General features: G+C 72.7%; 55 protein-coding genes and 2 pseudogenes (2 of these 57 cut by a window edge). 19 read left to right on the top strand and 38 right to left on the bottom strand.

The genetic code is table 11. The annotated features are described in order from the left end of the window. Both FHS39_RS13405 and FHS39_RS13410 read left to right on the top strand, forming a co-directional pair. A protein-coding gene (locus FHS39_RS13405; protein ID WP_184349543.1) for a DUF2156 domain-containing protein crosses the window boundary here: on the top strand, positions 1-763 show its 3' portion. 236 nt of this gene lie to the left of the window's left edge; 763 of the gene's 999 nt are visible here — the last part of the coding sequence; its start codon lies beyond the left edge, outside the window; its stop codon occupies positions 761-763. A gap of 77 nt (positions 764-840) precedes the next feature. Next, positions 841-999: a hypothetical protein gene (locus tag FHS39_RS13410; RefSeq protein WP_184349544.1), complete on the top strand. Its 159-nt coding sequence runs from the start codon at positions 841-843 to the stop codon at positions 997-999. A gap of 4 nt (positions 1,000-1,003) precedes the next feature. Here the strand turns inward: FHS39_RS13410 and FHS39_RS13415 are convergent, their stop codons facing one another. From FHS39_RS13415 to FHS39_RS13430, 4 genes are all read right to left on the bottom strand, one after another. Beyond that, a complete protein-coding gene (locus FHS39_RS13415) occupies positions 1,004-2,035 on the bottom strand; it encodes a ParB/RepB/Spo0J family partition protein (protein ID WP_184349545.1) in 1,032 nt (343 codons plus the stop codon). A 205-nt stretch (positions 2,036-2,240) separates the two neighbouring features. Then, positions 2,241-3,398: an MAB_1171c family putative transporter gene (locus FHS39_RS13420; RefSeq protein ID WP_184349546.1), complete on the bottom strand. Its 1,158-nt coding sequence runs from the start codon at positions 3,396-3,398 to the stop codon at positions 2,241-2,243. Next, positions 3,383-3,874, bottom strand: a complete 492-nt coding sequence (locus tag FHS39_RS13425) for a hypothetical protein (RefSeq protein WP_184349547.1) — start codon at positions 3,872-3,874, stop codon at positions 3,383-3,385. The genes FHS39_RS13420 and FHS39_RS13425 overlap by 16 nt, the downstream gene beginning before the upstream one ends. Before the next feature lie 128 nt (positions 3,875-4,002). After that, positions 4,003-4,470 carry an XRE family transcriptional regulator gene (locus FHS39_RS13430; RefSeq protein ID WP_184349548.1) on the bottom strand — a complete coding sequence of 156 codons (468 nt, stop codon included), beginning with the start codon at positions 4,468-4,470 and terminating at the stop codon, positions 4,003-4,005. A 186-nt stretch (positions 4,471-4,656) separates the two neighbouring features. Here FHS39_RS13430 and FHS39_RS13435 point away from each other — a divergent pair, with 186 nt between their 5' ends. The 3 genes from FHS39_RS13435 to FHS39_RS13445 all read left to right on the top strand — a co-directional run bounded on the left by FHS39_RS13435 (position 4,657) and on the right by FHS39_RS13445 (position 7,662). Continuing rightward, entirely contained in the window at positions 4,657-5,958 is a 1,302-nt protein-coding gene (locus FHS39_RS13435; RefSeq protein ID WP_184349549.1) for a CAP domain-containing protein, read from the top strand. Between the two features lie 65 nt (positions 5,959-6,023). Continuing rightward, complete coding sequence (locus FHS39_RS13440; RefSeq protein WP_184349550.1) at positions 6,024-6,800, top strand: hypothetical protein; 777 nt, start codon at positions 6,024-6,026, stop codon at positions 6,798-6,800. 94 nt (positions 6,801-6,894) lie between these two features. Beyond that, positions 6,895-7,662, top strand: coding sequence for a DUF6424 family protein (locus tag FHS39_RS13445; protein ID WP_184349551.1), 768 nt, complete (start codon positions 6,895-6,897; stop codon positions 7,660-7,662). Between the two features lie 69 nt (positions 7,663-7,731). On the opposite strand, the gene FHS39_RS13450 is transcribed toward FHS39_RS13445, so the two are convergent. The 4 genes from FHS39_RS13450 to FHS39_RS13465 form a co-directional block, all read right to left on the bottom strand. After that, the gene (locus tag FHS39_RS13450) at positions 7,732-8,127 is read right to left on the bottom strand and encodes a hypothetical protein (RefSeq protein WP_184349552.1); all 396 of its coding nucleotides are present in this window, start codon (positions 8,125-8,127) and stop codon (positions 7,732-7,734) included. 23 nt (positions 8,128-8,150) lie between these two features. Beyond that, the gene (locus FHS39_RS13455; protein WP_221462692.1) at positions 8,151-9,539 is read right to left on the bottom strand and encodes a zinc metalloprotease; all 1,389 of its coding nucleotides are present in this window, start codon (positions 9,537-9,539) and stop codon (positions 8,151-8,153) included. A gap of 103 nt (positions 9,540-9,642) precedes the next feature. After that, positions 9,643-9,978: a hypothetical protein gene (locus tag FHS39_RS13460; RefSeq protein ID WP_184349553.1), complete on the bottom strand. Its 336-nt coding sequence runs from the start codon at positions 9,976-9,978 to the stop codon at positions 9,643-9,645. Between the two features lie 172 nt (positions 9,979-10,150). Beyond that, positions 10,151-10,432, bottom strand: coding sequence for a hypothetical protein (locus FHS39_RS13465; RefSeq protein WP_184349554.1), 282 nt, complete (start codon positions 10,430-10,432; stop codon positions 10,151-10,153). Positions 10,433-10,769: 337 nt separating this feature from the next. Between FHS39_RS13465 and dhaK the strand changes: the two genes are divergently transcribed. After that, positions 10,770-11,762, top strand: coding sequence for a dihydroxyacetone kinase subunit DhaK (gene dhaK / locus FHS39_RS13470; RefSeq protein ID WP_184349555.1), 993 nt, complete (start codon positions 10,770-10,772; stop codon positions 11,760-11,762). A gap of 25 nt (positions 11,763-11,787) precedes the next feature. Here the strand turns inward: dhaK and FHS39_RS13475 are convergent, their stop codons facing one another. From FHS39_RS13475 to FHS39_RS13535, 13 genes are all read right to left on the bottom strand, one after another. Beyond that, entirely contained in the window at positions 11,788-13,023 is a 1,236-nt protein-coding gene (locus tag FHS39_RS13475) for a M20 metallopeptidase family protein (RefSeq protein WP_184349556.1), read from the bottom strand. Further along, positions 13,020-14,438 carry an NADP-dependent succinic semialdehyde dehydrogenase gene (locus FHS39_RS13480; protein WP_184349557.1) on the bottom strand — a complete coding sequence of 473 codons (1,419 nt, stop codon included), beginning with the start codon at positions 14,436-14,438 and terminating at the stop codon, positions 13,020-13,022. The genes FHS39_RS13475 and FHS39_RS13480 overlap by 4 nt, the downstream gene beginning before the upstream one ends. Before the next feature lie 140 nt (positions 14,439-14,578). Further along, complete coding sequence (locus tag FHS39_RS13485) at positions 14,579-15,505, bottom strand: methyltransferase domain-containing protein (RefSeq protein WP_221462694.1); 927 nt, start codon at positions 15,503-15,505, stop codon at positions 14,579-14,581. A gap of 82 nt (positions 15,506-15,587) precedes the next feature. Beyond that, positions 15,588-16,526: an ornithine carbamoyltransferase gene (locus FHS39_RS25730; RefSeq protein ID WP_184349558.1), complete on the bottom strand. Its 939-nt coding sequence runs from the start codon at positions 16,524-16,526 to the stop codon at positions 15,588-15,590. 75 nt (positions 16,527-16,601) lie between these two features. Then, positions 16,602-17,567, bottom strand: coding sequence for a diiron oxygenase (locus tag FHS39_RS13495; RefSeq protein WP_184349559.1), 966 nt, complete (start codon positions 17,565-17,567; stop codon positions 16,602-16,604). Further along, positions 17,564-18,514, bottom strand: coding sequence for a pyridoxal-phosphate dependent enzyme (locus tag FHS39_RS13500; RefSeq protein WP_184349560.1), 951 nt, complete (start codon positions 18,512-18,514; stop codon positions 17,564-17,566). The genes FHS39_RS13495 and FHS39_RS13500 overlap by 4 nt, the downstream gene beginning before the upstream one ends. Positions 18,515-18,747: 233 nt before the next feature. After that, positions 18,748-20,226 carry an MFS transporter gene (locus FHS39_RS25735; RefSeq protein ID WP_184349561.1) on the bottom strand — a complete coding sequence of 493 codons (1,479 nt, stop codon included), beginning with the start codon at positions 20,224-20,226 and terminating at the stop codon, positions 18,748-18,750. A 505-nt stretch (positions 20,227-20,731) separates the two neighbouring features. Further along, the gene (locus tag FHS39_RS13510; protein WP_343069560.1) at positions 20,732-21,943 is read right to left on the bottom strand and encodes a globin domain-containing protein; all 1,212 of its coding nucleotides are present in this window, start codon (positions 21,941-21,943) and stop codon (positions 20,732-20,734) included. Between the two features lie 125 nt (positions 21,944-22,068). Next, positions 22,069-23,883 carry an ATP-dependent zinc metalloprotease FtsH gene (gene ftsH, locus FHS39_RS13515; RefSeq protein WP_246470189.1) on the bottom strand — a complete coding sequence of 605 codons (1,815 nt, stop codon included), beginning with the start codon at positions 23,881-23,883 and terminating at the stop codon, positions 22,069-22,071. Between the two features lie 276 nt (positions 23,884-24,159). Then, complete coding sequence (locus FHS39_RS13520; RefSeq protein WP_184349563.1) at positions 24,160-25,029, bottom strand: universal stress protein; 870 nt, start codon at positions 25,027-25,029, stop codon at positions 24,160-24,162. Positions 25,030-25,134: 105 nt separating this feature from the next. Then, positions 25,135-25,614 (bottom strand): NUDIX hydrolase, encoded by a 480-nt coding sequence (locus tag FHS39_RS13525; RefSeq protein WP_184349564.1) that lies wholly within the window; start codon positions 25,612-25,614, stop codon positions 25,135-25,137. A gap of 31 nt (positions 25,615-25,645) precedes the next feature. Then, positions 25,646-26,227 (bottom strand): hypothetical protein, encoded by a 582-nt coding sequence (locus FHS39_RS13530; protein WP_184349565.1) that lies wholly within the window; start codon positions 26,225-26,227, stop codon positions 25,646-25,648. Positions 26,228-26,295: 68 nt separating this feature from the next. Then, complete coding sequence (locus FHS39_RS13535; RefSeq protein WP_184349566.1) at positions 26,296-27,084, bottom strand: aspartate/glutamate racemase family protein; 789 nt, start codon at positions 27,082-27,084, stop codon at positions 26,296-26,298. Positions 27,085-27,142: 58 nt separating this feature from the next. On the opposite strand from FHS39_RS13535, the gene FHS39_RS13540 reads away from it, so the two are divergent. Then, on the top strand, positions 27,143-28,312 hold the full coding sequence (locus FHS39_RS13540; RefSeq protein ID WP_184349567.1) for a glycosyltransferase: 1,170 nt from the start codon (positions 27,143-27,145) through the stop codon (positions 28,310-28,312). A 45-nt stretch (positions 28,313-28,357) separates the two neighbouring features. Here the strand turns inward: FHS39_RS13540 and FHS39_RS13545 are convergent, their stop codons facing one another. Then, positions 28,358-29,611 (bottom strand): TerD family protein, encoded by a 1,254-nt coding sequence (locus FHS39_RS13545; RefSeq protein WP_184349707.1) that lies wholly within the window; start codon positions 29,609-29,611, stop codon positions 28,358-28,360. Between the two features lie 183 nt (positions 29,612-29,794). On the opposite strand from FHS39_RS13545, the gene FHS39_RS13550 reads away from it, so the two are divergent. From FHS39_RS13550 to FHS39_RS13570, 5 genes are all read left to right on the top strand, one after another. Then, positions 29,795-30,277 (top strand): DUF6643 family protein, encoded by a 483-nt coding sequence (locus tag FHS39_RS13550; RefSeq protein ID WP_184349568.1) that lies wholly within the window; start codon positions 29,795-29,797, stop codon positions 30,275-30,277. Between the two features lie 79 nt (positions 30,278-30,356). After that, on the top strand, positions 30,357-31,190 hold the full coding sequence (locus FHS39_RS13555; RefSeq protein ID WP_184349569.1) for an MOSC domain-containing protein: 834 nt from the start codon (positions 30,357-30,359) through the stop codon (positions 31,188-31,190). Between the two features lie 178 nt (positions 31,191-31,368). Beyond that, positions 31,369-32,019 carry an Rv1733c family protein gene (locus FHS39_RS13560; protein ID WP_343069562.1) on the top strand — a complete coding sequence of 217 codons (651 nt, stop codon included), beginning with the start codon at positions 31,369-31,371 and terminating at the stop codon, positions 32,017-32,019. 105 nt (positions 32,020-32,124) lie between these two features. Then, complete coding sequence (locus tag FHS39_RS13565; RefSeq protein ID WP_184349570.1) at positions 32,125-34,521, top strand: right-handed parallel beta-helix repeat-containing protein; 2,397 nt, start codon at positions 32,125-32,127, stop codon at positions 34,519-34,521. 80 nt (positions 34,522-34,601) lie between these two features. Next, positions 34,602-35,456, top strand: coding sequence for a DeoR family transcriptional regulator (locus FHS39_RS13570; protein ID WP_184349571.1), 855 nt, complete (start codon positions 34,602-34,604; stop codon positions 35,454-35,456). 211 nt (positions 35,457-35,667) lie between these two features. Here FHS39_RS13570 and FHS39_RS26065 read toward each other — a convergent pair. The 7 genes and pseudogenes from FHS39_RS26065 to FHS39_RS13605 all read right to left on the bottom strand — a co-directional run. Then, positions 35,668-35,937, bottom strand: a pseudogene (locus FHS39_RS26065) (chromosome condensation regulator); the annotation flags it as partial. Between the two features lie 3 nt (positions 35,938-35,940). Continuing rightward, positions 35,941-36,087, bottom strand: a complete 147-nt coding sequence (locus FHS39_RS13580; RefSeq protein WP_184349572.1) for a hypothetical protein — start codon at positions 36,085-36,087, stop codon at positions 35,941-35,943. 38 nt (positions 36,088-36,125) lie between these two features. Next, on the bottom strand, positions 36,126-37,376 hold the full coding sequence (locus FHS39_RS13585) for an IPT/TIG domain-containing protein (RefSeq protein ID WP_184349573.1): 1,251 nt from the start codon (positions 37,374-37,376) through the stop codon (positions 36,126-36,128). 164 nt (positions 37,377-37,540) lie between these two features. Beyond that, complete coding sequence (locus tag FHS39_RS13590; RefSeq protein WP_184349574.1) at positions 37,541-38,353, bottom strand: IPT/TIG domain-containing protein; 813 nt, start codon at positions 38,351-38,353, stop codon at positions 37,541-37,543. Between the two features lie 140 nt (positions 38,354-38,493). Beyond that, positions 38,494-39,189 carry a hypothetical protein gene (locus tag FHS39_RS13595; RefSeq protein WP_246470191.1) on the bottom strand — a complete coding sequence of 232 codons (696 nt, stop codon included), beginning with the start codon at positions 39,187-39,189 and terminating at the stop codon, positions 38,494-38,496. Between the two features lie 337 nt (positions 39,190-39,526). Then, a complete protein-coding gene (locus tag FHS39_RS13600) occupies positions 39,527-39,712 on the bottom strand; it encodes a hypothetical protein (RefSeq protein ID WP_184349575.1) in 186 nt (61 codons plus the stop codon). A gap of 13 nt (positions 39,713-39,725) precedes the next feature. Then, positions 39,726-39,911: pseudogene (locus FHS39_RS13605) on the bottom strand (PLP-dependent cysteine synthase family protein); the annotation flags it as partial. 156 nt (positions 39,912-40,067) lie between these two features. Between FHS39_RS13605 and FHS39_RS13610 the strand changes: the two are divergent. Both FHS39_RS13610 and FHS39_RS13615 read left to right on the top strand, forming a co-directional pair. Next, positions 40,068-40,406: a hypothetical protein gene (locus FHS39_RS13610; RefSeq protein WP_184349576.1), complete on the top strand. Its 339-nt coding sequence runs from the start codon at positions 40,068-40,070 to the stop codon at positions 40,404-40,406. A gap of 164 nt (positions 40,407-40,570) precedes the next feature. Further along, the gene (locus FHS39_RS13615; protein ID WP_184349577.1) at positions 40,571-41,092 is read left to right on the top strand and encodes an ATP-binding protein; all 522 of its coding nucleotides are present in this window, start codon (positions 40,571-40,573) and stop codon (positions 41,090-41,092) included. 32 nt (positions 41,093-41,124) lie between these two features. Here FHS39_RS13615 and FHS39_RS13620 read toward each other — a convergent pair whose 3' ends face one another. Next, positions 41,125-42,348, bottom strand: coding sequence for an ROK family protein (locus FHS39_RS13620; protein ID WP_184349578.1), 1,224 nt, complete (start codon positions 42,346-42,348; stop codon positions 41,125-41,127). 17 nt (positions 42,349-42,365) lie between these two features. Between FHS39_RS13620 and FHS39_RS13625 the strand changes: the two genes are divergently transcribed. Then, entirely contained in the window at positions 42,366-43,592 is a 1,227-nt protein-coding gene (locus FHS39_RS13625) for an MFS transporter (RefSeq protein WP_184349579.1), read from the top strand. A gap of 78 nt (positions 43,593-43,670) precedes the next feature. Beyond that, complete coding sequence (locus FHS39_RS13630) at positions 43,671-44,564, top strand: DUF2797 domain-containing protein (protein ID WP_184349580.1); 894 nt, start codon at positions 43,671-43,673, stop codon at positions 44,562-44,564. 33 nt (positions 44,565-44,597) lie between these two features. Here FHS39_RS13630 and FHS39_RS13635 read toward each other — a convergent pair whose 3' ends face one another. Beyond that, positions 44,598-45,827, bottom strand: coding sequence for a geranylgeranyl reductase family protein (locus FHS39_RS13635; protein WP_343069563.1), 1,230 nt, complete (start codon positions 45,825-45,827; stop codon positions 44,598-44,600). Between the two features lie 205 nt (positions 45,828-46,032). Between FHS39_RS13635 and FHS39_RS13640 the strand changes: the two genes are divergently transcribed. Continuing rightward, on the top strand, positions 46,033-47,424 hold the full coding sequence (locus tag FHS39_RS13640; protein ID WP_184349582.1) for a dipeptidase: 1,392 nt from the start codon (positions 46,033-46,035) through the stop codon (positions 47,422-47,424). Positions 47,425-47,457: 33 nt separating this feature from the next. On the opposite strand, the gene FHS39_RS13645 is transcribed toward FHS39_RS13640, so the two are convergent. Both FHS39_RS13645 and FHS39_RS13650 read right to left on the bottom strand, forming a co-directional pair. Further along, positions 47,458-48,495, bottom strand: a complete 1,038-nt coding sequence (locus FHS39_RS13645; RefSeq protein ID WP_184349583.1) for an NUDIX domain-containing protein — start codon at positions 48,493-48,495, stop codon at positions 47,458-47,460. A gap of 125 nt (positions 48,496-48,620) precedes the next feature. After that, positions 48,621-49,598, bottom strand: a complete 978-nt coding sequence (locus tag FHS39_RS13650; protein ID WP_184349584.1) for an ROK family protein — start codon at positions 49,596-49,598, stop codon at positions 48,621-48,623. A 195-nt stretch (positions 49,599-49,793) separates the two neighbouring features. Between FHS39_RS13650 and FHS39_RS13655 the strand changes: the two genes are divergently transcribed. Then, positions 49,794-50,783, top strand: coding sequence for a LacI family DNA-binding transcriptional regulator (locus FHS39_RS13655; RefSeq protein WP_184349710.1), 990 nt, complete (start codon positions 49,794-49,796; stop codon positions 50,781-50,783). On the opposite strand, the gene FHS39_RS13660 is transcribed toward FHS39_RS13655, so the two are convergent. From FHS39_RS13660 to FHS39_RS13680, 5 genes are all read right to left on the bottom strand, one after another. Beyond that, positions 50,780-52,063, bottom strand: a complete 1,284-nt coding sequence (locus FHS39_RS13660) for a DUF6986 family protein (protein ID WP_184349585.1) — start codon at positions 52,061-52,063, stop codon at positions 50,780-50,782. The genes FHS39_RS13655 and FHS39_RS13660 overlap by 4 nt on opposite strands. A gap of 142 nt (positions 52,064-52,205) precedes the next feature. Beyond that, positions 52,206-53,168 carry an electron transfer flavoprotein subunit alpha/FixB family protein gene (locus FHS39_RS13665; protein ID WP_184349586.1) on the bottom strand — a complete coding sequence of 321 codons (963 nt, stop codon included), beginning with the start codon at positions 53,166-53,168 and terminating at the stop codon, positions 52,206-52,208. A gap of 96 nt (positions 53,169-53,264) precedes the next feature. After that, positions 53,265-54,050, bottom strand: a complete 786-nt coding sequence (locus FHS39_RS13670; protein WP_184349587.1) for an electron transfer flavoprotein subunit beta/FixA family protein — start codon at positions 54,048-54,050, stop codon at positions 53,265-53,267. A 187-nt stretch (positions 54,051-54,237) separates the two neighbouring features. After that, complete coding sequence (locus tag FHS39_RS13675; protein ID WP_184349588.1) at positions 54,238-54,753, bottom strand: flavin reductase family protein; 516 nt, start codon at positions 54,751-54,753, stop codon at positions 54,238-54,240. Positions 54,754-54,982: 229 nt separating this feature from the next. Next, entirely contained in the window at positions 54,983-55,336 is a 354-nt protein-coding gene (locus FHS39_RS13680; RefSeq protein ID WP_184349711.1) for a TlpA family protein disulfide reductase, read from the bottom strand. 250 nt (positions 55,337-55,586) lie between these two features. Between FHS39_RS13680 and FHS39_RS13685 the strand changes: the two genes are divergently transcribed. Beyond that, positions 55,587-56,184: the 5' portion of a lysophospholipid acyltransferase family protein gene (locus FHS39_RS13685; protein WP_184349589.1), read on the top strand. It continues 128 nt past the right edge of the window; the window shows 598 of its 726 coding nt (coding positions 1-598); the start codon lies at positions 55,587-55,589; its stop codon lies off the right edge, out of view.

A 56,184-nucleotide genomic window follows, 5' to 3' on the forward strand; every position in this document is an offset into this window, starting at 1 on the left:
CGACGGCTGCGGGCAGCCCATCGTCGCGGTGCAGCTCCAGGATCACGACGCCCGGCTGTACGCACGCCACGGCTTCACCGTGAACCAGATCGGCGCGTCCTACGCCGTCGACCTGGACGCCTTCACCCTGGCCGGCAGCAAGTTCATGCAATTGCGGAACAAGATATCCCGGGCGTTCCGGAACGGGCTCACGGTGACCGAAGCCCCCCTCGACACCTGGCAGCAGGCCATGCGCGCAATCGACGGCCAGTGGCTGAGCGGCAAAGGGGAACAGGCCCGGCCGCTGGAGTTCCTCGTCGGCCAGTACGGCGGCGCCATGCAGAGCCATCGCCGCCTGTTCGTCGGCACCGTGGACGGCGAACTCGTCGGCTACATCTCCTACTCCCCCGTCCACGGCGAGCGCGCGGGATGGATGCACGACCTCAGCCGCCGCCGGCCGGACGGCTCTCCCGGCATCATGGAGGCCATCAACAAGACGGCCATGGACGTCTTCCACTCCGAAGGCACCCGGTGGCTGCACTTCGGCTTCACCCCCTTCACCGGGCTGCGGGCGGAGTGCGAGCCCGAAGGCGCCAGCCCCGCCTTCGGCTGGCTCATGCAGTTCCTCAGGGAGCACGGCGAGGCGGTCTACCCCGCGGCCACACAGCTGGCCTACAAGCTGAAGTGGGCTCCCCAGCTGGTGCTTCCCGAGTACGTGGCCTTCCAGGGCCGGGCCGGCATCGGCGCCTTCGTCCACATTTTCCGCGCTGCCAATGCTTTGTAGACATAGCGGCCTTGTGAGGTACACCGCGCTCGATCGTCCCGCCCTCACCTCATCCGACCGGACACAGGAGTGAACTCATGGCCGACAACGCGCGTACGGAACTCACGCCGGAGCAGGCGAGGGACCGCGTCATCTCACTGTTCATGGGGGTCTGCGCGGCACCCGACGACGCATCGGTCGCGGCGGAGGCCGACCAGGCCCTGCACGACCTCGATGCGCTACTGGGAAGCGGCTGACCGGTCACGGTCCTTTCTCCTCCAGCACGTTGGCGAGCAGCGTCCATCGCTCGGCGCAGGCGCGGGCGGCCCGGGCGATCACGGCCCGGCGGTGCCGGGGCACGCACTGCGCCAGCCGGTGCCACGCGGCACGGTCGCCGATCGCATGGGAGGCGCTCAGCAGGTGGATCAGGGTCCGTCCCGCGTCCGTCCGCATGGACGGGTCGCGGCGTAACAGCCCTGGCAAACCGGTTGCGGTGTCGCAGACGGGCTGCAGCCCCTTCTCCGCCTCTGCCGCGGCGGCCGGTTCGGACCCGTCCAGGGCACCTCGCAGCCTCGGGGGCAGCGGATCCCTGCCCTGCTGCACCCGGTCCCGTACGTCCTTGGCCGTGGACAGGCTGATCCCGGCGAGTTCCGCGAGCTCGCGCAGCGGCCGTCCGGGGCAGGCGGCCAGCAGACGGCCGGCCCGCATCCGGCCCTCGGCCGGGTCGACGGGCCTGGCACGGCCGTCCCGGCCCACCCGCGTTTTCGACTGTTCTCCCTGCACAGTCGAACGCTTGCGGACGGCCGCGACGGTTCCCGCGACGAGACCGCAGGCCTTGCCGATCCTGCGGTCGGACCAGTCGGGGTGGGCGGCGATGATCCTGGCCGCCGCGGCCAGGCGGTCGGCCTGGTCGAGGGGAAGGCCGTTGGCCGAGTTCAGCATCACCGCCAGGAGGAAGGCCTCTTCCTCGTCGCCGTCGAAGAGCCGGACTTCGATGTGGTCGTCGCCCCTGAGCTCGGCGGCGCGCAGGCGGTGCATGCCGTCGATCACCCGCATCGTCGGTGCGTGCACGACGATGGGCGGCAGCACCGCCTCCAGCCCGGCCAACAGCCGTACGTGACGGGCGTTCTGGCCGCGCAGGCGCGGTGAATCGGCGGGGAGGAGGGATGCCACGGGCAGCGTGGCCGTGCGCTGCCGGGGCGGATGCCCGGCACGCACCACCGGCGGCACGCCCACGGCCGGCAGCGTGGCGGGAACGGCGGGCGGACCTGAAACGACCGGAAAGCGATCCATGACGTGCCGGCTCCTCTGCGGTGCTGCGCAACGAGATGACGTGATGCGGCGCCCTGCCATCGTCAGCCGACACGAGCCGCGCCCCGGAGCGCTGTTCACACCAGCTGATGCCGAACTTGTCCAGACCGTATCCAGGTCGCCGCCACCAGACAACCGATTCACCGCACAATGCCATTAATGTGTCATGAATAGGGGGGCGTTGACGTCAGCGCCTCTGTGCCTGCGGCGCCAGGTCACCAAGCCCGTCCCGGTACGCCTGCACGGCCGGCGACCGATAGGCCGACGCGATCAGGAGCAACTGCTCGACTTCCTGAGCGAGACCTCTCGCTTCGGGGCCGGTGAAGCCGGCTTCCCGGGGCTCCGGAAGCCGGCCGTCACGCTTGGCCTGCAGGGCGGCAGCGATGCAGCAGGCGGCGACAGTGGCCTCGGCGGAGGCGCCGCGTACGCCGCGGTCGGCGACGAGCCGTTCGGCCAGGTCGCGGGCGGCCGGGGTGACGTAGCCCCGCAGGACGATCAGCGCGTCCCTGATCTCGATCACCCGTCGGTACATCCGCAGGTGGACCGGCAGCGCGACGGCACGGCGCAGGCTGCCCGGCCCCAGCACCACATCCGGTGCCGCGGCCGTGACGTCCCGCCACAGCGGCTCCAGTTGGCGGTGGGTCCGCAGGTGGCACAGGCACTCCCGCACCCGTGTCACCTCCGGCAGCACCGCACCGGCCGCCATGCACAGCGCCTCGCACCCCGTGATCAGTGGGAAGAGCGGGGCGAGGGCGTCCGAGCGGGTCGCCAGATAGACGAGCTTGCAGACCCACAGCAGTGACGCCAGCAGAATGCCCGTGCCGAACAGGCGCAGGCCGTACCGCAGCGGCCGGGGCGTCCCCGGCCGCCCGTAGGCCCAGCACACGAAGCCGCAGGTGGTGTCCGCGAGCAGGTGGAAGGCGAAGAACAGCCACCAGTAGGCGTCGGGCACGCCCGCCGCGGCGGGCGAGGGGTCGATCCGGTTCCGCGCGTGCACGGGTGCAGCGGCGTCCAGCGCCACCAGGACGGCCATGACGGCGAGCGCGGAGCCGAACACCAGGCGGGTGTGCCGGTGCCGTCCGGCGGCCCCGCACACGAACCACAGCACCGCCGCCGCGTCGACGATGCTCAATAGATGGGTGGCGAGGTCGACCCGGTGCTCGCCCCCGGGCACCCTGCCCAGGGCCTCGGTGACCGGTTCCAGGTGCAGCGACATCGCGAGCGCGATCATGACGAGGGCGAGCCACAGCGGTCGTTGCTCCCGGCGGGGGATGCCTTGCGGTGCGCGGACGAGCACCACGGCCCACAGGACGGCGATGCCGACGGGCTCTAACCACGCGAGCACGGCATATCCGTTCCCCGTCGTCCGGCACCCCGCAGCCCCATGGCGGACTCGAGCCCGCCCAGCGTTCCCGACAGCCGGGCCGGGGCCGGGATCCGGCCCGCGGCCTCCAGGATGAGGCTGGCGATCATCTCGGCTTCCTGCTCCTGGACGTCGGAGTAGCGGATGCGGGGCAGCACCGTACGGACGGACCGGGGATCGGTGATGTCCAGATGCCGGTAGAGCCGCTGTCCGTCGCCCGCGGACCGGTGGTCGCACATCATGTGCCCGATCTCGTGCACGATGATGTGTTCCTGGTGCAACGCACTGGTCTGGGCGTCGTAGAAGATGTAATCACCCGCTTCGGTGGCCAGCCACATTCCCGACGGGGTGCCGGGGACGGTCGGCTTCGGCAGCGGGAGCAGCTCCAAGGGGCGGTTGCGCTCCTCGGCCAAGCGGGCGCACAACTCCCGCGCGGAGAACGGCTCGGGCAGCGCCACTTGCGCTATCGCCTTCTGACAGCGGCGGCGAAGCCTTCTCCAGCGCATCTGACTCGACTTCCCAGGCATGGTCGGAACAGGAGGGCACATGACCCGGTAACGATTCTGCGCCCTGCCGGGAGCCCGGCTCACCGGTGCGGCGGCTTACGTGTCCCTTGTTCCAGCTCCCGGAGCCGGCGGATCATCTCGGCGGCCATCCGTTTCCCCTCCGGCGACAGGGCCGCGAGGTCGCCCCGCAGGTACACCGCGCTCACCCCCGCCTCGGTCATGGACTTGTCCAGCTCACGGCGGGCCAGGTCCTCCTCCTCGATCATTTCCCGGGCCAGGTCGTCGTCGGTGAAGTACGAGACCGGCACCCGGAAGTACGCGGCGAGCGCGGTGAGATGGCGGAGCGTCGGGTTGGTGCGCTCTCCGCGGTGCAGCTGCCACAGATACGCGCCGGAGAACGTCTCGCCCGACTGCGCCGCTATCTCAGCCGCCAGCTTCTTGTAGGACGGCTTGCCGTCGTCCCCCAACTCGGCGCGCAGCGTGAGCAGATGGCCGAGCTTCTCCGCCATCGTCAAGCGGCGCTCCGGCGGGCCTTCCTCGTCCTTCAATGCCACTCCCCCCAACGACGGCACACGCCGGGTCTCCCCTCCCGGCCGGGCCGACACGGATGTTAACAGTCGGGCAGCGGCCCGTGGCGGCGCGCCACGAGCCCGCAGAAAGCCGTCCGGAACCGCGACGGGACCACGGGACGTTGTCCCGGCGGATCGTGTGGGCGTACGGAAAGGGCGGTGTCCATGAGCGACCTGGTGCCGGGGGGCAATCTGGCCCTTCCCGAGGGCGCGCTCGCCATCGAGGTGGCGGGCCCGTTCGACCTGTCGGCGCTGGTGACGGGCGAGGACGGAAAGGTCGGCGGCGACGGCGACTTCGTCTTCTACAACCAGCCGACGGCTCCCGGTGTCCGCCTGCGCACCGGCGCCCTGGCCGTGGACCGGCAGCGCCTGCGCCCGGGGGCGAGCCGCATCACGGTCGTCCTCAGCCCGGCCGATCCGCACACGCCCCTGGGCCGGCTTCCCGCCCCCGCGATGACCGTCACGGGGCCGGGCGGGCGGCTGCTGGCCCGTTTCTCGCCGCCGCCGTCCTCGCGCGAGACCGTGCTGCTGCTCGCGGAGGTCTACCGCCGCGGCACGGGATGGAAGCTGCGGGCCCTGGGGCAGGGGTATGCGGACGGGCTGGCGGGAGTGGCCCGCGACTTCGGCGTGGACGTGGCGGAGGACCGGGCGGATGAGCCTCGGGAAGACACCTCCGTGCCCGGCGCCGCACGGGATTTCACGGTGCTGGTCAACGCCCTGCGCGCGAAGGAGGGCGTGGCCCCGGTAGCTGCGGAGCCGCGGCTGGTGACGGCGGCAGGCCTCCATGCGGCGGGCATGGCCCGGCAGGGCCGGCTCGACGCCGAGGGCCCGGAGGGGCTCTCCGTCTTCCAGCGGGTGACCGCCTGCGGCTACTCCTACCTCTCCATAGCCGAGCACCTGGTGTCCGGCCCCCGCGCCCCCGCGGAGTTCGCGGACTACTGCACGAGCGACGCCCGCGCGCGGGGCCCCTTGGTCAGCGCGGCATACTCCGACGTCGGCGTCGCCCATGCGACGGACCCCCGTACGGGCACCACCTTCTGGACGGCCGTGTGGGCCCGGCCCCTCACCGCCGACGGTCTGGCCTCGACCACGGCCGAGGTCCTCGCCCTCACCAACGCCGAACGGGCATCCGCCGGACTGCCCCCGCTCTCCCCCGACACCCGCCTGTCCGCCGCGGCCCAGGCCCACAGCACCGACATGGCCGTCCGCGATTTTTACTCCCACACCTCTCCCGAAGGCCGCGAGCCCTGGGACCGGGCGGCGGCCGCGGGATGCCCCCACCGCGCCATCGGCGAAAACATCGCCTGCGGCCAGCGCTCCCCGTCGGAAGTCGTCGAGGGCTGGATGAACAGCCCCGGCCACCGCGCCAACATCCTGAAACCGGACTTCACCCACCTGGGCATCGGCTTCGCAGGCGGCGGCCGAGCGGGCACGTACTGGACGCAGCTGTTCGGAGGGGCAGGGTAGGCGGCGAAGGACCGCATACACTCCCCGGGATCTCGACAAAAGATCTTCACAGGGGAGGACGTCTCGTGGGGCTGAGACACCAGATGACGGCGGCCGGCGGTACCGGCTGTCTGGGGTCCGTAGTCAGTGCCCGTGGCCGGGCCAACGGCATCTTCGCCGCTCCCGGCACCCACCGGGTGCACGACCCGGCCATCGACCGCGTCCAGAAGGCACGTGCCATCGCCGGTGCGGTGACGACGTTCCTGCTGATATCCGTCTACGGCGTGGACGGCGGCTGGAGCGGGGTGTTCGAGGACGGGTTCACCAAGGTATTCGTGGCACCCCTGGTGCTGCTGCTCGTCGGCCCCCTCGTCGTCGCCGCCTTCATCTGGTACGCCCCGCCGCAGCACCGGGCGCTGTTGCGCTCGCGCCTGCGCCATCCGCTCAAGGCCATCGGCTGGTACCTGGGGGTCCCTGCCGGAGCCCTCGCCGCATTCTTCGGACTGTCCGTGCTGGCGAAGGCCTTGCAACAGCACGCTGTTCTGCAGCTCCTCGTCTACTTGGTCGTTCTGGTCGTGGGCATCCCGCTCCTCGTCTGGGCGGCGTGCTTCCTCTTCTTCGCCTCGGGTGCCGCCGCCCGCTATGCCTTCAACACCGCTGATGTGCATGCCTCGCTGCCGGCCATCCTCACCGCCGTCCTCGTGTGGGTGCTCAGCTTCGTCCAGCTCGGCGACGGCCTGCCGAACGGGCCGCTGGCCGTGAAGATCGCAGCTTTCCTCGGCGGACCGCTGTCCGTCACCGCCGTCTCCTGCTGGGAACTCCACATCCTGCGCACCCGCCACGGGGTGCGCATCCGCGGCTGAGGCGGCCCACCGGCCCCCGCCTTGACTCGTTCCTGGGTGAGGCGCAGGCTTGAAATAGCCGTATATGCGCCTAAAGCGGAGGGAAGGGATTTTCATGGCTGCGGATGCCACGAACGCCAAAGCAGACCCCAGCCAGCCGCACACGGAGGCCGAGAAGCTGGGTTGGGAGATCAACATCCCCGGGCACGCGCCCCGGCAGGACTCTCCCGCATACATCGCGTCGCGCAAGCGCATGCACGAGCTGCTGGCCACGCTCGACCATCCGTTCTACGGGCCGGAGCCGGTCGAGGACCATCACGGTGGCGGTCTGTGGCTCAAGGACGACGACGGGTGGTTCATGGTCCGCAATCTCGTCGGCATCGAATGGTCCGCGCAGTTCTGTGCCGACCCTGCGAAGGTCGATCTGCTGCGGCAGAACGCGCGTCGCATCTATACGGCGTTCCCGCAGGCGGTCGAGGAACTCGGGATCCGGGAACTGCTGGACACCCCCATCACCGATGCCGCGGGGGTGGCCAACTGGACGGACTCGATCTGCAACGCCAGCGTTCCGCTGGAGCACAAGGACCACAGCGCCGAATTGCCCAGTGGCGGTGGAGTCCATCACTACCCGAGTCCGATCACGGAGATCGGCTTCTTCAAGATGGACGACTTCGAGCTGTGGGTCAACGACGAGCAGGGCCAGACGGTGGCCGTCGCGCCGGTGGACAAGCGCGGCAAGGGTGACGCCCGTGTCCACGTGCTCTACGCCGCCCAGGACTCCGAGCTCTACCCGAAGCTCCAACAGGCACAGGCCCAGGGCGATGTGCTGCTGCTCGACCCGAAGAGCCAGGTGGCCCAGGCAGCCTTCGCCAAGCAGACTTGACGGTCGGCCGTCAGCGGGAAGCGCCCCGGCGCGGGGCGCTTCCCGTCGTGGGTGCCTGCCTCTGTGCGTCTACGCGTGAATGTCCACGCAGGTCCGCCCGACCTGCCGCTTCTGGTCGTTGATGTGTTCCCACGCCTCCACGCAGAACTTGGTGTGGTCGGGCACTCCGTGCCCCAGCGCCAGGGTGTACCGCGAGCCCTTGTGCCACACCTGTACCGCGCTGTCGCCGTTCACTCCCCCGCCGTACATCCGGAAGTGGCCGTAGAACTGGGCGTCTTGCGCGGGCGTCGCCGTCACCCGGGAGACGTAGAGGCCGGAGCCCTCGACCAGGATGCAGGCCTGGCCCGAGCAGGTGCTTCCTCCCGCGGATGCCGGGGGCACGGCAGCGGCGAGGAGGGCCAGGGCGCCCGCCACGCTCGCGCCCACGCGCAGGAACCAGGATGTTCTGGCAGCGAAATGTGTCATACGTACCACTCTGCCGTAAACATCTACCGGGAACCGTGGTCGCACCGCCGCGTCGGCGGATTCTTCGCCCCGCGGCGGAAGGCAAGGCGGACGAGGGCGCGTACGGGCCGCGCCGACGCCAGCGTCAGCCCCGCGATGGGCAGCGTGAGCAGCAGGATCTGCAGGCATGCCGCGACCGTGCCGAGGAGGTGGCTGCCGGATGCGCCGGCGCTATCGATCAGCAGGCCGATCCTCTGCCAGTCGGCCACGAGCAGCTGGGGCATGTTGATCAGCACCATGCCCAGCTGGAGGACGAGCACCGGCACCAAAAAGAGGACCCAGACCGCGACGACGATCTGCGGCCACCGCTTCAGGGCACGGAGCCGGTCGTCGAGCGGGCGCCGGAGGAAGACCCGCTTGAGGATGGGGCCGATGTACTTGAAGAGGTCGGGGATTCCGACCAGATCCGCCACGATGTAATAGCCGTCGAACCGGAGCGTGGGCAGGAGCTGTTGAATGATTTCGAGGTGAACGGAGAGGACCGCCACGAGGAGGGGCTGGAATCCCGTCGCCGCATAGAGGGCGAGCAGTCCGAGGACGAACAGCGCATTGAAGTAGACGCCGCCCAGATCGGCCCGGATGCGCCCCGCGCGGCCCAGCCGGTAGGAGTTGGTGATGTCCGTGTAGAAAGCGGGCCACACCAGATAGATGCCGCACCCCATGGCGCCCGGCCGTACGCCTCCGTACCGGCATGCCGCACCGTGGCCCAATTCGTGGAAGGCACACGAGGCGACGGCCAGGAAGACGACCAAGAGGACACTGGCCGGAGAGAAGAACACCGCCTGCAGTGCGGCTGCGGTGTTCTGCGTCGTCCACAGCCAGACCTCGCCCGCCAGGAATGCGCAAGCGGCGAGGAATACCAACGGCGGACGGAAAAGCCACGCGAAGAGGCCGGAGAGGAACCAGGTCGCGCGCTCCGGCAGCACTGCCAATCGGAACCGGAAGGCGAGGAACGGGGCGCTTTTGGGGGTGGGCGGAGGGGGCGAGCCGTCGCTGTGGGTGGTGACGCCGAGAGGTGCGAGCTTCTCGTCGATGAGGAAGGCGACGTGCTCGGTGGTGAACTTCCGGCCCGTCTCACGGCTGAGTTCATCGGCGACGTGCGCCATGACCGACTCGGGGCCGGGCCGGTTGCGAGCAGGCCGGGCGCCGTCCAGAGCCTTGACGACCTGGTAGAGCAGGGCGGGCAGCCGGACCAGCTGCCCGTCGGGGCGGCAGACCAGTTGGGGCGGCTCGCGGTAGCCGGAGTCCTCGAACTCGCCGACCAGCTCGGTGCCGGCCACAAGCGCGGGCTCCCCGCCCCGGTCTGCCGGGACCACGCGCTGCACCGGCGACGGACCGGCCTTTCCGGCGCGCGAGGTGGATGGCACGGACATGGGAGCTCTCCGGGGGGCGGCGGGCGGACGGCTTTGCGAAAGGGCGGGGATGGGCCGGAGCCTTCGGCCCATCCCCGGGCATGTGCGACGAGCGGCTAGCCGGTCAGTGGCTCGAGATGGCCGCGGGGGTGCAGGTCACACCGGCGGCCGGGTTCTCGGAGCCCAGGCCGAGGGAGCCGAACAGGCCTGGGGTCCCCTGGCGGTCGATGGACTGGCAGGACGACAGGATCGTGGTGCCGTGGTCGCTGGGTGCGGGGGCGAACACGCCTCCGCCCGAGTTCGCCGCGGCGCCGCTGCTGGCACCGGCACTGCCGGAGCCGCCGTCGGGACCGCCACCGAGGTCGTTGAACGGAGTGGCCACCACGCCCATGACCGTCCGCTCGGGCAGCACCTCACCCGCGATGTTGTCGAGCTCCTCGAAGCTGATCGCGTTTCCCATCCCATTCCCCTTTCGTCGTTCTTCCGCGACCGGACGGCCAAGCCGGCCGTCCGGCCAGTCGCCCCTGAATTCCCCGTCAGGAACGAGTCCTTGTTTGACCGCTGGTTAACTCCCGTGGAATTCGGGGCAGTCCGCAGCGGTCCGGCATCACATACGCGATAGGGTGCGACGGTCAATGACTGGAGATTGCCGCGGGAACACAGGTCACGGTGTAGGCGGGGGAACTGGGGGCCAGCCCCAGAGCGGCCATCAGGCCCGGGCTGCCCGCCTCTTGGTGGTACTGACAGGCATAGGCGACGGTGGCTCCGTGCTCGGTCCGCACCAGCATCGGATACATCGGATTGTCGGTCCCCACCGGTGACACGCTCGACAGCACGGTCCGTGCGGGAAGCACCTCGCCGGAAATCCGGCCGAGCTCCTCGAAGGTGACGGCGAAGGTAACGGCAGATCCCATCTGCTTCCCTCCCTCTGGGATGACACCGTTGCGACCGGCCCTCCACGAACCGCTCCTGGCGCGCACGACGGCCGCCATCGCGGACCGCCCCAGCCCCATCATCCCCTCATGCGGCTAACACCCACATATGAATACAAGACTCGCCACCAATCCGGCGATCACTCAATCGGGTTGGTTTAGTAAGCGTAAATAGGGGCTGTGTTGTGGCGTCGCTGATGACGGCCGTTTGCCGGCCCGGGAACCGGCCGCCCGAGCCGGCGCGGCCGCGCGGCGGCAGGCACGGATACTGGTGCGCAAGAGCACACCGGCCTTGCGTCCACCGTCTCAGGAGACCCTCGTGAAGATGTTGATCAACGTAGCCGAAACCGTCGTCGCCGATGCGCTGCGCGGTATGGCTGCCGTTCACCCCGAGTTGACCGTGGACGTGGAGCGGCGCGTCGTCGTGCGGCGGGATGCGCCCGTGCCCGGGAAGGTGGGCCTGGTGTCCGGGGGCGGGTCGGGGCACGAGCCGTTGCACGGCGGGTTCGTGGGGGTGGGGATGCTGGATGCGGCCTGCCTCGGGGAGGTGTTCACCTCGCCCGTACCCGATCAGATGGTGCGGGCCGCGGCCGCCGTGGACAGCGGGGCGGGGGTGCTGTTCATCGTCAAGAACTACACGGGGGACGTCCTCAACTTCAACATGGCCGCGGAGCTCGCCGAGGACGAGGGCATCCAGGTCGCCAGCGTGCTCGTCAACGACGACGTGGCCGTCACCGACAGCCTGTACACCGCCGGGCGGCGCGGCACCGGGGCCACGCTCTTCGTCGAGAAGATCGCGGGCGCGGCCGCCGAGCAGGGGGCGCCGCTGGAGCGGGTGGAGGCGATCGCACGGCGCGTGAACGAGGCCTCGCGCAGCTTCGGGGTGGCCCTCGGTTCCTGTACGACCCCGGCGAAGGGCAGCCCCACCTTCGATCTGCCGTCCGGCGAGCTGGAGTTGGGCGTCGGCATCCACGGCGAGCCCGGCCGGGAGCGGCGCGCGATGATGACCTCGGGCGAGATCGCGGACTTCGCGGTGGACGCCGTGCTGGAGGACCGCCGCCCCACCGGCCCCGTGCTCGTCCTGGTCAACGGGGCCGGCGGCACGCCGCTGCTGGAGCTCTACGGTTTCGCCGCCGAGGCACATCGCGTGCTGCGCGAGCGCGGGGTGCCGGTGGCCCGGACGCTGGTCGGCAATTACGTCACCTCGCTCGACATGGCCGGCGTATCGGTGACGCTGTGCCAGGTGGACGACGAGCTGCTGCGCCTGTGGGATGCGCCGGTGCAGACGCCCGGGCTGCGCTGGGGGCGCTGACGTCCGGGCGCCGGCGCCCCACGCCCTATCCGGCCGGCCCGGCGCCGTCCGCCAGGAAGGCCTGCGCCACCGTGCAGTGCACCGCCGTCCCCGTGGCCAGCGCCCGTTCGTCGTACACGACCCGGTCGGAGTGGTTGTCCGGGGCCGTGCCCGGTGACCGGTCCGGCGGGCAGGCGCCCAGGAAGGCCATGGCGCCGGGGACGCGCCGCAGGACGTACGAGCCGTCCTCGCCGCCCATCGTGGGCCAGGACGGCTCGTGGACCCGCCCGGGGCCGAGCAGGGCCGTCGCCGCGCGGTGCACGGCGGCGGCGAAGGCGGGGTCGTTGCGGACGGCCGGGTAGCCCTCGGGGAGATGGACGTCCGCGGTCATGCCGTGGGCGGCGGCCACCCCGTGGGCGACCCGGGCGATGCCCTCGCGCACGGTCCGGCGGCCGTCCTCGGAGAGCGTGCGGTAGGTGCCGGTCAGCTCGGCCGTCTCGGGGATGATGTTGTAGGCGCGTCCGGCCGAGATCCGGCCGATGGTGACGATCGCGGGGTCGAAGACGCCGATCGTTCTGGCGACCATCGTCTGCAGCGCCTGCACGATCTCGCAGGCGACCGGGATGGGGTCCAGCGCCTTGTGCGGCGCCGCGGCGTGCCCGCCCCGCCCCCGTACGGTGATGTGCAGCGTGTCGGCGGCGGCGTACTGCGTGCCGGGGCGCAGGTGGAGCGTGCCCGACTCGTGGCGGGAGTTGATGTGCAGCGCGAACGCCCCGTCCACGGGTGCGGTACCGGGGCCGTCGCCGCCGAGCACCCCCTCTTCGATCATCTGCAGGGCGCCGCCGCCGAGCTCCTCGGCGGGCTGGAACATCAGCACCACCCGCCCGGCGAGCCGGTCCCTGCGGGCGGCCAGCAGCCGGGCCGCCCCGATCAGCATGGCCACGTGCGCGTCGTGACCGCACGCGTGCATCACGCCGGGCACTTCGGAGGCGAAGTCCAGGCCGGTGGCCTCCTGTTGCGGCAGCGCGTCCATGTCGGCGCGCAGCAGGATCGTCCGGCCCGGGCGGGCGCCTTCCAGTACGGCCGTCACCGAGCTGAGCCGCTCGCCGAGGCGCACCGTGAGCCCGAGGCCGTCGAGAGCCCGCAGGATCGTGCGCTGCGTCTGCGGCAGGTGGGTGCCCACTTCGGGCCTGCGGTGTATCTCCCGTCGTATCGCCACGATGCCGGGCAGCAGCGCCTGGGCCTCGGCGAGCAGCGCGGCGGGCCCGGCCGCGGTGCTCATCGCCCGGTCCCGGGCTCCGCGCCGTGCCAGACGGTGGTGACGTTGCAGAATTCGCGGATGCCGTGCCCGGACAGCTCGCGCCCGTAGCCGGATCGCTTCACGCCGCCGAAGGGCAGGGCCGGGTGGGAGGCGGTCATGCCGTTGAAGAAGACGCCGCCCGCCTCCATGTCCCGTTCGAAGCGCTGTTGTTCCGCCTCGTCGCGCGTCCATACGTTGGAACTCAGCCCGAACGGCGTGTCGTTGGCCACCTCCAGCGCTTCGTCGACGCCGTTCACCCGGTAGAGCGTGGCCACCGGGCCGAAGGCCTCCTCGCGGTGGATGCGCATGGCCGGGGTGACTCCGGCGAGGACGGTGGGCTCGTAGAACCAGCCGTGGGCCAGCTCCCCCGGCGCCGCGGGCCGCCGGCCGCCGCACAGGGCCGTGGCGCCCTGGCGTACGGCATCGTCGACGAGCTCTTCCAGGTCGGCGCGCCCCATTTCGGTGGCGAGGGGGCCGACGTCGGTGGCGTCCTCCATCGGGTCGCCGACGGTCAGGGCGGCCATCAGGGCGGTGAAGCGCTCGGCGAAGGCGTCGTAGACGTCGGTGTGGACGATGAAGCGCTTGGCGGCGATGCAGGACTGCCCGTTGTTCTGCACCCGGGCGGTCACGGCGGTCTTGACGGCGCGCTCCAGGTCGGCCGACGGCATCACCACGTACGGGTCGCTGCCGCCCAGTTCCAGGACCGTCTTCTTGACCTCGTCGCCGGCGACGGCCGCGACCGAGCGGCCCGCGGGTTCGCTGCCGGTGAGGGTGGCGGCGGCGACCCTGGGGTCGCGCAGGATCGCCTCCACCGCGCCCGAACCGACCAGGAGGGTCTGGAAGCAGCCGTCGGGGTAACCGGCCCGGCGGAAGAGGTCTTCCAGGTAGAGCGCGGTCTGCGGCACGTTCGAGGCGTGCTTGAGCAGGCCCACGTTGCCGGCCATGAGGGCGGGGGCGGCGAAGCGGACGACCTGCCAGAGCGGGAAGTTCCACGGCATGACGGCGAGGACGACGCCGAGCGGCCGGTAGTGCACGCGGGCGTGGGAGGCGCCGGAGTCGCGCACCTCCGCCTCGGACGGGCTCTCGTCGGCCAGCAGGCCCTCGGCGTGCGCGGCGTACCAGCGCATCGCCTTCGCGCACTTCGCGGCCTCCGCGCGGGCCGCCGCCAGCGGCTTGCCCATTTCGGTGGTCATGGTACGGGCGATGGCGTCCCGGTCCTCGTCGAGGAGGTCGGCGGCGCGGTCGAGCAGCCGTGTGCGTTCGGCGAAGGTGGTGGTGCGGTGCTGCCGGAACGCCCGGTCGGCGGCGGCCAGGCGCCGCTCGATCTCCTCGGGCGACAGTTCGTCGAACGTCTTGAGCGTCTCGCCGTTGGCGGGGTTCACCGTTGCGATGGGCATGGCGGGTGTCCTTCCTCGTGCTCGATGGCTCGACGTGCCTTCTCGTGCGCGACGGCGCTCGCCACGCCGCGCGCGCACGCCCATGATGGTCCGCGACCGTGCGAATACCGGGGAGGGCGCGCAGCGCGTCCCGGCCACGCTCACCAGTGGCGGCGCACGGGGGCCGGCGGCAGGTCGACCACGCGCAGCGGCACGGGCGGACTGCCCGTGCCGGGCTCGTCCAGGGCCTCCAGGCGGGTGGTCCGTGAGCGGGCGGCCGTGCGCAGCAGCCGCAGCAGCCCCTCTCCGGTGAGACGGTCCTCGCCGGTGCCGGCGGCGGCGCCCGCCCAACGGCAGGCCAGGCCCACGATGAAGTAGGCGGGCGTGGCGTCGCCCGTACGCCACAGCACCGCCTCGCCCGCTTCTTCAAGGGCCAGCACGCGTTCGATGTGCTCCAGGGTGAAGTCGCCGAGCGGCAGGGGGCACAGGGTGATGCTCGCGATGCGGTATCCGGCGTCTTCCAGCAGCCGGACCGCCGTGCGCGGGGTGGAGTAGCTGCCGATCGTCAGCCCCAGGTCGCAGCGGAGCGCGCGGCCGTGCCCGATGATGGCGGGAGCCCACTTGAGGCCGTCATGTCCCCCGCTGATCGACCGCCGGCGCGCGTCGGCGGCCGCGGTGAGGGGGACGTAGGGCGGGTTGCTGGTGACGACGAGGGGGCGTGGCAGCCAGGTGGGCGAGGTGGCCAGCAGCTCCTCGGTCGTCATCAGCGCGAAGTCGCCTTGGGCGATGGTCACTTGGCCGCGCCTGCTGCGGGAGGCGTAGTGCTCGGTGGCCCAGGCGACGGTCTGCGGGCCGGAGTCGACGCCGTGGACGCGTGCCGCCCCGGCCCGGGCCATCGCCGCGGCGGCGGCTCCACTGCCCGAGCCGAGGTCCAGGACGGAGCAGCCGTCGGTGATGAGGTCGCGGGCCACCCAGACGCCGGTCTCGGTGTCGGCGGGTTCGAAGAAGACCCACGGGGAGGACGGCGGGACGAAGTCCTCGGCGGCCAGGTGCTCGTAGGCCGTGACGCGGGTGAGGGGCGGGAGCACGGGAACCTCCGTCGCGAGGTGAGGCGTGTGGTGGTGGAGCGTACGGACGGGCGGGCCGTCCGGTTCAGCGGCGCCGGTGTCCTCACGGCGCGGCGGCCGTCCATTCGAGGACGGCCATCGCGCTGGACAGCTTCATCGCCGCCTGGGTCCAGGCCAGTGAGCGGGGCCCGTCCAGGACCCGGGCCGCCACCTCGTCGCCGCGGTGGGCGGGCAGGTCGTGCATGAACGACGCCCGTGGCCAGCGGTCGAGCAGCTCCTCGCCGACGTGGAAGGGGCGGAAGTCCTCCCGCCAGCCGGGGTCGGGCTTGCGGGTGCCCGTGGTCTGCCAGCGGGTGGTGTAGAGGACGTCCACCTCGCGGGGTGCCGGTTCGAGCGTGTGGATCTGCTCGACGGCCGCGCCGGTGCTCTCGGCGCGTTGCCGGGCGGCCTGCAGTTCGGCGTCGGGAAGCCCGTATCCGGCGGGGGTGGCGAAGGTGGCGCGGGCGCCGGGGACGGTCGCGAGGGCGTGGGCGAGGGCGACCGCGGTGTTGTTGCCCTCGCCCACGTAGAGGACGCGTATGCCGCTGAGGTCGCCGAAGGTGAGCGCGAGCGTGGCGAGGTCGCAGACGCCCTGGCTCGGGTGTTCCTGTGCCGTCATGGCGTTGACGACCGGCAGCCGGCCGTGCCGGGACAGCTCCCTGAGCTCGTCGAGGGGGCCTGCGGTGCGGGCCACCAGGGCGTCGAGCATCGAGCCCAGCACCCGGCCGGTGTCGCCGACCGACTCCCCGGTGTTGAGCTGGAGGTCGGCGGGGCCGTAGGCGATGGGGGCGGCGCCGAGCCGGAGGGCGCCCACGGTGAAGGCGGTGCGGGTGCGGGTGGAGGTCTGGGTGAACAGCATGCCCACCGCCCAGCCGTCCAGCGGCCGTTCGTGGGCCCCGCCGTCGTGGAACAGCTCGACGGAGCGGGCGGTCAGGCCGGCGAGCTGCGGCGGTGCGAGCTCCGCCAGCGTGAACAGGCCGCGCTCTTGCCGGACTTCGGTCATCGATCCACCTCTCCGTGGGCCCGTCGGCCGCACACCACCCGCCGCAACCGGTCCGCTCGTCCGGGGCGGGCCCGGTCAGCCGGGGTCCGGGGGCGGGGTCCGGGGCGGTCCGGGGCGCGGCGGCAGGCCGGCCGCCTCGAACGCCTCGCGGCCGCCGGCCACGTCCATGACGCCTGCCTCTTCGAACAGGTGGACCGCCTGCCGGGACGAGGCGCGGATGCCCTCGTCCACCGTGTCCGCCGGGTAGGCGTCGCGTACGACCTCGGCGACGGCCCGCGGCCCGAGCCCGGCGGCGGCGAGCGAGGCCCGGACGGGGCGCAGGTCGGGCAGCAGGCTGGAGCGGATCAGCCCCGGCAGGCAGCGGGCGATGCGCTCGCGCCGCCCGGCGCTCTCCCGGGCCCACAGCTCGCGGAAGAAGCGTGTGAAGAAGGCGTGGTGCCAGGCTTCGTCCCGGGCGTGGTCGCGGACGGTCTCCCGGACGAGCGTCAGCACCCGGGGGTCCTTCGGCACGTCGTTCAGGATCGCCGTGATCAGCGTTTCGAAGACGACGACCTGCAGGAGCCGGGCGAGTACGGGTTCGTCGGGCAGCGCGTGCTCGCCGACCGCGTCGAGCCGGGCGAGGTAGGGCCCGAAGTCGTAGGCGAGCGGCGGGATCTTCGAGGCGCGGGCGATCTGGTCGACGACGTCGAGGCTGAAGAGGGAGTGGTAGCCCTCGTCGCAGTAGATGCGGTAGGCGTCGAGGCGGGTGGCGGTGGGCAGGTCCATGCCGCTGCGGCCTCCGGCGATGCGTTCCGTGGCGCGGTTGACCACGCGCGTCTCGAACTGGGCGGTGAAGCCGAGGTAGTGGTAGAGGTGCCTGGCCAGGAGGGCGGCGCGGGCGGGCTCGGGCAGCTCGCGGACGCGGGGGTGGCCGCAGTAGGGCACCAGGGTGGGCGGGAAGAAGTGCCGGCCGGCCTCCAGCTCGCCGTCGAGCGTGCGGCGGGGTGTGCCCCGCACGGTGGCCCGCTCGTACCAGTCGCCGCCGGGCCGGGCCGTGTTCATGCGGCGCGCTCCACGGACAGGATCTCGGCGTCGCGGGCCACGTCCACCTCCGTCAGTCCCTTGCCGGCCCGCCAGGACGCGTCGTAGACGGTGTCGAGGTAGCGGTCGGCGCCGTCGGGGCACAGGCAGACCGTGTGGGCCTGCCGGTACGGGTGGCGCTGCAGGCGCAGGGCCGCCGCCACCAGCGCCCCCGAACTGCCGCCCACCTCGATGCCGGTGGACTTCGCCAGCCACAGGCAGGCGCTCACCGCCTCGTCCGGCGTGACCCGGACGGTGGGCCGGTGGCCGTCCGGCAGGAAGGCCGAGGGGCGGCTGGCGCCTATGCCGGGCAGGACGCGCCGGCCGGGCCGGCCACCGAGGGCCGCCGAGCCGCCCACGTCGACGCCAACGAGCCGCCAGGGAGGCCGGGCCGCGGCGGCGTAGCGACGGAATCCGGCCAGGGTGCCTCCGGTGGAGACGGCAATCAGGACGTCGGCCGGCTGCTCGCCGATCTGGGCGCGCAGTTCGGGCCCGGTCTCCCGGACGTGGACGAGCGGGCTGGCGGGGTTGGTGTACTGGTCGGGCCAGACCAGCCCGGGCTCGGCGCGCAGCAGTTCGCGCAGGCGGGCCAGGCGGCTGAGCAGATAGCCGCCCGCGCCGTCGGGTTCGTCCACCGTGATCAGGCGCCCGCCCAGGACCCGTACCGCGTCGGCCAGCGAGGTGCTGATCACCGGGTCCACGACGGCGGTGAACGGCACGCGGCGGGCCGCGGCGACGGCGGCCAGCGCCAGGCCGAGGTTGCCGGAGGTGGACTCGACGATGCCGATCGCGGGGTTCACCCGGTCGGCGACGTCCTCCCACAGGGCGAGCGCGGTACGGCCTTTGACGGATCCGTACGGGCCGTGCGCCTCCAGCTTCAGCCGGAGAGTGGTGCGGTGGCCGCCGACGGACATCTCCAGGGTGACCACCGGGGTGGAGGGTCCGCGGGCTCCACCCGGCCCTGCCGGATGTGCGCGACCGTCCTCAACGTCCGCCAAGACGCCTCCCCGAGGCTGCTCGGTAAGGGCCGATCACCGACCGGGGAAGCAGTACCCCCTCATCTTCGAATTTATGGGGCCGCGGCGCGCACGGCAAGGCGGTGTGGGCGCTCGTATCCGGCCGGAATACGGCGGGTTGGGCACGGCGGGGGCGCTGGCCGTGCCTATCTCGGGGGCTGGTCGGTGGCCTCGTCCGTGGCGCGGGCGGGGCCGGGGAGCCGGGCCGGGTCCTGGGGCCTGGCCGCCGCCTGGTCGGCCACGGGGGATGCCGGATCCATGGCGCGTGCCGGGCCGTTCGCGGTGGTGGCGGCCGAGGAGGTGGCCGGGGAGGCCGGGCGGCGACCGGCGATCCGCTTGGCGAGGGCGACCGCGGCGCCCTCGGCCACCGGGGTCGACGGGACCACGGGCCGTTCGGGGAGCAGCCGGGAGCGGTAGAGCAGGGCGACCGCCGCTGCCGAGGCCAGTCCGAAGGAGACGCAGCAGATCCAGGGCAGCCAGGCCATGCCGGCCTGTGCGCCCAGGTCCATGGCCCGGCCGACCACGGCGTTGCCGCCGGTGGCGGCGAGGCCGGAGAAGACGTAGAAGAGGCCGAAGTAGGTGCCCGTCAGCTGTTCCCGGCCGAAGCCGGGGACCATCTCCAGCACCGTGGGGTGGGCGATCATGATGCCGAAGAAGAGCAGCAGCGCGCCGACGACCATGACCAGCATCCTCGCCCCCGCCTCGTGGCTGTCCTTGGGCGGTTCGGTGCCGCAGATGAGCAGGGGCGGTACGAACCCGAGCCCCATGACGACGAGTCCGGAGCTCACCCAGCGGGTGCCGCCGCCGTTTCTCAGCAGCGCCCGGGTGATGCGGAGCTGGAACACCATGTTGACGATCGCGCCGATGGCCAGCAGCACCCCTGGCGACCCCTTCCAGCCGGAGGCCTGCAACGCCCCTTCGGGCAGCAGCAGATACAGCTGGTTCTCCACGGTGAACATGCCGGTCGTGGCGAAGCAGAAGAGCAGGAACCGGCGGTTGCAGAAAGCTTCCCGCCAGTCCCCCAGGACCGTGGCCGAAGGCCTGCGGGGCGCGGCCTCGTGCCGCGGCAGCACCATGGCCTGCGCGACGGTCAGGGCCCCGAAGACCGCCGCCACCGCGAGGGCGCAGCCCCGGAAGTCGGCCAGGAACAGCACGCTGCCCAGCAGGAGTCCCATGAGTGAACCGCAGGTGGCGTAGACGTTGAGCAGTGCGAACGCCTCGGACTTGTGGTCGTCGGACTCCTGGGTGACGTAGGTGCGAACAGCCGGGTAGAAGAGCGCCGCCGCGACGCCGGTGAGGACGGACGCGCCGAGGAGCAGTGGCAGGGAGCTGCCGAAGGCGAAGAGCCCGAAGCCGACCGTTCTCAGTGCACAGCCGACGATGATCACCACACGCGGCCCGAGCCGGTCGGTCGCGGACCCGCCGAGGATGAACAAGCCCTGCTGACTGAGATTCCGCGCCCCGAGCACCAGGCCGACGAGCGCGGCCGACATTCCCAGCCCCTGCTCCAGATAGGCCGCGAGAAACGGCATCAGGAGGTAGAACCCGATGTCGATCCCAAACTGATTGATCAATAGCAATCGCAATGAGAGCGGCAGCTTACGGGTCACCCGAAATTTCCTCATGCGCGTTCCTGGTTTCAGCCCGGACAGGCGAGAACACCCTGAACCGAGGGCGCGCCATACACCCGGAGCGTTGGACGGTGCGCAGCGCGGCAGCGGACGGCAACCATGGCGACCTCAGGCTTCTTACAGGTCAAAAGCCTGATCAAGGGTCAGAGCGCCTCGGCTTCTGGCACGTCGGCTCGCTATTCCGTTCACGGGAACGGTCGCACTCGCTGACTTGAGTCGGCGGTCGATCATATGCTTTTGCGGTGCATCCTTACTGACCCCCAACTGCGTTCGGAAGAACACGTAGCAGACACTTTAGCAAAGCGACCCCTCTCTCGATAGTGCGCGAACGCAGGCGGAATCACCGCATGGTTCGAATCGGGGCCAATGAATTGCTACCGGTATTGTCCGCGAATGCTGGAACTGCCGTGCGCACGAACTCGCGAGCCCGGCCACGCATGGCCGACCCCGGGCGGGCTGCCGTTGCGGCCTTATTTGACGGGCAGTCAGGTCACGCCCGTCAGCCGATTCGTCCGGCCTCCGGCAGCGCGTCGTGCCGGATGCGGGCCGCGGGCAGGCCCAGGCCGGTCAGCCGCCGCGCGGTGGCGCGGACCATGGCGGGCGGTCCGCTGACGTACGCCACGTACTCGGACCAGCCGCCGTGCCGCCCCACCACTTCGGCGACGTCACCGACCACCGGCACCACGCGCAACCAGGGGCGGCGCTGCTGCAGTTCGCCCAGCCATTGGAGGTCGTACAGGTCGGAGCGGGTGCGCGCACCCACGAACAGCCTTGCGCAGCGGGGTGGTTGCGGGCGGGCGGCCAGCTCCTGCACCAGCGCCTTGGCCTGGGCGAGCCCGGTGCCGCCCGCGACCAGCAGCACATCGCGCGAGAGGTCCGCATCCAGCGTCGCCGTGCCGCCCGCCGGGCCCAGCCGCAGCACGTCCCCGACGCCGGTGCGCTCCACGAGCGCCTCGCTCACCCCGCCCGGGCCGGTCCGGCGGACGTGGAACTCCAGGGCGTCGTCCGGCCGCGGGGCGCCCGCCATCGAGTACTGCCGCCAGGCGCGGGGCAGCAGCGGCGACTCCAGCGCGCCGTGCTGCCCGGCCCGGTAGGGGTAGGGCTCGCTCGTCCGCAGGTGCAGCACCGCCAGGTCCGGCCGACGGCGCTCGTGCCCGACCACCAGCGCCTGCCAGCAGGGCGGTTCGGCGAGCGCGGCGTCCGCGCCGTCGGTCATCGCCCCGACGGCGAAGCGCAGCATGCGCAGCCACGCCCGCTCCGCCTCCGCGGGCCACTGCGGGCCCGCGCACCGGCGCAGCGCCTCGCGCAGGGCCTCCTCGAAGGAGGCGTAGTGCGCGGGCCGCACCCCGAGCTTGCGGTGGTCGCGGCCCAGCTGCCGGAAGGTGGCGGCGACCTCGTCCGGGCGGTGCAGGTTCTCGATGAGGTGGCGGAAGGCTGCCTCAAGGTGTTCCTGCTGGAAGGCCATCGAGTCGGGGAACAGCGACCGCAGGGCAGGCCGACGCCGGAACATCACCTCGTAGAGATGGGCGATGAGCTCGTCCAGGGGCGTCACCAGGTGCAGGTGTGCGGCGATCAGCCGTTGGTCGGCCGCGCCGTCGTACGGCAGGGGCTCGGGGGGCTGCGGTGCCGGGGCGAGCAACCGCCGTCGCAGCCGCATGGCGTCGTGGCGTGCGAGCAGCGCGTGGTAGTCGTCGTTCCGGGTGACGCTCACGAGGCCCGGCCTCCTCTAAGGTCGCCTGTGCGGTCGGTCCGGAACCGATCATGAACGGCCCGGGCCGCCGGGTTCAGCGGCCACTGGGCCCTTCCCCGGGGGCCGTTGGTCCCCGTCTACCGCCGTCAGGGGCCGCCGCCCGCGGGGTGGGCGGGGACCGTGCTGCGGAGCACCTCCAGCACGACGGCGCCGTCGACGGTCTCCCGGGTGACCAGCAGGTCCGCGAGCCGGTCGAGGGCGGCGCGGTGGTCGCGGAGCAGGCCGAGGGCTCGCTCCTCGGCCCGCCGCAGGAGCAGGGCGACTTCCTCGTCGACGATGCGCTGCGTCTGCTCCGAGTAGGGCCGCCGGAGCTGGTCCTCCGGGGTGGGCTCGCCGAGGTACTGCAGTGAGGAGGAGGCGTAGCCGACCGGGCCCAGGGTCGGAGAGAGCCCGAACTCGCGGACCATGCGGGTCGCGATCTGGGTGGCCCCGGCCAGGTCGTTGGCCGCGCCCGTCGAGCCCTCGCCGAAGACCACCAGTTCCGCCGACCGGCCGGCCAGCCGGACGGCCAGCAGGTCGGTGAGGTAGGCCTCGCTGTAGAGGTGGCGCTCGGCTTCGGGGAGCTGCTCGGTGACGCCGAGGGTCACCCCGGAGGGCAGGATGGTGACCTTGGCGACCGGGTCGGCGTGCTCGCACAGTGCGGCCACCAGGGCGTGGCCGGACTCGTGGACGGCCACCGAGTGCCGCTCCTCGGGCAGCAGGGCGTTGGACGACTCCCGGCGGCCCAGCAGCACCCGGTCCCGGGCGGCGTCGAGATCCTGCGCCTGGATGACCGACCGGTCGGCCCGGACGGCGTTGATGGCCGCCTCGTTGACGAGGTTGGCGAGGTCCGCGCCGGAGAAGCCGGGGGTGGCGCGGGCGACCACGTCCAGGTCGACCTCGGGGGCGAGGGTCTTGCCGCGGGCGTGCACGGTGAGGATCGCGGCCCGCTCGGCCTGGTTGGGCAGCGGCACGGTCACCTGCCGGTCGAAGCGGCCGGGGCGCAGCAGGGCGGGGTCGAGGGCGTCGGGGCGGTTGGTGGCGGCCAGCACCACAATGCCGGTGCCCTGGTCGAAGCCGTCCATCTCGGCGAGGAGCTGGTTGAGGGTCTGCTCGCGCTCATCGTTGCCGCCGAGCCGGGTGCCGCCCCCGCGGCGGCCGCCGACGGCGTCGATCTCGTCGATGAAGATGATCGAGGGGGCGCGCTTGCGGGCTTCGTCGAAGAGGTCGCGCACCCGCGAGGCGCCCACGCCGACGAACATCTCGACGAACGCGGAACCGGTCATGGACAGGAACGGCACGTCCGCCTCCCCAGCGACGGCCCGGGCGAAGAGCGTCTTGCCGGTGCCGGGCGGCCCGACCATGATGACGCCGCGCGGCCCCTTGGCCCCGGCGCGGGCGTAACGCTCGGGGTGGCGCAGGAAGTCGACGACCTCGCTGATCTCCTGCTTGACGCCGTCGTATCCGGCCACGTCGGCGAAGCCGGTGGTCGGCCGCTCGGCTTCGATGATCTTCGCCCGGGACCGGCCGATGGCGCTGATGCCGCCGGTCAGCGAACCGGCCGTGCGGCGGACGCTCCACAGGAAGAAGCCGATCAGGAGCAGCAGCGGCAGGAAGGCCACCAGGAGGGAGGGCCAGATGCTGGTGTCGCTCCGGGTCGCGGTGATCTTGACGTGCTGTGCCTGGAGCTGCTGTTCGAGGTTGGTGGAGCCCAGCGCGGTGGGGATCTGGGTGGTGAAGGACTTGCCGTCCTTGAGGGTGCCGTCGACCGCGCCCTTGTCGTTGATGTCGACCGTCTGGATCTGACCGGCTCCGACCTTGGCGACGAAGTCGCTGTAGGAGACCTGGCTGCGGGCCGGGCCCGCCAGGCCGCGGGTCAGCATCAGCACGATCACCAGGCTGACCAGGATGAACGGCAGCATCCACCGCCACCGTCCGGGTACCGGCTGCTGCGGGGGCGGGGGCGGGGGCTCGGAGGGCGGACCGGGAGGGCCCGGCTTGGCGGGCGGTGCCAGGTGCCGCAGGGGAAGGCGAATGCGAGTGATCACGGAACGCTCTCTTCCGGCGGGGCGGCGGCGCTGCGGACCAGCGCCGCGTCCACACCTCCAGCTTCGGCCCACGGCGCCCGGACGGCCAGAGCCCCCCGCCCCGGGCGGGGGCGGTGCGCCCTCACCCGCGCGCCCTCGCCCCGTGCGCCGTCACCTGTTCGGCACCACCGCCACCGGGCAGGCCGCGCGGTGCAGCGCGCGGTGGGCGACCCGCCCCAGGTGGAGCCCCCGGTGGCCGTGGCGGCTCGCGGCGCCCAGCACCAGCAGGTCGGCCTCGGCGGAGAGCCGGACGAGCGCCTTGTGCGCGGGCCCCTCGACGGTGGTGTGGCGGACGGTGACCTCGGGATGTGCGCGGTGCGGCTCCCGCAAGGCGGCGGCCAGGGCGGCGGAGGCGCGGTCTTCGTGGGCCTGGGTCTGGGTGTCCAGGATGCTCATGCGGTCGAGGGGCTCCTGCTCGGGAAAACGCCAGGCCCGTACCGCCTGGAGCTCGCAGCCTCGCGCCTCGGCCTCGCGCAGGGCGAACCGTACGGCGGCCGCCGACTCCTCGGCCCCGACGCCGACGACCACCCTGCCGCACTCGCCCCGCAGGTTCCGCTCCTCGCCCCGCACCACGACGGCGGGGCCGTGGGCGCGGCCGGCCACGGCCAGGCTCACCGAGCCCAGCAGCAGCTCCTTGACGACTCCGCGCCCCGACGCACCCGTGATCACGGCCGCGGCCTCGCGGGACTCCGCCAGCAGCGCTTCCACGGCGTCCTCGGGTGCCAGCACGGTCTCCACGGCCAGGCGCGGCGCCCGCTGTCCGGCGCGCTGCCCCGCCGAGGCGACGACGCGCTCGGCCAGGGCCTCCTCCGCGAGGTACTCGCCGTTCGTGGACGGCACCGGGCCCTCGTAGCGCTCCCACAGCGACGCGTAGACCACGCGCAGGGGCAGGTGCAGGCGCACCGCCTCGTCCACCGCCCAGTCCAGGGCCGTCAGGCTGCCGTCGGATCCGTCGACACCCACCACCAGGGGATGCTCCATCGTTCCCACCGCCTCACCGTGTGAAATCTGCTGCCTCTCCCCTTTTCTTCCCCTCCTTGCGGGTTTCCCCCGACGATCACACGTTGAGCCGCCCGGCTCACGCGCTCAGCCCTGGCCGATGCCCTCGAACCACGTCGGGCCGCCCGCCGCGGCCTGCTTGATGCGCGACACCGCGAAGTCCTCCATCGCCGGCAGGGCGTCCGGCTCGAACCAGCCGACCTCCAGCGACTCGTCGTCGTTGACCCGCGCCTCGCCGCCCACCGCGCGGGCGAGGAAGCAGATGTCCATGAACTGGCAGACGTCGCCGTTGGGGTAGGTGACCCGCTGCAGCGCCTCGACCAGCAGGATCCGCTCCGGTACGCACCGGACGGCGGTCTCCTCCCAGACCTCGCGGACCAGGGCCGCGGCGGGCTGTTCGCCGGGCTCGGGGATGCCGCCGATGATGGACCACTGGCCCGTGTCGGCACGGCGGCCCAGAAGAATGCGGCCCTCGTCGTCGAGGACGATGGCGCTCACTCCGGGCATCCACAGCAGCTGGCTGCCCACGGAGGCCCGGATGTCTCGGATGAAGTCGGGGATCGGCATGCGCCGAGCCTAATGCCGAGCCTCATGGGACTCAGGCCGAGGCCGGACGGCCGCCCAGCAGCCGGAGCCGGTCGCGGATCACCCGGACGGCCGCCTCGGCGTCGTCCACGGTGACCGTGAGCGTACGGCCGTCCCACAGCCGCAGCACAATGCCCTCGCCGCGCCGCACGATCACGGCCGTGCCCTTCTCCGGGCGCCAGCGGTAGCCCCAGCCACCCCACTGGCACGGGGTGACCTGGGGGTCGAAGTCGGCGCCGACCACCTGGGCGAGCGGGATGCGGGTGCGGGGCACGCCGATGTGGCCGCAGCGCACTTCCAGGGTGTCCTTGTCGACCCGTACCGCCACATGGACGAAGGCGATGGTGCCGTAGAGCATCAGCAGCCCCGCCGCGACGCAGCCGACGACCGCCATCACCAGGGGGGCGAGGCCGGCCGTCCAGGCGCTGTCCACGGCCAGGTCGATCCCCAGGGCGAGGCACGCGGCTCCGACACCGGCCATCAGCCACTGCACGCGGTTGGTGGCCCGTCCGGTCCAGACGGCGGGCGCGCCCTCGTCGCGGTCGGAGCTCTGCGGGCCCTCATGCCCCTGCGGGCCCTGGAAGTGGTCCCTCATACCGGGCAGCCTACCCACGATCCGGCGCCCTGGCAGGGGTGGTGCGGCGAGGTGCCCGAATGGGTGCGTCAGGGATGCGCGGGGGCGGCGGCCATGAGGGAGCGGCCCTCGGGGTACGTCAGCACGACCGGCTCGAGCTCGGCCTCCCGGCCGCTGTGCAGCACGGTGAGGGTGCCGGTGGGCTCGGCGTCGGGCATCGGCACGGCGCCGGCGCGGCGCAGCGCCTGGGCGGCCACGGCCGCCGCCGAGCCGTAGAGCGAGACGCGGGGTGCGGAGGGCGGCTGGACGGCGGCGCGGATGCGCTCCGCGACGAGCTCGTAGTGGGTGCAGCCCAGCACGACGGAGCGGACGTCGGCGGGCGTGAGCTCTGCTGCGGCCTGCACGGCGGCCTCGATGGCCGCGGAGTCGGCGCGCTCCACGGCGTCGGCCAGGCCCGGGCAGGGCACTTCGGTGACGGCGACGCCGGAGGCGAAGTCGCGGATGAGGCCGCGCTGGTAGGGGCTGCCGGTGGTGGCGGGGGTGGCCCAGATGGCGACGGGGCCGCCGTCGGCCGCGGCGGGCTTGATGGCGGGCACGGTCCCGACGACCGGGAGCCCGGGTTCCAGTTCGGCGCGTATCGCCTCGAGCGCGTGCACGGAGGCGGTGTTGCAGGCGACGATCAGCGCGTCGGGGCGGTGGGCCGCGGCGGCGCGGGCGCAGGCCAGGGCGTGCTCGGTGATGCCCTCGGGGGTCCGCGGTCCCCAGGGCATGCCGTCGGGGTCGTTGGAGAGGACCAGATCGGCATCGGGCCGCAGTCGGTGCACGGCGGCTGTCGCCGCGAGGAGGCCGATGCCGGAGTCCAGGAGCGCGATCTTCACCCGGTCACTTTAATCGATTCGCCCGGCGGACCGGCCGGGGTGCGGCAGACTGCGGCGGATGAGCGCGCTGATGTGGATCACGGTCGGTTCCCTGGCCGCGTGGGTGTGGCTGCTGCTGGGGCAGGGTTTCTTCTGGCGTACGGACGTCAGACTGCCGGAGCGCGCCGATCCCGGGCAGTGGCCGGCCGTGGCGGTCGTGGTCCCGGCGCGGGACGAGGCGGCGGTGCTGCCGTCGAGCCTGCCCTCGCTGCTCGCCCAGGACTATCCGGGGCGGGCGGAGGTCTTCCTCGTCGACGACGGCAGCACGGACGGCACGGGCGCGCTGGCCCGCTCGCTGGCGCGGGAGCACGGCGGGCTGCCGCTGACGGTGGACTCGCCCGGGGAGCCGGGGCCCGGCTGGACGGGCAAGCTGTGGGCGGTGCGGCACGGGATGGCGCTGGCCCGGGCGCGGACCGACGCCGAGTACCTGCTGCTGACGGACGCCGACATCGCGCACGCCCCGGACAGCCTGCGGGAGTTGGTCGCGGCGGCCCGGTCGGCCGACGTGGATCTGGTGTCGCAGATGGCGCGGCTGAGGGTGGCCTCGCCGTGGGAGCGGCTGGTCATCCCGGCCTTCGTGTACTTCTTCGCCCAGCTGTATCCCTTCCGCTGGGTCAACCGGCCCGGCGCGCGGACCGCGGCCGCCGCAGGCGGGTGCGTGCTGCTGCGGCGGGAGGCGGCGGAGCGGGCCGGGGTGCCGGACTCGATCCGGCAGGCGGTGATCGACGACGTGGCGCTGGCCCGGGCCGTCAAGCGGTCGGGCGGCCGGATCTGGCTGGGGCTCGCGGACCGGGTGGACAGCGTCCGGCCCTATCCGGGCCTGGGCGAGCTGTGGCGGATGGTCTCGCGCAGCGCCTACGCCCAGCTGCGCCACCAGCCGCTGCTGCTGGCGGGGACGGTGGCCGGGCTGGCGGTGCTCTACCTCGCACCGCCGGTGGCGGTGGTGGCGGGTGCCGTGGCCGGGGCCGCGCTCCCGCTCGCCCTCGGCGCGGGCGCGTGGGCGGTGATGACGGGCACGTACCTGCCCATGCTGCGCTACTACCGGCAGCCGCTGAGGCTCGCGCCGCTGTTGCCCCTGACGGCGCTGCTGTACCTGCTGATGACCGTCGACTCGGCGGTGCAGCACTACCGCGGCCGGGGCGCGGCCTGGAAGGGGCGTACGTACGCCCGTCCCGAGACCACGCCGTGACGCGGCATCATCCGCGGCGCATCGCCCGCCCCGTGGCGAATCATTTCACTTGCGGCCCGGTGTCCAGTTCATGCCCCAGCCGTAGGCCCGGTCGAGGGTGCGCTGGGGGCTGACGCCGCGGTCGGGCACCAGATAGCGGGCCTCGCGCTGGACGACGAGGTCGCCGCCGTTGTTGGTGATCAGGGCCAGGGCGCAGACGTTGGAGGGCACGGTGCACTCGTCGAGCGAGAAGTCGACGGGGGCGCCGTGCTGGGGCTGGAGGGTGACGGTGGCGTGCAGGTCGGCGAAGCTGCGTGCGCCTTCGTAAATGGTGACAAATACCAAGATACGACGGAATGCCGCGATGTGGTCGAGGTTGATGGTCAGGTTCTCGCCCGTTTCGACCGCGCCCGTCCGGTCGTCGCCGTCGAGGTGGATGAACGGCGGCTGGTACAGCGAGCCGAAGGAGTTGCCGAGCGCCTGGACCACGCCCTTGCTGCCGTCGCTGAGCTCGAACAGGGCGCCGAGGTCGAGGTCCAGATCGGCGTGGAGGGCCATGGCCTTGCCCAGCTTCTGGGTCCAGCCCTTGAACTGCTTGCGCACCTCCCAGTTGAGGTTGACGCGCATGGTGCCCGAGGTGCCGCCCTGCTTGGTGAGCGAGACGGTCGGTGCATCCTTGGTCAGCGTGACCTTCGTCAGGCGTACGGGCGCGGGGGCCGCGGCCGGAACGGGCGGCAGGAGGGGCGGGGCGGCCGGCACCACCGGGGCGGGCCGCTCCTGGACGGGGACGGCGACGGTCTGCGGTGTGTCGACGGTGATGCCGAAGTCGGTCGCCAGGCCCTCTAGGCCGCTGCCGTAGCCCTGGCCCACCGCGCGGAACTTCCACTCGCCCTGCCGCCGGTAGAGCTCCCCGAGGACGAAGGCGGTCTCCACGGTGGCGTCCCGGCTGTCGAAGCGGGCCAGCTCCGTGCCGCTCGCGGCGTCGAAGACGCGGATGTGCAGGCCGGGCACCTGCCCGAAGGCGCCGCCGTCGGCCGAGGCCGCGAGCACCACGGTCTCCACGGCCGGCTCCAGCGCGCCCAGGTCGACCGTGACGGTGTCGGTCACCGCTCCGGCGGCGGGGCGCTTGCCCTCGTGCCGGACGGCGCCCGAAGGGTGCACCGGCTGGTTGTAGAAGACGAAGTCCGCGTCCGAACGGACCCGGCCGCCCGTCAGCAGCAGCGCCGAGGCATCGACGTCCGGCACGCCCGGACCCGTGTCCCAACCCAGCTCGACCCGCACGGCCGATGCCGGAATCCGGACATTGCCGCCTTTGAGCATCTGCATGCTCCACCCCTCCGAAAACAGCCGTTAAGCAGCCGGTCTTTACACGATCCCAACGTACCTTGACGACCGATTTTCCCAAGTTCGCTCGGATTGATGGTCGGCAGTGGCCTCCGGCCCGGGAATCAACCCCCGTACCGGCCTCCCCAACCGACACACCATGGGCTTAACTTATGGGCTATGACCTCCCCCCGCAGTGCCTACGGTGGCTACTACGCATCGTCGTCCTTCCCGGACACCCCCATCTACGACAGCCTCGTCGCCGAGCGGGGCACCCCCCAGATCGCGCCGATCCGGGTGTCGTCCCCGTACGACTTCGGCAACAGCAACCTGCCCGCGCTGCCGGCCCTGCCCTCCGGCCCGTCCTCGCAGCAGGCTTCCCCGGCGCAGCACAACGGCTATCCCGGCCAAGCCGCGCCGTACGGCCAGCAGTCCGGCCCGGCCCAGCCCGGCGGCGGCCTGCAGCAGGCCGCGGCCCCCTACATCCCGCAGCAGGCCTCGGCGCAGCGCGGCTACGCGGGCCCGCAGCAGTACCAGCAGCGGCCCGGCGCCCCGGCGGGTCCGGCGGGCTACGAGGCGATGCGCCCGGTCGCGCCCCGGCCGGCCCCGGCGCCCTACGAGGACCCGTACCAGCGCCAGTACCCGGACCAGGGGGGGTACTGACCCGGGTCACCGGAAGCGACCGGACCGGCTGGGCGGGCGACAGGCGCCAACTGTCATATGCAGCTGGCAGGATGGCCGTATGTCGATGCCTGTGCTGAGTGCGGTCCACTTCTATCCGGTGAAGTCGATGGCGGGATGTACGCCCGGCGAGGCGGCCGTGGAGCCGTGGGGGCTCGCCGGGGACCGGAGATGGATGGTGACGGAGCCGGACGGCCGGTTCGTCACCCAACGGCAGCAGCCTCGGCTCGCCTTGGCGTCCGCGCTGCCGCTGCCCGGCGGCGGGATCAGGCTCGCCGCCGCGGGGGCCGACCCGCTCGACGTCGCCGTGCCCGCCGCACCGGGCCCGAGCGGCACGGTCACCGTGGAGGTCTTCGGGCAGAAGGTCGAGGCGGTCCCCGCGGGGGCCGCCGCCGACGCATGGGTGAGCGCGTATCTGGGGGCCGAGGCCCGTCTGGTGCACATGGACGACCCGGCGGTGCGCCGCCCCACCGATCCCGATTTCTCGCTGCCGGGCGACACCGTGAGCTTCGCCGACGGCTATCCGCTGCTGCTGGCCACCACGGCCTCGCTGGCCGAGCTCAACTCCCTGATAGCCCGCGGCGCCCACGCCGCCGAGGGCCCGCTGCCCATGGACCGCTTCCGGCCCAATGTGGTGGTCGACGGCACCGCGCCCTGGGCCGAGGACGGCTGGCGGCGGGTGCGCATCGGCGAGGTGACCTTCCGGGTCGTGAAGCCCTGCGGCCGCTGCGTGATCACCACCACCGACCAGCACACGGCCGAGCGCGGCAAGGAGCCGCTGCGCACGATCGCCGCACACCACCGCATCGGCGGCAAGCTGGTCTTCGGGCAGAACCTGATCCCCGAGCACACGGGCGTGGTCCGGGTCGGCGACGAGTTCGAGGTCCTCGCCTGACGATCCGCCCCCGGCCGTACACCGAATCCACCCGGTTCCCACCCCGCCACGGCATTTGTCACGTCAACGCGTCGCCCCGGGCCGCCTCCACAGGGGGTGATTTTGCTCTCTCCGCCGCCTTCCTCCGCATGCGCCGTCCTGTGTGAGGTATTTACGGACGGGTGAGGGGGTGAGCACCGTGCGCGCGAGGAGCTTCACGGCAGTTCTCTCGGCTTTCTCGGCGGCCTTCAGGGCCCCGGGGTTCACATGGCGGTGGCGGCGCAATCCGCTGCGGCGCCGCAGCGACGTCCTCGAGGCCTGGGCGGGGGTGGTCGCCGTGGTGCTCATGCTGGTGGCGGGTCCGGTGACGGGCTGGACTGTGGGCACACTGGCCCACCAGGCGCTGCGGGAGACCGTCCGGGAACAGCGGCAGCACCGGCATCTGGTGAGCGCCACCACGGTGCGCTCGCTGGCGGACGGCATCGCGGAGACCGACCACGAGAGCACGGCGGGGCGCGAGGGATACCACCGCGTCGTCGCCCGCTGGCCGGGGCCCGACGGCAAGGAGCACACGGGCGCGGTGGCCGTCCGTCAGCCCGGGGACGGCCAGGGGCGGTTCCCGTTGTGGACGGACGACCGGGGGCGGGTCGCCGGGCGGCCCCTGGACGATGCCTCCGCCACCGTCCACGCGACGCTGGCCGGGGCCGGAGCGGCCGTGGCGGTGGGCTGGCTGCTGGAGGCGGCGCGGCGGCTGACCGTACGCCGGATCACGCACCGGCGGTACGAGCGATGGGACCGGGCGTGGGAACGCGCCGGTCACACCTGGGGCCGGGCGGACGCGGGAAGCTGACAGCTCGCCGAGCGGTCAACTCCCGTGCCCCGCGCGCGCTACGGTGGTGCGGTCGGTAGTCATCCGTCACGGGACACAGGCACGAGGTGGGGGCACATCAGCACCATGGCACAGGGCTCGGTCCAGGTGACGCACACCGGCACCTCGCGCTGGCGGCGGCGCACGGGAGAGTACGACTGTCTCGCATCGGCCCTCGACGCGGCGGCCGACGGCGACGTGCTGTCCCTCGCCCCCGGCACCTACCGGGAGAACCTGGTGCTGACGCGGGCCGTCACGCTGCGGGCGGGCGACGGCGCGCCGGGCTCGGTGCGGATCACCCCGAGCGAGGGTGTCGCCGTCACCGTGCGGGCCTCGGCCACGCTGGTGGACCTGCACATCGAGGGCCATGACGCGGCCGCGCCCGCGCTGTTGGTGGAAGGCGGCGAGCCGGAGCTGGCCGGGCTGCGGGTCGCGACGCGCTCGGCGGTGGGCATCGAGGTGCGCGGCGGCGCCCGGCCCACCGTGCGCGGCTGTGTGGTCGACAACCCCTCGGGCGTCGGTATCAGCGTGCTCGACCGTGCGGGCGGGGTCTTCGAGGACTGCGAGGTGGTGGCGGCCGGCCAGACCGGCATCGCCGTGCGCGGCGGGGCCGAACCCCGCCTGGAGCGCTGCCGGGTGCATCACGCGCGGGGTGCGGGGCTGGCGGTGACGGGCGAGGGCAGCGCCCTGGACGCGACGGGCTGCGAGGTGTACGAGATCCGCGGGACGGGCGTGCAGGTGGCCTCGCGCGCCTCCGGGCGGCTGACCGACTGCCGGGTGCACCGCACCTCCGGCGACGGCGTCACGCTGGACACCGACGCAGTGCTGACGCTGGCCGACTGCGACATCCACGACGTTCCGGAGAACGCGGTCGACCTGCGCTCGCGCTCGGTGCTGACGATGACGCGCTCGGCCGTGCGCCGGTTCGGGCGCAACGGCCTGTCGGTGTGGGATCCGGGCACACGGGTGGAGGCCGCCCAGAGCGAGATCCACGAGAGCACGGGCGACTATCCGGCGGTGTGGGTGAGCGACGGCGCGAGCGCCGCCCTCGCCTCGTGCCGGGTGCACGACGTGCCGGATGCCCTGTTTGTCCTCGACCGCGGCTCGCGCGTGGACGTCACCGGCAGCGACCTGAGCCGGGTGCGGGGCACCGCGGTCTCGGTGAGCGGCGGGGCGGCCGCGGTGCTCGACGACTGCCGCATCCGGGAGGCGACCACCGGGGTCTGGTTCCGGGGCCACGGCAGCGGCGGCACGGTGACCGACTGCACGGTGGACGCGACGTCGACGGGCTTCATCGTCACCAAGGGCGCCGACCCGGTCGTCGAACGCTGCACGGTGAGCTCCCCCGCCGAAGCGGGCTTCTACGTCTCGGCCGAGGGGCGCGGCACGTTCCACGGCTGCCGGGTGACGGGCAGCGGCGGCTACGGCTTCCACGTCATCGACGGCTGCCGCACGACCCTGACCGGCTGCAGAGCGGAGCGGTGCACCCGGGGCGGCTACGAATTCGCCGAGGACGGGCCGGTCAGCGAGGGCTGCACCAGCGACGAGGGCACGGCCCGCGGCGTGGTGACCCAGACGGCGCCCGCGAGCGTGCCCGCGATCGCCCAGCCCGTACGGCCGCGGGCCGAGAATCCCGAGCCGGCCGGACCGGCCGCTGCCGAGGCGGACGGCGGGCGCTCCTCGGCCGCCGTGCTCGGCGAACTGGACGCGCTGGTCGGCCTGGAGAGCGTCAAGCGCGAGGTCCGCGCCCTGACCGACATGATCGAGGTCGGGCGGCGGCGCCGCCTGGCGGGCCTCAAGGCCGCCTCCGTCCGCCGGCACCTGGTCTTCACCGGCTCCCCCGGCACCGGCAAGACCACCGTCGCCCGGCTCTACGGCGAGATCCTCGCCTCCCTCGGCGTGCTCGGGCGCGGCCACCTGGTGGAGGTCTCGCGCGTGGACCTGGTGGGCGAGCACATCGGCTCGACCGCCCTGCGCACCCAGGAGGCCTTCGACCGGGCGCGCGGCGGCGTGCTGTTCATCGACGAGGCGTACGCCCTGTGCCCGGAGGACTCCGGGCGGGACTTCGGGCGGGAGGCCATCGACACGCTGGTGAAGCTGATGGAGGACCACCGGGACGAGGTCGTGGTCATCGTCGCCGGCTACACCGCCGAGATGGAGCGCTTCCTGACGGTCAACCCCGGGGTGGCCTCGCGCTTCTCACGCACCATCACCTTCGGCGACTACGCGCCGGAGGAGCTGCTGCGCATCGTGCGGCAGCAGGCGGACGAGCACGAGTACCGGATCGGCGAGGGCACGGCCGAGGCGCTGCTCGCGTACTTCACGGCAATCCCCAAGGGGCCGGCCTTCGGCAACGGCCGCACCGCCCGCCAGACCTTCGAGGCGATGGTCGAGCGGCATGCGGGCCGGGTGGCCCAGCTCACCGCCCCGAGCACCGACGACCTCACCCTGCTCTACCCGCAGGACCTGCCCGACCTGCCCTGATCCACCGGCCGGGGCCTTGTCGGCGGCGCGTGGGAGGATGAGCGCACGGGTCAAGACGGCGGCCGGAAAGGACGGTCCGGGTGAGCGACAACCAGAACCTCCTGGCGGAGCAGCGGCGCGCCCTGATCCTCGACGAGGTCAGGCGGCGCGGCGGTGTGCGGGTGAACGAGCTGACGCGGCGGCTGAACGTGTCGGACATGACGGTGCGCCGCGATCTGGACGCGCTGGCCCGGCAGGGCGTCGTGGCGAAGGTGCACGGCGGGGCGGTGCCGGTCGCGGAGGCCACGACGCATGAGCCGGGCTTCGAGGCGAAGTCGGCGCTGGAGCTGGAGTCCAAGGAGGACATCGCGCGGGCGGCGGCGAAGATGGCGTCCCCGGGCAGCGCGATCGCCCTCGCGGGCGGCACGACGGCGTATGCCCTGGCCCAGCAGTTGCTGGACGTCCCGGATCTGACGGTCGTCACGAACTCGGTACGGGTCGCCGAGGCGTTCCACACCGCTCAGCGCCCGGTGACGGCCTCGGGCCCCGCGGTCAGACCGGGCGCGGCGACGGTGGTGCTCACGGGCGGTGTGCGCACGCCGTCGGACACCCTGGTCGGTCCGGTGGCGGACGCGGCGATCCGCTCGCTCCACTTCGACGTGCTGTTCATCGGGGTGCACGGCATATCCGTGGAGGCGGGGCTGTCGACGCCGAATCTGGCCGAGGCGGAGACCAACCGCCACTTCGTCCGCTCGGCGCGGCGGGTCGTGGTCCTCGCCGACCACACCAAGTGGGGGACGGTGGGCCTGAGTTCCTTCGCCACCCTGGACGAGGTCGACGCGCTGGTGACGGACGCGGGGCTGTCGGCCGGGGCGCGGGCGGAGATCGCCGAGCGGCTGCCCGAGCTGGTGGTGGCCGGTCCTTCCCGGGGCGGCGCGGGCGGTCCGGACAGCTGACGCCCGGAGGGCTACGGTATGCGCAGCGGACTCGACGAGCCGACCCCTGGGAGGATTCAACTGGCCTTCGGAGTCGGGTGGGTGAGTGTAACGATGCATGAGTGAGTGTCGTTGTCACGGCCACGTTGTGGTATCTGCCCGCGTCAATGGCCACGACGTCGGTCAGGCCTGATGGGACACTCCCCTGCCCCATCGGGTCGCTGACCCAGGCTGCGACCGTGCCGTCCGAGCGCAGCACCATGCTGTGGGTCGAGCCTGCGACCACCGCCACGACTCCGGTCAAGCCCTGCGGTACGGTTGCCTGACCATGGGTGTTGTTGCCCCAGGCGATGACCGTGCCATCCGCTGTCAATGCCGGATTGTGGTCGCGATGCGCTGTGATCGCGACCACATTGCCCAAGCCCGCCGGGATGTTGGTCCGGCCGCTGACATTGCGCCCCCAGGCCACCACTGTGCCGTCGGACTTCAACACCAGTGTGTGGAACTACCCCGCGGCCACCGCCACCACATCGGTCGAACCCGCCGGAACTGCGGTCTGACCGTAGGTGTCATCACCCCAGGCAGCCACCGTGCCGATCGCCGGAGGATCCGTGGCCGATCGTCTCGTCATCCACCGCTCATCGGTCTGCACGACGTCTCCTTTGACGTGACGCGGGCGATCGGGATGCGCTACAGCTGGTACTGGAAGGTGGCGCCGTTGCTGGTGCCGCCCGAGGAGTGGACGGTGACGATAACCGGGCCGACCGCACCGGCCGGTGAGGTGGCGACGACCTGCGTGTCGGAGACCGCGGCGAAGGATGCCGGGGCGGTGCCGAAGAACACGGCGTCGATGTAGGTGAAGTTGCTTCCACTGATCAGGACGTCATCCCCGCCGGATACCGAACCCGTGGCAGGAATTAGGGAGTTGATGACCGGCGCTGCGACGTAGATGTAGTAGGCGTCGCCCAGCCCGACGGTGCTGGTGCCGCCTGGTGTGGTGGCCGTGACCAGGACGGTCCCCACGTTCGGGGGAGCCGTGGCGGTGATCTGGCTGTCGGAGTTGACGGTGATGTTGGTGGCCGCGGCGGAGCCGAAGTGCACGGCACTGGTGAGGGCCAGGCTGGAGCCGAAGATGGTGACGGCGTTCCCGCCGCCGCCCGGACCCGTGGTCGGAATCAGGCCGGCGATGGTGGGTGCGGTGATGTAGAAGTAGGGCAGCGCATTGCTGGTGCCCGCCGATGTGGTAACCGTGACGCTGACCGGCTGCGCGGCTCCCCCGGGTGCGGTAACCGTGATCTGGGTGCTGGTGATGGCGGTGATGGTGGCGGAATGACTGCCGAACAGCACGGAGGACGTGCCCGACAGGCCGGTGCCGGAAATGGTGACGGTGTTCCCACCACTGGTCGGCCCCTGGTTCGGGTTCAGGCCGGTGATCACGGGTGCGGTGGAGTTGACGTAGGTGTAGGTCACGTTGCTGCTGGTCGCCACCGAGGTGGTGACCGTGACCGGGACGGAACCGGTGCCCCCCGGAGCCGTCGCCGTGATCTGAGTATCGCTGACCACCGTGAACGACGCCGAGGCGGTCCCGAAGTGCACCGACGAGGCCCCGGTGAACCCCGAGCCGCTGATCGTCACGGTGTTGCCGCCGCTCGTCGACCCCGAGGCCGGGCTCAGACCGGTGATCACCGGACCGACGCTGTAGGTGTAGGTGACGCCGTTACTCGTGCCGAGCGGTGAGGTGACGGTGAGGGCGACCGACCCGGTGCCCGCGGGGGCCGTGGTGGTGATCTGGCTGTCGCTGACCAGCGTGAACGAAGCCACCGCCACGATCCCGAACTTCACGGACGTGACACCGGTGAAGCCGCTGCCGTTGATCGTGACGGCGGTGCCTCCCGTAGGTGGCCCGTGGTTGGGGTTGAGGCTGCTGATGACAGGAGCCATCGTGGAACTCCTTCATGGGGGGTGAATGAGGTGTGCCTTGGCTGCCGTGCGGCAGCCAAGGCACACCGTGGGCTGCGGTTGCGCTCCGCCGACTCCACGCCGAGGCCGTGGTGACGGGCCGACCGCATCGCCCGCTCCTTGGTGCCCGGGGCTCGACCCGAGTCTCAGGCGGTGACGGCGAACTGGTCTGCGGTGACGGCCGTGCTGGTGCCGCCGGGGGTGGTGACCTGGATGTCGTAGGTGGTGCCCACCGTCAGGCCGGAGGGGACATCGAGGGTGAGAGTGCCCGGACCCGTGACGCTGACGTTGTTGGCCGGCACGGCCGTGCCACCGCCGACCGGGGTGAACGTCACGGCGCTGACGTCCACGAAGCAGGTACCAGCGACGATGACGCCGGTGGGAGGGTTGCTCGCCGATCCCGTAGCGGGAGTCACGCTGGTGACCTTCGGCAGGTCGTAGTAGGTGAACTGACAGGCCGCCCCGATCGGGGTGCTGGTGCCGCCGGTGGCGGTAATGAGCACGTCCGCCGAGTCGGTACAGGCGGCGAAGGTGCCGTGGGCCGGTGGGGTGACGGTGAGGTGGCTGTCCGAGAGCACGGTGGGGGCGGCGGAGCCGGCCGCGCCGAAGGCCACCGAGGTCGCGGTCGAGAAACCGCTACCGAAGACATCGATGGGGCCGGCGGGCGTGGCAGGGCCCGTATTGGGAGTCACCGACGTGCACGCGGGTGCGGCGACGTAGAAGAAAGCATTGCTGTTGCTGTTCACACCGGAGACGGTCACGATCACGTTGGCCTGACCGCTGCACCCTGACGGGAGAGTGAGGGTGACGGAAGTATTGCTGGCAGCGGTGGGGGTGACCGTCTTCGTACCGATGCCCACCCTAGTGGTGCTCAGGCTCCCCAGACCAGTGCCAGTGATGGTCATCGTCTGGCCCGAGTGGCCCGAGGTGGGGGAGATCGAACTGATGAAAGGTGCCACGGTTGCTCTCCTATGCTGTTACTGATCGGTTGGGTGCCACAGGGCACAGGGACATGAGCACGGCAGCGTGGTTCCACCTCGCCGTTACGTAACCTGAGGCTCTGTGGTCGAGTTGGGTGCCCTGGTGCCGCCTGCAGGCCTCAACAGGGCGCGGCCAGGGGCGGTTTGGCCGCGCAGTTGTCCGGGGTGTTGCCGGACACATTGGTGACCAGCAGCGTGACGGCGCCCGCGTTCTCGAAGATGCCGCCGCCATCGGACGTGGCGGTGTTACCGGTGACACTGCTGGCGGTCATCGTCAGCGCCGTGTCGCTGTAGATACCACCGCCGAACGAGGCGCGACTGCCCCGGACGCCCCCGCCGGTCACGGTGACCGACCCACCGAGATTGGCGATACCGCCGCCCACCCCGATACCGGCGTCGCCGTTGCTGATGGTGACCGCGGTCAAAGCGAGCCGGCCGTTGTCGGCGGGGATTTGAGAAGGCCCGTCCACCTCGACGATGCGGAAGGCAGGCGCGTTCGACGCGCGGGTGATCTCAGTGGCCAGCCCGGTCATGGTGATTGGCGTGGTGATGTTTGGCAGCCCCGCCGGTCCACCGGCGCCCCCCGAACTGTGGGCGCTGGTGAGGGCGTAGGTGCAAAACGGTGCCAGGATCAGGTCACTGCCCCCAGCGGCGTTGGCCCCGTTGACTGCATCGACCAACGCGGTTTCGCTACAGGGCACGATCACCACCTGCGCCGCACGCGCCGTGTGCGCGTGTGCTGCCGGGGCAGTGAACATGAGCGCACCGACAGCGCCGGTCCCGAACAGCAGTCGAAGCATGATGATGGCTCGCAAAACGCCTCCCTGGACGTATGAGCTACCCCCGTCAGCCGGTGCACCGAAAACGCGCGTCGGCCGGCAGCTTCCTCCGATGGGTGCCCTAGCGGGGGCCTGTGACAGGCACGCACGCCGCCAATGTGGATGAGCTGACTTCCCCAGTGGAGGGATGGGCAGCCCATCTGACCGGACACTGCGAGTAAGTCATCTGAACTGTCATGCAGGCAAGGGGCATGGCAGCCGACCACTCGTTCAGCGGAGCGCATCACCGGGCTGCGGGAGGCGAGATACCCGGCTGCGTTCAGCACACGATGCAGCCTCACCCCCCGGTGGGGGAACGACCGTACCGGGGCTGTCAGATGTCGACCATGCTCGGGTCATCGGTACCGCGCCTGCGCAGCGGCCGGTGCCCGCGCTCGTCGAGCCCGGCACGTACACATCCCCCGAGCGCAGGCCGTCGCGCAGCGCGAACAGAGGCGAGGGTGAAGTAGCGGATCATCTCGTCCTTGCCGATCGCCGGGAACGAGCGCAGGGTCTCCAACTCCTCAGGCCGACCCCCATTCCACGGGCAGCGGGAAGCTCAGCAGATGGGTGTCGGCGGAGCGGTTGGCGTCCGCCTGGACCTTGCGGACCGCCTACTTCAGCCAGGCCCGGTAGGGCGGGTCCGTGCGGTCCACGTCGAGGGTGGGGGCGGGGCCGCCGCCCGAAGGGAGCCGGGCCGCACCGGTCGCCCCCCGGATTCGCTGCGCCGTCCACGCCACCGCTCCTCACGATGCCCGTCGGGGCCCCTGGGGATCACCCGGACGTTCCGATCATAAAGGGGCACTGGTGCCCTGGCCGCCTCACGGGCAGACTGCCGAACAGACGCGACAGTCGGACGACGGAGGCGGTGCACGGTGGCGGAACCGGAGTTCACTGCGACAGGGGTGCGCATCGAGCGCTCCCGCCGCTCCCTCACCCGGGCCGGCCAGGTGAAGATTCGGGACGGCCGGCTGGAGCTGTTGACCAGCTACGGCCGGGAGATCGACAGTGCGCCGGTCGATTCGGTCCAGGCGGGCAAACCGTGGTTCGCGGCCCGCGACCGGGCGCGCGCGACCGTCAACGGGACCCGCTATGTGCTCACGCTGGGCGGAGCAGGCGCCTCCGCGGCGGACGCCGAGGGCGCGGGGGCACGGACGGTGGACCGCTTCCTGGCGGCCGTGCGCTCCGCGCACGACGGCGGCTCCAAGGGCTGAGGGTCAGGAGTTGCGAAGGCGGCTCCGAGAGCCGACGCTTGACTCGTACCGGCAGCATCACTGAGGGTCTGTCGGCGGTCACGGTGTGGGTCGTTGCCGCCGCATCAGCATCGCCATGCACATCTGCATCGGGCTAGCCCTACTTCTTCCAGGGAGTCGCAGCCGTGATCAGCCGAGTGAACAAGCACTGCACCGTTGAGCTCCAGGCTCTCCCGCAGCGGATCGGACAGGTCCGCAGAATCGTATCTGCGCAGCTGCGCTACTGGCATCTCGATCCGCTCATCGATCCCGCCGCGCTCGCCGTCACCGAACTGCTGACCAACGTGCACCAGCACGCGGAGCCGGAGAAGCGCTGCACGGTCGAGATCGACCTCGTCCTGGACCAGCTGACGGTCTCGGTGCGCGACCACGACCCCCGGCTGCCGCGGATCGGCGCCGCGGGCACCGGCAGCACGCACGGCCGCGGCCTCGCCCTCGTCGCTGCGGTGACCTCCAGTTGGGGCGTGCAGGAGCGCCAGGACGGCGGCAAGGTCGTGTGGTTCACCCTCGCCGTGCCCTCCGCCGCCCCTGCAGCCGCCCCCCGGCACACCAGGAGCGCGGGCGCCGCCGTCACCTTCGAGCGCCCTCCGCTGGCGCTGCCCGCCGCGGCCGTACGGACGGCGGCGCGGTCCGCCGTGCCGGGCTGACGCACCGCCACCACCCCCGGGGCTCCGGGGCCTTATCCGACCATCGCCAGCGGGTCGTCCAGCACCGGCTGCCAGGCCGCCTCGGCCGCGCCGATCAGGCTGTTGAACTCCAGTGAACAGGGCAGGATGGGCACGCTTCCGCTGCGTCCCCACAGGCTGCGCTCGGCCACGACGGCCCGCAGCCGCTCGGGGTCGGCGTCCAGCAGTTCGCGGTGGAGGCCGCCCAGCACCACACGGTCCGGGTTGAGGATGTTGACGAGGCCCGCCAGGCCCAGCCCCAGCCGGTCGATGAGCAGGTCCGCGGCGGCTCGTACGGACGGATCCGCGTACTCGGTGCGCAGCAGGTCGCGCGACTGCTGCAGAAGCGAGACCGCGGGGCCGGGCTCGCGGCCCGCGGCGGTGAGGAAGGCCAGCGGGTCGCACTCGACGTCGAGGCAGCCGCGGCTGCCGCAGTGGCAGGGCTGCCCCGTGGGGTTGACGGTGAGGTGACCGACCTCCATGGCCAGTCCGGAACTTCCGCTGTGCAGGCGCCCGTCGAGGACCAGCGCCCCGCCGACGCCCCGGTGTCCGGTGGCCACGCACAGCAGGTGCCGGGCCCCGCGCCCCGCGCCGTGCCGGTGTTCGGCGAGTGCGGTGAGGTTGACGTCGTTGCCCGTGACGCCGGTGACGGGGGTGCCGTCCGGGCCGAGCACGCCGCTCTTGGCGAGCGCCTCGTTGAAGAGCGTGCGCACCGGGGCGCCGACGGGCCAGGACAGGTGCAGCGGGTTGAGGGCCGTGCCCTCGGGCTCGGCGACGGCAGAGGGGACGGCGAGCCCCGCGCCGAGACAGCGCCGCCCGGTCTCCCGCAGCAGCCCGGCACCGGCCTCGACGACGGCGTCGATGATGCGCGAGGGGTCGGCGGGCACCGTCATGCAGCCCGGCGCCGTGGCGATCACCCGGCCACCGAGCCCCACGAGCGCCGCCCGGAAGCCGTCCGCGTGGATCTGCGCGGCGAGGACCACGGGCCCGTTCGGGGCGATGGACAGCCGGTGCGAGGGCCGTCCCTGGGATCCGGCGGACGCCGCGGGGCGGGCGTCGACCTGGATCAGGCCGAGCGCCTCCAGCTCGGCGGCCACGGCCCCGGCGGTGGCGCGGGTCACGCCGAGTTCGGCGGTGAGCACCGCGCGCGTGGGGGCGCGGCCGGTGTGTACGAGCTCCAAGGCCGGGCCGAGGGCGCCGCGGCCCCGCTCCAAACGTGTTGTCCGAGTCTGGGTCACGCCTCTATTCTGACTTTGTGCCGACGCTAAACAAAATACGGACGGCCCTTTCGCGGACCCGGCCGGATCCGAGCCGGACTGCCGACGAGCCCGCCCTGCGCCGCCTCCGTACCGTTTTGACCCTGTTCTTCGCCCTCGACGGCTTCCTTTTCGCCGGGTGGGTGGTCCGCATCCCCGCGATCAAGGAGCAGACCGGGGCCTCCCCCGGCGCCCTCGGGCTCGCCCTGCTCGGCGTGTCGGCGGGCGCCGTGGCCACCATGACGGTGACCGGACGGCTGTGTGCACGGTACGGCAGCCACCCGGTGACGGTGGCCTCCGCCCTGCTGATGTCGCTGGGCATCGCGCTGCCTCCGCTGACCCAATCGGCCTGGGCCCTGGGCCTGGTCCTGATCGTCTTCGGAACCGCCTACGGCGGGCTCAACGTCGCCATGAACAGCGCGGCGGTCGACCTCGTGGCCGCCCTGCGCAGGCCCGTGATGCCCAGTTTCCACGCCGCCTTCAGCGTCGGCGGGATGCTGGGCGCGGCCCTCGGCGCCCTGGTCGCCGGGCACCTGTCGGCCACCGACCACCTGCTCCTCCTGACCGCGACCGGCCTGCTCGTCGCCGCGGCCGCGGGCCGGGTGCTCCTGGCGCACCCGGCGCCCCGGCCGGAGCGTACGGCGGCGCAGGCGGCACCCGGCGGGCGCGGGGCGGGCCGCGAGCGCCGGCTGGTCGCCGTCTTCGGACTGATCGCTCTGTGCACCGCGTACGGAGAGGGGGCGCTCGCCGACTGGGGCGCGCTCCATCTCGCACAGGACCTCTCCGCACGGGCGGGCGTCGCGGCGGTCGGCTACAGCGTCTTCGCGCTCGCCATGACCGTGGGACGGCTCACGGGCAGCGCCCTCCTCGAACGCCTGGGGCAGACGAGGGTGCTGGTGCTGGGCGGGGCGACCGCGGCGCTGGGCATGCTGATCGGTTCGCTGGCCCCCGCGGTCTGGGCCGTGTTCGCCGGGTTCGCGATCACGGGCCTGGGGCTGGCCAACATCTTCCCCGTGGCGGTGGGCCGGGCCGGTGAGCTGGCGGGGCCGGGCGGCGTCGCGGCCGCGTCGACGTTCGGCTACGGCGGCATGCTGCTGGGGCCGCCCGCCATCGGCTTCCTCGCGGACTGGCTCTCGCTGCCGGCCGCCCTGACGACGGTCGCCGCCCTCTCGGCCGTGGCGGCGCTCGTGGCCTACACCACGCGGAACGCGGTACGGCGGACGTGACGGCGTCGGTTGTCAGTGGCCGCTGACACGATGGAGACATCGGCCGAAGCGGCGGCAGGGCGAAAGGGGCGGGCCGGCATGGACCCTCGGCACACCGACTGGAGCTGCGCCGGGCTGCGGTGGAGCACCTCGGGCCCCGCCCTGCTGTGGCGCCACCCCGTGCGCGGCGAGCGGCTCTCCGCCCTGCCGCCGCAGAAGCGGCTGGCGTTCGCCACGGGTGCCCGGCGCCTGTGCACCGGGGTACGCAGAGGCGGCAGGCACACCCCGTGCCCGGCCGCCGCCGAGGTGCCGGCCGCGGCCGTCTCGGCGCAGTGCCCCGAGTGCGCCCGGCTGGACCGCTCCCGCTCGGTGGCCGCCGACACCGCCCTCGACGACCCCCGCCCGTACGACGTGTATCTCGCCTGGTTCGGCCCGCGCCTGGTCAAGGTGGGCATCACCGCCGCCGAGCGGCAGGGGGTGCGGCTGCTGGAGCAGGCCGCGCTGTCCTACGCCCTGTTGGGGCGCGGCCCGCTGATGGCGGCACGCCGGGCGGAAGCCGTGCTGGGCGCGGCCCTGTCCGTGCCGGACCGCTTCCCTTACGCGGCCAAGCGCGCCGCCCGGCACCCCTTGCCCTCACAGCAGCGGCGCACGGCCGAGCTGGCGGAGCTGCATGCGCGCGCATGTGCGCTTGAAGGGCTCGCGGAGTCCCTCGCGGTCCGGGCTTTCGCACCGGTTCACCACGATGCGGCGTTCCACCTGGAGCGGCTGCGCCCCTGCGACGGCACGGTCGAGCTCGCCGCCGGGTGCACGGTGGCGGGGAGCGTGCTGGCGGTGGTGGGGCCGGATGTGTACCTGGAGGAAGGGGACGGCCGTCTGCTGCTCGTGGACGGGCGGCAGTTGGCGGGCTGGGCGCTGACGGCGACCGCCCCGGATGCCGCGACGACCGCGGCGATACGGGCCCGGCAGCCGGACGGCCCGCAGGCGCTGTTCTGAGGGAGCCCGCCGCCGCCGGGCGGCGGGCAGTACTCAGGAGCGGTCCATCGCCGACAGCAACCTGCGCGCCATCGGATGCGTCCGCACGACCTCGGCCAGCGTCGTCGTGCCGCGCGTGACGTTCGCGAAGACCCGCCAGGCCGGGCGGAAGCCGGTCACGGCCGCGTGGATGAGGCCGGGGCGGCGCTCGTAGAGGGCGAGGATGCGGCGGCCCACGCCCATCTCCACACCCAGCCCGGCCTTGATCGCGAAGGCGTAGTTGAGGGCCTGGCGGCGCGCGTCCACCGCGTCCTGGGCCTCGGCGATACGGACGGCCCACTCCCCCGCCAGCCGCCCCGAGCGCAGCGCGAAGGAAATGCCCTCACGGGTGAACGGCTCCAGCAGCCCCGCCGCGTCGCCGCAGACGATGACCCGGCCGCGGGAGAGCGGGGAGTCGTCGGCCCGGCAGCGGGTGAGGTGGCCGGAGGAGATGCTCGGCTCGAAGCCCGCGAGGCCCAGGCGGGCGATGAAGTCCTCCAGGTAGCGCTTGGTGCCCGCGCCCTCGCCGCGCGCGGAAATCACGCCGACGGTCAGGGTGTCGCCCTTGGGGAAGACCCAGCCGTAACTGCCGGGGATGGGGCCCCAGTCGATCTGCACCCGCCCGGCCCAGTCCTGGGCGACGGTGGCCGGCACCGGGATCTCGGCCTCCAGGCCGAGATCCACCTGCTCCAGCTTCACCCCGACGTGGGCCCCTATGCGCCCGGCGCTGCCGTCTGCGCCGATGACGGCACGGGCGAGCAGCGTGCGGCCGTCGCCGAGCACGAGGGCCACGGTGCGGCGGTCGGGGACGGCGGGGCCGTGCTGCTCTACGCGGGAGACCGTCACGCCGGTGCGCACCTCGGCGCCCGCCGCCTTGGCCATCTCGACGAGGCCGGCGTCGAACTCGGGCCGGTTGACGAGCCCGAAGAGCATCCGCTTGGAGCGGCGGGTGCGGGTCAGCTTCCCGTTGAGGGAGAAGGTGACGGCGTGCACCCGGTCGCGCAGCGGCAGTTGGAAGCCGGGCGGCAGGGCGTCGCGCGAGGGGCCGATGATGCCGCCGCCGCACGTCTTGTAGCGGGGGAGCTCGGACTTCTCCAGAAGCAGCACCCTGCGGCCCGTGGCGGCCGCGGCACAGGCGGCCGAGGCCCCGGCGGGCCCGGCGCCCACCACCACGACGTCCCACACCGGCTCGCTGTCCTGGGGTACGTCCGGGCCCGCTTCCCGGGCTGCGCTGTCGCTGCTCACCTGTGCTTCCACTCCCGCTCGATCACCGGTTACGGCTACCGCCCGCATCCTACGGGCCCGCCGTCCGGCCACTGTCCGGGGGAAGCCCCGAAAGGATCATGGTCCGCCCATGGGAGGATCAGACCCGATATCGCCCGTACGTACGGACAGCCGTACGCACGGGCCATCCGTACGGATACAACGCCGCGCCCACAAGGAGCGTTCCATGGACACGTCCTCGACCCGACGACCGGATCCGGCCGGGCTCGCGACCACCGTTGCCTCGCTGCTGCCCCGCGCCAGGACCGAGCTGGCCGAACTGGTCGCCTTCAAATCGGTCGCGGACGAGGCCCAGTTCCCCAAGAGCGAGTGCGACGCGGCCGCGAGCTGGGTGGCCGACGCGCTGCGCGCCGAGGGCTTCCAGGACGTCGCGGTGCTCGACACCCCCGACGGCACGCAGTCCGCGTACGGCCACCTGCCCGGCCCCGAGGGCGCGCCCACCGTGCTGCTCTACGCGCACTACGACGTGCAGCCCCCGCTGGACGAGAGCGCCTGGCTCTCGCCGCCCTTCGAGCTCACCGAGCGCGACGGGCGCTGGTACGGGCGCGGAGCCGCCGACTGCAAGGGCGGCTTCATCATGCACCTGCTGGCGCTGCGGGCGCTCAAGGCCAACGGCGGCGTGCCGGTCGGCGTGAAGGTGATCGTCGAGGGCTCGGAGGAGCAGGGCACCGGCGGTCTCCAGCGCTATGCCGAGGCGCACCCGGAGCTGCTGGCCGCCGACGCCATCGTCATCGGCGACACCGGCAACTTCCGGGTCGGCCTGCCGACGGTCACCGCGACGCTGCGCGGCATGACGCTGGTGCGCGTCCAGGTGGACACCCTCGAGGGCGACCTGCACTCCGGCCAGTTCGGCGGCGCGGCCCCCGACGCCCTCGCGGCGCTGATCCGCATCCTGGACTCGATGCGCGCCGAGGACGGCACGACGGTCGTCACCGGCCTGGAGGAGCAGGCCGCGGCGACGTGGGAGGGGCTGCAGTACCCGGAGGAGGACTTCCGCAAGGACGCGAAGGTGCTCGACGGGGTCGGCCTGATCGGTTCCGGCACGGTCGCCGACCGCATCTGGGCCCGGCCCGCCGTCACCGTGCTGGGCATCGACTGCCCGCCGGTCATCGGCGCCACGCCGTCGGTGCAGGCGGGCGCCCGGGCGCTGATCAGCCTGCGGGTGCCGCCGGGCACGGACGCGGCCGAGGCGACGCAGCTGCTCTTCGCGCACCTGCAGGCGGCGGCGCCGTGGGGCGCCCGTGTGTCGGTCGAGCAGATCGGTCAGGGCCAGCCCTTCCGCGCGGACACCACGAGCCCGGCGTACGCGTCGATGGCCGAGGCCATGCGCGTCGCCTACCCGGGCGAGGAGATGCAGACCTCGGGCATGGGCGGCTCCATCCCGCTGTGCAACACCCTCGCCTCCCTCTACCCCGAGGCGGAGATCCTGCTGATCGGCCTGAGTGAGCCGGAGGCCCAGATCCACGCGGTCAACGAGAGCGTCTCGCCGCAGGAGCTGGAGCGGCTCTCCCTCGCGGAGGCGCTGTTCCTCGCCAACTACGCCGAGAGCAAGCGCTGAATACGCTGAATTGAGCCGGGGGCCGGCCCCCGGTCACCCGACCGGCACCCCCGCCTCCAGGTTGAACGGGCACCCCCGCTCACGGGCGCGCAGCGCCCAGCGGAGCCTGCTCAGCCGGACCGGGGGGAGCATGGTGGAGGCCTCCTCCTCGGTGACGAAGCGCCAGCCGCGCAGTTCGGAGCCGGGCAGCAGGAGGCGGTCCGCGTCGGCCCCGGCCAGCCGGCCGCCGTCGAAGAGGAAACGCATGCCGCCGAAGCCCGGGGGCCTCGGCGGCTCCCAGTCGACGACCAACAGGCGCGGCACGGCGGCGAGTTCGATGCCGATCTCCTCGGCGACCTCGCGCATGCCCGCGCGGGCGGGCGCCTCGCCCGGCTCCACGACCCCGCCGGGGAACTCCCAGCCCGGCTTGTAGGTGGGGTCGACCAGCAGCACCCGGTCGTGCTCGTCGAAGAGCAGCACCCCGGCGGCGAGGGTCTCGGCCCTCGGCTCCGGGGTCTGGACGATCTGGCAGACGCCCGCGGTGCCGTTGCGCACGGACTCGGCGACGCGCTCGGCCGCCTCGCGGGGCGTGAGAGCGGACGTGTCGACGGCGTAGGCATCGCCTTCGAGCCAGGTCAGCGCCTCGCGGTAGGGGGCGATGTGGTCGCGCGCCCACTGGCGGACCGACTCACTGCGCCCGGCGTCGTCCTCGAACTCGACGCGGTGCTCGATGCGCGTTCGCAGGATCGTTTCATCGGATGTCAGCAGCACATGCCGGACCCGGATTCTGCGGGAGGCCAGGGCACCGAATATCTCGTCCCGGTACTCCTGGCGCAGCAGCGTCATCGGCACGATCAGCACCCCGCCCACCTCCGCGAGCAGCGCGGCGGCCGTGTCCGCCACCATTCGCCGCCAGATCGGCAGGTCCTGGTAGTCGGTGACCCCGGCCAGACGCTTCGGCGGCAGCAGGTGGCGCAGGGCGCCGCCGATCACCTCGGGGTCGTAGAGGGTGCTGCCCGGGATGAGCTCGGCCAGCTCCCTGGCCGTGCTGGTCTTTCCCCCACTGAACGGACCGTTCAGCCAGACGATCACGGTTCCCCCTCCTCCGTAGCCCCTGTGGAGCGCCCGCAACACCGTGCCCGTACCACCCTGCCACGCAAACGTGTGCGAGCGGGATGGGGCGCCGCCCGGCCAAACAGCGGCTGGTTCCCGCCGTTTCAGTGCCGGCGGCCGCCCGGTCCGGCCGTTTCCCACAGGCCGCAGGCGTCCGCCGCGGCAGCGGCGGCGCCGACCAGTCCCGCGTCGGAGCCGAGCCGGGCGGGGAGCACCTCGACGCCGGAGGCGAAGGAGAGCGTCGCGTAGTCGCGCAGGCGCTCGCGCAGCGGTGCGAAGAGGACTTCTCCGGCACCGGCGACGCCGCCGCCTATGACGGCCACCTCGATCTCGACGAGCGTGGCGGTCGCGGCGATCCCGGCCGCCAGCGCCTGTGCGGCCCGGGCGAAGGAGGCGAGGGCCGCCCGGTCGCCGGCGCGGGCCGCGGCCGCGACCGCCGCCGCGCTCGCGTCGCCGTCCGGGCCCGGACGCCAGCCGGTCTCCAGCGCACGGCGGGCGATGTTGGGACCGCTGGCGATGCGCTCGACGCAGCCGCGGGCGCCACAGGGGCAGAGGTCCCCGTCGAGGTCGACACTGATGTGCCCGATGTGACCGGCGTTGCCCGTGGGCCCCGGGTGCAGTCGGCCGCTCAGCACCAGGCCGCCGCCGACCCCGGTGGAGACGACCAGGCACAGGGCGTTGGCCCGGCCGCGGGCCGCGCCCTGCCAGTGCTCGGCCGCCGTCATCGCGACCCCGTCGCCGACGAGCACCACCGGCAGCCCGGCGGTCAGCCTGCCCACCTCGGCCACCAGCGGAAACCCCCGCCAGCCGGGCACGTTGACGGGGCTGACGGTGCCTTCGGCGGCATTCACGGGCCCGGCGCTGCCGATGCCGACGGCCCGCACGCGGGGCCGGCGCCCGTCGGCGAGGAGCTCGCCGAGCACCTCCGCGACCGCGCCCATCACCGTGGCCGCGTCGCCGTCCGCCGGGGTGGCGCGCCGGGCGCGGGCGAGCAGCCGTCCCGCCCCGTCCACCAGCGCTCCCGCGATCTTGGTGCCGCCGATGTCGAGAGCGGCGACGAGCTCGCCGGTGTCGTTGTGCACGGGAGGGTCTCTCCTGGTCCGCGGTGGTGGGGGGTGGTCCGCCCGCCAGTCTCCCCCGGTCTTGACAACGTTGTCCAGGCTCTATGCTCGACCTCACCCCGCGCACCCGACGCCCCGTCCGGAGGACGAGCACCCGTGTCCGACGCCGCCCGTACCGCCCGCAGTCCGCAGCCCCGCTACGGCAACCGCCCGACCATGAAGGACGTCGCGGCCCGCGCCGGGGTCGGGCTGAAGACCGTCTCGCGCGTGGTCAACGGCGAGCCGGGCGTCACCGCCGAGACCGAGAGGCGCGTGCAGGACGCCATCACCGCGCTCGGCTTCCGCCGCAACGACAGCGCCCGCATCCTGCGCAAGGGCCGCACCGCCTCCGTCGGGCTGGTCCTGGAGGACCTGGCCGACCCCTTCTACGCGCCGCTCAACCGCGCGGTCGAAGAGGTCGCCCGCGACCACGGCGCCCTGCTCATCAACGGTTCCAGCGCCGAGGACCCGGAGCGCGAGCGCGAGTTGGCCCTGGCCCTGTGCGCCCGCCGGGTCGACGGGCTGGTCATCGTGCCGGCGGGCGACGACCACCGCTATCTGGAGCCGGAGATCGCGGCCGGGATCGCCACCGTCTTCGTCGACCGCCCGGCCGGGCGGATAGCCGCCGACGCGGTGCTCTCGGACAACTTCGGCGGCGCCCGCGAGGGCGTGGCCCACCTCGTCGCCCACGGCCACCGCCGCATCGGCTTCCTCGGCGACCGGCCTGGCATCCACACCGCCGCCGAGCGGCTGCGCGGCTACCGGGCCGCGATGGCGGCCGCGGGACTGCCCGTCGACGAGGCCTGGGTCTCGCTGGGGCCCACCGATCCCGGGCGGGTACGGGCGGAGGCGGAGCGCATACTCACCGGCCCCGGGGCGGTGACCGCGCTGTTCACGGGGAACAACCGGGTGACGGCCACGGCGGTGCGCGTCATCGCGGGCCTGGGACGCCCGGTGGCACTGGTCGGCTTCGACGACCTGGAGCTGGCCGATCTGCTCTCGCCCGCCGTCACGGTGGTGGCGCAGGACGCGGGGCAACTGGGGCGCACGGCCGCCGAGTTGCTGTTCCGGCGGCTGGAGGGGGCGCAGGACGCGGCACGGCGGGTGGAGCTGCCCACCCGTCTGATCGTGCGCGGTTCCGGGGAGATCCCGCCGGCCGCAGGTTAGTCCTGGGGGGCGGTGCGCCCCGCCAGCCGGTCCAGCGCGGCGCGGTCCAGTCCGGTGAGGGCGGCGACCTCCTCGGCGTCGAGGGCGCCGCAGTCGAGCCCGCGCAGCAGGTATCCGCTCAACGCCCGGGCCGTGGCGGGCTCGTCCAGCACCGCGCCGCCGCCCCCGCCCGCGTACGCGGCGAGGCGCCCGGCGGCCTCCTCCAACCCCTCGCGGTAGAAGGCGTAGACGGCCGCGTACCGGGTGGGCAGCTGGCCGGGGTGCATGTCCCAGCCCTGGTAGTAGGCGCGGGCCAGCGCCCGGCGGACGAGGCCGTGGTGCAGCCGCCAGGCGGCGTGCACGCGCTCGCGCGGGCCGACGGGCAGGACGTTCGTGGAGCCGTCGCACAGCCGCACCCCGGTGCCGGCCGCCGCGACCTGCATGACGGCCTTGGCGTGGTCGGCCGCCGGGTGGTCCGCCGACTGGTGGGCCGCGCTCACGCCGCAGGCGGCGCTGTAGTCGAAGGTGCCGTAGTGCAGGGAGGTCACCCGGCCCTGCCCGGCCTCGATCAGGCGGGCCACGGTGGCGCGGCCGTCGGCGCCGAGAATCGACTGGGTCGTCTCTATCTGCACCTCGAAGCGGATCCGCCCGCCGTCGAGGCCGCGCGCCTTCTCGAACTCCTCGGCGAGGTGCACCATGGCGGCGACCTGCTCCGGGTAGCTGACCTTCGGCAGCGTCAGGACGAGCCCCTCCGGCAGGCCGCCGGCCTCCAACAGGCCGGTGAGGAAGACGTCGAGGGTGCGCACGCCCCGGTCGCGGACGGCCGCCTCCATGCACTTCATCCGGATCCCCGTCCAGGGCGGCGCGGTGCCCTCGGCGCAGGCCCGGGCCACCAGCTGCGCCGCACGGGCGGCCGCCGCGTCCTCCTCGGCGTCGGGGCGGAGCCCGTAGCCGTCCTCGAAGTCGATCCGCAGGTCCTCCACCGGCTCCCGCCGCAGTTTGGCCCGTACGCGGTCGTATACGGGGCCGGCGAGGCGGTCGGGTATGCCGAGGACCGCCGCGAAGGAGGCGGCGTCGGGCGCGTGCCGGTCCAGGGCGGCCAGCGCGCCCTCGCCCCAGGAGCGGACGGTCGCGGCGTCGAAGGCGTCGGCGGGGACGTAGACGGTGTGAACGGGCTGGCGGGTGCCCGGATCGCCCGGGTAGCGGCGGGCGAGCTCCGCGTCGACCAAAGCCAGCGAGGCGCCGATGCGCTCGCCCACGGCGCTGGTGAAGGTTGTCGAGACCGTCTGCTGGTGCCCCATGCCCGCCTCCGCGTTTCCGCCTGCCGGAATCGGCTGTCCGTGTCGCGAAGTTATCCGCGGCCCGGCACAAGGTCAACAGTCCCTTGGACGCGCGCGGGGCCCCGTACGCGAGCGCGTACGGGGCCCCGGCGGCCGTGGCAGGTCAGCCCTTGCGGGTCTTGATCTCCTCGGTCAGCTGCGGGACGACCTCGAAGAGGTCGCCGACCACGCCGTAGTCGACCAGCTCGAAGATCGGAGCCTCGGCGTCCTTGTTGATGGCGACGATGGTCTTCGACGTCTGCATGCCGGCACGGTGCTGGATGGCACCGGAGATGCCCGCCGCGATGTAGAGCTGCGGCGAGACCGACTTGCCGGTCTGGCCGACCTGGTTGGTGTGCGGGTACCAGCCGGCGTCGACGGCGGCGCGCGAGGCGCCGACGGCCGCACCGAGCGAGTCGGCCAGGCCCTCGATGAGGGGGAAGTTCTCGGCGCCGTTGACGCCGCGGCCGCCGGAGACCACGATCGCGGCCTCGGTCAGCTCCGGGCGGCCGGTGGACTCGCGCGGGGTGCGGGCGACGACCTTGGTGCCCTTGGAGGCGTCGGCCACGGTCACCGCGAGCTGCTCGACCGTGCCCGCGGCCGGGGCGGCCTCGGGAGCGGCGGAGTTGGGCTTGACGGTGATGACCGGGGTGCCCTTGGTGACGCGGGACTTGGTGGAGTACGAGGCCGCGAAGACGGACTGCGTGGCCACCGGGCCCTCGGCACCGGCCTCCAGGTCGACGGCGTCGGTGATGATGCCGGAGCCGATGCGGACCGCGAGGCGGGCCGCGATCTCCTTGCCCTCGGCCGAGGACGGCACGAGCACGGCGGCCGGGGAGACGGCCTTGTACGCGGCCTCCAGCGCGTCCACCTTGGGGGCGACGAGGTAGTCGGCGAACTCGGCGGCGTCGGCCGTGAGGACCTTGACCGCGCCGTACTCGGCGAGCGTCGCGGCGGCGGCGTCCGCACCGGCACCCAGGTGCACGGCGACGGGCTCGCCGATGCGGCGGGCGAGGGTCAGCAGCTCGAGGGTGGGCTTGCGGACGGCGCCGTCCACGTGGTCGACATAGACGAGGACTTCAGCCATGGTGTTGCTCTCCTGCGGGAAGTGTGAGGGCGGTGGGAGGAGTTACCGGGCTCAGATGCTGTGTGGTTCCGGGGGATAACCCCCGGACCCCCAGCCTTAAATGAACTTCTGGCCCGCGAGGAACTCGGCGAGCTGCTTGCCGCCCTCGCCCTCGTCCTTGACGATCGTGCCGGCCGTGCGGGCCGGGCGCTCCGTGGCCTCGTCGACCTTGGTCCAGGCGTTCTCCAGGCCGACCTCGTCCGCCTCGATGCCGAGGTCGGACAGGTCCAGGGACTCCACCGGCTTCTTCTTGGCGGCCATGATGCCCTTGAAGGACGGGTAACGGGCCTCGCCGGACTGGTCGGTGACGGAGACGACAGCCGGGAGCGCGGCCTCGAGCTGCTCGCTGGCGGCGTCGCCGTCGCGGCGGCCGGTCACCTTGCCGTCCTCGACCTTGACCTCGGAGAGCAGGGTCACCTGCGGCACGCCCAGGCGCTCGGCGAGCATCGCCGGGACCACGCCCATGCCGCCGTCGGTGGAGGCCATGCCCGAGACGACCAGGTCGTAGCCGACGTGCTCAAGGGCCTTGGCCAGCACCAGCGACGTGCCCAGCGCGTCGGTGCCGTGCAGGTCGTCGTCCTCGACGTGGACGGCCTTGTCGGCACCCATGGACAGCGCCTTGCGCAGGGCGTCCTTGGCGTCCTCGGGGCCGACGGTCAGGACGGTGATCTCCGCGTCGTCCGCCTCGTCCTTGATCTGCAGCGCCTGCTCGACCGCGTACTCGTCGAGCTCCGAGAGCAGGCCGTCCACGTCGTCGCGGTCGACGGTCAGGTCCTCGGCGAAGTGCCGGTCGCCGGTGGCGTCGGGCACGTACTTCACACAGACAACGATCCTCAAGCTCACGCCGGCTCTCCTACTGCATCGTCTCTTCACAGCTGCCTTGGCAGGCAGCATAGGCGCCTTGTGGGGCGGATTCCGATGGGTGCGGATCCCGCTCCCACCAAAATGTTACTCGCCAGTACATCGAGGGTGTTCACCGAGCGCAAGGGCGGACGGCTGTGATCTGTCCAACGCGGGAGAAAGGGACGTCTCAGTCCCTCAGCGCGTTGAAGCGCCCCTGGTGGTAGAGGAGCGGGCGGCCGGCGCCGGAGGGGTCGCCCACGACCGCCTCGGCGAGCACCAGCCGGTGGTCCCCGGCGGGCACCCGGGCCACCACGCGGCAGACCATCCAGGCCAGCACGCCCTCCAGCAGCGGCACCCCGTGCGGGCCGCGGTGCCAGCGGGTGGGCGGGGCGAAGCGGTCGGCGCCGCTGCGCGCGAAGGTGGCGGCCAGGTCCTGCTGGTGCTCGCCGAGTATGTGCACGCCCACGTGCTCGGCCTCGGCCAGCACGGGCCAGCTGGAGGAGCCGGTGCCCACGCCGAAGGAGACCAGCGGGGGCTCGGCGGCCACGGAGGTGAGGGAGGTGGCGGTGAAACCGGCCGGCCGGGTGCCGTGCGCGGTGATCACCGCGACGCCGGCGGCGTGCCGGCGGAAGACCGAACGCAGCAGGCCGGGCGTGGCGGGGGTGGCCGTGGCGGGGGTGCCGAGATCGGGCGAGGCCGTCATGAAGGGGTCCTTCTGCCGGAGGGGCGAGCCGGGAGCGGGGTTTCCCCGGGCGGTGCCGAGGGGAGGTCACGGGTGCTCACGGGCCCGGACAGCGCGCGCTCGCGGTCCGCAGAAGGTCCACGTACGCGCGTCCGTGGAGAAGGAGCCCTGGCCACATAGCGTCACAGTGACGATTCGAGGTGTGCAGCGTCAAGTGAGCCCGGACAGATGCGAGACGGATCACGGTGCGTCAGACCGCCGCACCGAGGGCCGCGATGACGTCGGCGCGGCGCGGCTGCCCGGTGGCACGGCGCACGATCCGGCCCTGCCCGTCGAGGACGAGCGTGGTGGGGGTGGTGGCGACGCCGAGGGCGCGCACGAGCGCGAGGCGGGCCTCCGCGTCGATCTCGACGTGGGCGACGCCCTCGACCATCGCGGCGACCTCGGCAAGGACCCGCCGCGTCGCCCGGCAGGGCTGGCAGAAGGCGCTGGAGAACTGGACGAGCGTGGCCCGCTCCCCCAGCGCCGCGCCGATCTCCTCGGCGCCGAGCCGGCCGCCCTCGTCCCGCTCGTCCTCCCGGTCGTCCCGCACGGGCACGTCCATCCCCTTCCCGTCGTTGTCGGTCCACATCCGGTCACCGGATGCAGCGTCGTGGGAGGCCGGGAAATTTCCCGGGTATGGCTTCCTCCGGTGCCCGGCGCACGCCCGATGCGTCCGGTGCCGCGGGCGGACGTGATGAGGATCTCCCGGCCTACGGGGCGTCCCCGCTGGCCCGCGGGCCGGGCATTCGGGCACGATCTGGCAGAAGCCGCACCCTACGGCCGCGTAACTTCCAGCGAAGGATCTTCCCGATATGGCAGAGCTCGTCTATCCCCCGGTGATCGGCGCCGCCCGCACCATGTTCAAGGCGCTCGACCTGCGCTTCGACATCAAGGGGACCGAGCACGTTCCGCAGCAGGGCGGGGCGGTCCTGGTGAGCAACCACATCGGATACCTGGACTTCGTCTTCTGCGGGCTGACCGCCCGCCCGGCCAAGCGGCTGGTGCGCTTCATGGCGAAGGAGTCGGTCTTCCGGCACAAGGTCTCCGGGCCCCTGATGCGGGCGATGAAGCACATCCCCGTCGACCGTGCGGCGGGGCTGGACGCCTACCGGCACGCACTGTCCGCGCTGCGCTCGGGCGAGGTCGTCGGGGTCTTCCCGGAGGCGACGATCTCCTCGTCGTTCACCCTGAAGAACTTCAAGTCGGGGGCCGCACGGCTGGCGCAGGAGGCCGGGGTGCCGCTGGTGCCGATGGCGCTGTGGGGCACCCAGCGGCTGTGGACCAAGGGACACAAGCGCGACCTGGGCCGCAGCCACATTCCGGTGACCATCAGGGTGGGCGAGCCGGTGCCGACGGACCCGGCCGAGTCCGCCGACAGCCTCACCGAGCGGGTCCGCGGCCGGGTCCAGG

Source organism: Streptomyces olivoverticillatus (assembly GCF_014203555.1).
Classification (GTDB): Bacteria; Actinomycetota; Actinomycetes; order Streptomycetales; family Streptomycetaceae; genus Streptomyces; species Streptomyces olivoverticillatus.

Excerpts from the sequence above, each read along its gene's own strand:
- FHS39_RS13525 (WP_184349564.1), bottom strand. The coding sequence starts at position 25,614 with ATGCCGATCCCCGACTTCATCCGAGACATCCGGGCCTCCGTGGGCAGC.
- FHS39_RS13660 (WP_184349585.1), bottom strand. The coding sequence starts at position 52,063 with ATGGGGCACCAGCAGACGGTCTCGACAACCTTCACCAGCGCCGTGGGC.
- FHS39_RS13550 (WP_184349568.1), top strand. The coding sequence starts at position 29,795 with ATGACCTCCCCCCGCAGTGCCTACGGTGGCTACTACGCATCGTCGTCC.
- FHS39_RS13410 (WP_184349544.1), top strand. The coding sequence starts at position 841 with ATGGCCGACAACGCGCGTACGGAACTCACGCCGGAGCAGGCGAGGGAC.
- FHS39_RS13415 (WP_184349545.1), bottom strand. The coding sequence starts at position 2,035 with ATGGATCGCTTTCCGGTCGTTTCAGGTCCGCCCGCCGTTCCCGCCACG.
- FHS39_RS13450 (WP_184349552.1), bottom strand. The coding sequence starts at position 8,127 with ATGACACATTTCGCTGCCAGAACATCCTGGTTCCTGCGCGTGGGCGCG.
- FHS39_RS13465 (WP_184349554.1), bottom strand. The coding sequence starts at position 10,432 with ATGGGATCTGCCGTTACCTTCGCCGTCACCTTCGAGGAGCTCGGCCGG.
- FHS39_RS25735 (WP_184349561.1), bottom strand. The coding sequence starts at position 20,226 with ATGAGGAAATTTCGGGTGACCCGTAAGCTGCCGCTCTCATTGCGATTG.
- FHS39_RS13445 (WP_184349551.1), top strand. The coding sequence starts at position 6,895 with ATGGCTGCGGATGCCACGAACGCCAAAGCAGACCCCAGCCAGCCGCAC.
- FHS39_RS13455 (WP_221462692.1), bottom strand. The coding sequence starts at position 9,539 with ATGTCCGTGCCATCCACCTCGCGCGCCGGAAAGGCCGGTCCGTCGCCG.
- FHS39_RS13520 (WP_184349563.1), bottom strand. The coding sequence starts at position 25,029 with ATGGAGCATCCCCTGGTGGTGGGTGTCGACGGATCCGACGGCAGCCTG.
- FHS39_RS13480 (WP_184349557.1), bottom strand. The coding sequence starts at position 14,438 with ATGCCCATCGCAACGGTGAACCCCGCCAACGGCGAGACGCTCAAGACG.
- FHS39_RS25730 (WP_184349558.1), bottom strand. The coding sequence starts at position 16,526 with ATGACCGAAGTCCGGCAAGAGCGCGGCCTGTTCACGCTGGCGGAGCTC.
- FHS39_RS13675 (WP_184349588.1), bottom strand. The coding sequence starts at position 54,753 with ATGACGGCCTCGCCCGATCTCGGCACCCCCGCCACGGCCACCCCCGCC.
- FHS39_RS13630 (WP_184349580.1), top strand. The coding sequence starts at position 43,671 with ATGGACCCTCGGCACACCGACTGGAGCTGCGCCGGGCTGCGGTGGAGC.
- FHS39_RS13680 (WP_184349711.1), bottom strand. The coding sequence starts at position 55,336 with ATGGACGTGCCCGTGCGGGACGACCGGGAGGACGAGCGGGACGAGGGC.
- ftsH (WP_246470189.1), bottom strand. The coding sequence starts at position 23,883 with ATGCTGCCGTTCATCCTGGTCAGCCTGGTGATCGTGCTGATGCTGACC.
- FHS39_RS13475 (WP_184349556.1), bottom strand. The coding sequence starts at position 13,023 with ATGAGCACCGCGGCCGGGCCCGCCGCGCTGCTCGCCGAGGCCCAGGCG.
- FHS39_RS13655 (WP_184349710.1), top strand. The coding sequence starts at position 49,794 with ATGAAGGACGTCGCGGCCCGCGCCGGGGTCGGGCTGAAGACCGTCTCG.
- FHS39_RS13555 (WP_184349569.1), top strand. The coding sequence starts at position 30,357 with ATGTCGATGCCTGTGCTGAGTGCGGTCCACTTCTATCCGGTGAAGTCG.
- FHS39_RS13530 (WP_184349565.1), bottom strand. The coding sequence starts at position 26,227 with ATGAGGGACCACTTCCAGGGCCCGCAGGGGCATGAGGGCCCGCAGAGC.
- FHS39_RS13545 (WP_184349707.1), bottom strand. The coding sequence starts at position 29,611 with ATGCTCAAAGGCGGCAATGTCCGGATTCCGGCATCGGCCGTGCGGGTC.
- FHS39_RS13585 (WP_184349573.1), bottom strand. The coding sequence starts at position 37,376 with ATGGCTCCTGTCATCAGCAGCCTCAACCCCAACCACGGGCCACCTACG.
- FHS39_RS13540 (WP_184349567.1), top strand. The coding sequence starts at position 27,143 with ATGAGCGCGCTGATGTGGATCACGGTCGGTTCCCTGGCCGCGTGGGTG.
- FHS39_RS13665 (WP_184349586.1), bottom strand. The coding sequence starts at position 53,168 with ATGGCTGAAGTCCTCGTCTATGTCGACCACGTGGACGGCGCCGTCCGC.
- FHS39_RS13565 (WP_184349570.1), top strand. The coding sequence starts at position 32,125 with ATGGCACAGGGCTCGGTCCAGGTGACGCACACCGGCACCTCGCGCTGG.
- FHS39_RS13495 (WP_184349559.1), bottom strand. The coding sequence starts at position 17,567 with ATGAACACGGCCCGGCCCGGCGGCGACTGGTACGAGCGGGCCACCGTG.
- FHS39_RS13460 (WP_184349553.1), bottom strand. The coding sequence starts at position 9,978 with ATGGGAAACGCGATCAGCTTCGAGGAGCTCGACAACATCGCGGGTGAG.
- FHS39_RS13640 (WP_184349582.1), top strand. The coding sequence starts at position 46,033 with ATGGACACGTCCTCGACCCGACGACCGGATCCGGCCGGGCTCGCGACC.
- FHS39_RS13435 (WP_184349549.1), top strand. The coding sequence starts at position 4,657 with ATGAGCGACCTGGTGCCGGGGGGCAATCTGGCCCTTCCCGAGGGCGCG.